The sequence below is a fragment of the Collinsella sp. AM38-1BH genome (assembly GCF_003467545.1).
Lineage (GTDB): Bacteria > Actinomycetota > Coriobacteriia > Coriobacteriales > Coriobacteriaceae > Collinsella.
This window is the reverse complement of the sequence record NZ_QSHC01000011.1, coordinates 1-48,239: the sequence shown is the minus strand read 5'-3', so window position 1 is coordinate 48,239 and position 48,239 is coordinate 1. Positions and strand designations below refer to the sequence as shown.

At 59.6% G+C, this 48,239-nt stretch carries 39 protein-coding genes and 2 rRNA genes; 11 read left to right on the top strand and 30 right to left on the bottom strand.

The features are described 5' to 3' along the window. Window positions 1-139: 139 nt before the first annotated feature. Entirely contained in the window at window positions 140-1,192 is a 1,053-nt protein-coding gene (locus DW870_RS06035; RefSeq protein ID WP_035138743.1) for a branched-chain amino acid aminotransferase, read from the bottom strand. 289 nt (window positions 1,193-1,481) lie between these two features. Beyond that, window positions 1,482-2,129: a DedA family protein gene (locus tag DW870_RS06030; RefSeq protein ID WP_117848562.1), complete on the bottom strand. Its 648-nt coding sequence runs from the start codon at window positions 2,127-2,129 to the stop codon at window positions 1,482-1,484. A 223-nt stretch (window positions 2,130-2,352) separates the two neighbouring features. On the opposite strand from DW870_RS06030, the gene cysE reads away from it, so the two are divergent. After that, window positions 2,353-3,057, top strand: a complete 705-nt coding sequence (gene cysE / locus DW870_RS06025; RefSeq protein ID WP_035138740.1) for a serine O-acetyltransferase — start codon at window positions 2,353-2,355, stop codon at window positions 3,055-3,057. A gap of 110 nt (window positions 3,058-3,167) precedes the next feature. Here cysE and DW870_RS06020 read toward each other — a convergent pair whose 3' ends face one another. From DW870_RS06020 to DW870_RS06005, 4 genes are all read right to left on the bottom strand, one after another. Then, window positions 3,168-5,183, bottom strand: coding sequence for an ABC transporter ATP-binding protein (locus tag DW870_RS06020; RefSeq protein WP_117848563.1), 2,016 nt, complete (start codon window positions 5,181-5,183; stop codon window positions 3,168-3,170). A 1-nt stretch (window position 5,184) separates the two neighbouring features. After that, on the bottom strand, window positions 5,185-6,909 hold the full coding sequence (locus tag DW870_RS06015; protein WP_117848564.1) for an ABC transporter ATP-binding protein: 1,725 nt from the start codon (window positions 6,907-6,909) through the stop codon (window positions 5,185-5,187). After that, window positions 6,909-7,409: a MarR family winged helix-turn-helix transcriptional regulator gene (locus tag DW870_RS06010; protein WP_117848565.1), complete on the bottom strand. Its 501-nt coding sequence runs from the start codon at window positions 7,407-7,409 to the stop codon at window positions 6,909-6,911. Before DW870_RS06010 ends, DW870_RS06015 begins: the two co-directional genes overlap by 1 nt. Window positions 7,410-7,589: 180 nt before the next feature. Further along, on the bottom strand, window positions 7,590-7,880 hold the full coding sequence (locus DW870_RS06005) for a hypothetical protein (protein ID WP_006235631.1): 291 nt from the start codon (window positions 7,878-7,880) through the stop codon (window positions 7,590-7,592). Between the two features lie 294 nt (window positions 7,881-8,174). Here DW870_RS06005 and DW870_RS06000 point away from each other — a divergent pair, with 294 nt between their 5' ends. Then, window positions 8,175-8,696: a nitroreductase family protein gene (locus DW870_RS06000; protein WP_117848566.1), complete on the top strand. Its 522-nt coding sequence runs from the start codon at window positions 8,175-8,177 to the stop codon at window positions 8,694-8,696. A 64-nt stretch (window positions 8,697-8,760) separates the two neighbouring features. On the opposite strand, the gene DW870_RS05995 is transcribed toward DW870_RS06000, so the two are convergent. The 3 genes from DW870_RS05995 to DW870_RS05985 form a co-directional block, all read right to left on the bottom strand. Next, entirely contained in the window at window positions 8,761-9,336 is a 576-nt protein-coding gene (locus tag DW870_RS05995; RefSeq protein WP_147332641.1) for a hypothetical protein, read from the bottom strand. Window positions 9,337-9,420: 84 nt separating this feature from the next. Next, entirely contained in the window at window positions 9,421-10,638 is a 1,218-nt protein-coding gene (locus tag DW870_RS05990) for a helix-turn-helix domain-containing protein (RefSeq protein ID WP_117848568.1), read from the bottom strand. Window positions 10,639-10,904: 266 nt separating this feature from the next. Next, window positions 10,905-11,939: a YeiH family protein gene (locus tag DW870_RS05985; RefSeq protein ID WP_117877190.1), complete on the bottom strand. Its 1,035-nt coding sequence runs from the start codon at window positions 11,937-11,939 to the stop codon at window positions 10,905-10,907. 193 nt (window positions 11,940-12,132) lie between these two features. Here DW870_RS05985 and DW870_RS05980 point away from each other — a divergent pair, with 193 nt between their 5' ends. Further along, window positions 12,133-12,834 carry a GntR family transcriptional regulator gene (locus DW870_RS05980; protein ID WP_117877188.1) on the top strand — a complete coding sequence of 234 codons (702 nt, stop codon included), beginning with the start codon at window positions 12,133-12,135 and terminating at the stop codon, window positions 12,832-12,834. 115 nt (window positions 12,835-12,949) lie between these two features. On the opposite strand, the gene glmS is transcribed toward DW870_RS05980, so the two are convergent. Next, window positions 12,950-14,797 carry a glutamine--fructose-6-phosphate transaminase (isomerizing) gene (gene glmS, locus DW870_RS05975; RefSeq protein WP_117877186.1) on the bottom strand — a complete coding sequence of 616 codons (1,848 nt, stop codon included), beginning with the start codon at window positions 14,795-14,797 and terminating at the stop codon, window positions 12,950-12,952. A gap of 312 nt (window positions 14,798-15,109) precedes the next feature. Here glmS and DW870_RS05970 point away from each other — a divergent pair, with 312 nt between their 5' ends. After that, a complete protein-coding gene (locus DW870_RS05970; protein ID WP_233539753.1) occupies window positions 15,110-16,243 on the top strand; it encodes a LacI family DNA-binding transcriptional regulator in 1,134 nt (377 codons plus the stop codon). A 214-nt stretch (window positions 16,244-16,457) separates the two neighbouring features. Continuing rightward, on the top strand, window positions 16,458-17,663 hold the full coding sequence (locus tag DW870_RS05965) for an ATP-binding protein (RefSeq protein WP_117759248.1): 1,206 nt from the start codon (window positions 16,458-16,460) through the stop codon (window positions 17,661-17,663). Between the two features lie 201 nt (window positions 17,664-17,864). Here the strand turns inward: DW870_RS05965 and DW870_RS05960 are convergent, their stop codons facing one another. Next, window positions 17,865-18,515 carry an HAD family phosphatase gene (locus tag DW870_RS05960; RefSeq protein ID WP_117877183.1) on the bottom strand — a complete coding sequence of 217 codons (651 nt, stop codon included), beginning with the start codon at window positions 18,513-18,515 and terminating at the stop codon, window positions 17,865-17,867. 173 nt (window positions 18,516-18,688) lie between these two features. Here DW870_RS05960 and DW870_RS05955 point away from each other — a divergent pair, with 173 nt between their 5' ends. Then, complete coding sequence (locus DW870_RS05955) at window positions 18,689-19,567, top strand: ATP-dependent sacrificial sulfur transferase LarE (RefSeq protein ID WP_117877181.1); 879 nt, start codon at window positions 18,689-18,691, stop codon at window positions 19,565-19,567. A 582-nt stretch (window positions 19,568-20,149) separates the two neighbouring features. Here the strand turns inward: DW870_RS05955 and DW870_RS05950 are convergent. The 7 genes from DW870_RS05950 to DW870_RS05920 form a co-directional block, all read right to left on the bottom strand. Continuing rightward, entirely contained in the window at window positions 20,150-20,800 is a 651-nt protein-coding gene (locus DW870_RS05950) for an HAD family phosphatase (protein ID WP_117877179.1), read from the bottom strand. Window positions 20,801-21,043: 243 nt separating this feature from the next. Further along, the gene (locus DW870_RS05945; protein ID WP_117790460.1) at window positions 21,044-21,496 is read right to left on the bottom strand and encodes a PTS sugar transporter subunit IIA; all 453 of its coding nucleotides are present in this window, start codon (window positions 21,494-21,496) and stop codon (window positions 21,044-21,046) included. Between the two features lie 12 nt (window positions 21,497-21,508). Beyond that, entirely contained in the window at window positions 21,509-22,447 is a 939-nt protein-coding gene (locus DW870_RS05940) for a transketolase family protein (RefSeq protein WP_117790459.1), read from the bottom strand. Next, window positions 22,447-23,277, bottom strand: a complete 831-nt coding sequence (locus tag DW870_RS05935; RefSeq protein ID WP_117790458.1) for a transketolase — start codon at window positions 23,275-23,277, stop codon at window positions 22,447-22,449. Before DW870_RS05935 ends, DW870_RS05940 begins: the two co-directional genes overlap by 1 nt. Before the next feature lie 63 nt (window positions 23,278-23,340). Continuing rightward, complete coding sequence (gene fsa / locus DW870_RS05930; RefSeq protein ID WP_117877177.1) at window positions 23,341-24,024, bottom strand: fructose-6-phosphate aldolase; 684 nt, start codon at window positions 24,022-24,024, stop codon at window positions 23,341-23,343. 125 nt (window positions 24,025-24,149) lie between these two features. After that, complete coding sequence (locus DW870_RS05925; RefSeq protein ID WP_055251764.1) at window positions 24,150-25,418, bottom strand: class II D-tagatose-bisphosphate aldolase non-catalytic subunit; 1,269 nt, start codon at window positions 25,416-25,418, stop codon at window positions 24,150-24,152. Window positions 25,419-25,562: 144 nt separating this feature from the next. Further along, window positions 25,563-27,035 carry a PTS fructose transporter subunit IIC gene (locus tag DW870_RS05920; RefSeq protein ID WP_117877175.1) on the bottom strand — a complete coding sequence of 491 codons (1,473 nt, stop codon included), beginning with the start codon at window positions 27,033-27,035 and terminating at the stop codon, window positions 25,563-25,565. A gap of 415 nt (window positions 27,036-27,450) precedes the next feature. Here DW870_RS05920 and DW870_RS05915 point away from each other — a divergent pair, with 415 nt between their 5' ends. Together DW870_RS05915 and DW870_RS05910 are read left to right on the top strand one after the other, a co-directional pair. After that, window positions 27,451-28,461: a LacI family DNA-binding transcriptional regulator gene (locus DW870_RS05915; protein ID WP_233547397.1), complete on the top strand. Its 1,011-nt coding sequence runs from the start codon at window positions 27,451-27,453 to the stop codon at window positions 28,459-28,461. Between the two features lie 119 nt (window positions 28,462-28,580). Then, entirely contained in the window at window positions 28,581-29,558 is a 978-nt protein-coding gene (locus tag DW870_RS05910; RefSeq protein WP_117877171.1) for a DNA/RNA non-specific endonuclease, read from the top strand. Between the two features lie 129 nt (window positions 29,559-29,687). Here the strand turns inward: DW870_RS05910 and DW870_RS05905 are convergent, their stop codons facing one another. From DW870_RS05905 to DW870_RS05890, 4 genes are all read right to left on the bottom strand, one after another. Continuing rightward, window positions 29,688-31,763: a translation factor GTPase family protein gene (locus tag DW870_RS05905; protein WP_040359539.1), complete on the bottom strand. Its 2,076-nt coding sequence runs from the start codon at window positions 31,761-31,763 to the stop codon at window positions 29,688-29,690. 310 nt (window positions 31,764-32,073) lie between these two features. After that, complete coding sequence (locus tag DW870_RS05900; protein ID WP_117877169.1) at window positions 32,074-32,838, bottom strand: amino acid ABC transporter ATP-binding protein; 765 nt, start codon at window positions 32,836-32,838, stop codon at window positions 32,074-32,076. Beyond that, window positions 32,831-33,484: an amino acid ABC transporter permease gene (locus DW870_RS05895; RefSeq protein ID WP_117877167.1), complete on the bottom strand. Its 654-nt coding sequence runs from the start codon at window positions 33,482-33,484 to the stop codon at window positions 32,831-32,833. Before DW870_RS05895 ends, DW870_RS05900 begins: the two co-directional genes overlap by 8 nt. Next, window positions 33,484-34,344 carry a transporter substrate-binding domain-containing protein gene (locus DW870_RS05890; RefSeq protein ID WP_117877165.1) on the bottom strand — a complete coding sequence of 287 codons (861 nt, stop codon included), beginning with the start codon at window positions 34,342-34,344 and terminating at the stop codon, window positions 33,484-33,486. Before DW870_RS05890 ends, DW870_RS05895 begins: the two co-directional genes overlap by 1 nt. A gap of 573 nt (window positions 34,345-34,917) precedes the next feature. On the opposite strand from DW870_RS05890, the gene rlmD reads away from it, so the two are divergent. After that, window positions 34,918-36,132 carry a 23S rRNA (uracil(1939)-C(5))-methyltransferase RlmD gene (rlmD, locus tag DW870_RS05885; protein ID WP_369831644.1) on the top strand — a complete coding sequence of 405 codons (1,215 nt, stop codon included), beginning with the start codon at window positions 34,918-34,920 and terminating at the stop codon, window positions 36,130-36,132. A gap of 78 nt (window positions 36,133-36,210) precedes the next feature. Here rlmD and DW870_RS05880 read toward each other — a convergent pair whose 3' ends face one another. The 5 genes from DW870_RS05880 to tilS all read right to left on the bottom strand — a co-directional run bounded on the left by DW870_RS05880 (window position 36,211) and on the right by tilS (window position 42,938). Beyond that, the gene (locus DW870_RS05880) at window positions 36,211-37,032 is read right to left on the bottom strand and encodes a phosphatase (RefSeq protein ID WP_117629855.1); all 822 of its coding nucleotides are present in this window, start codon (window positions 37,030-37,032) and stop codon (window positions 36,211-36,213) included. Between the two features lie 159 nt (window positions 37,033-37,191). Then, window positions 37,192-38,382, bottom strand: coding sequence for a pyridoxal phosphate-dependent aminotransferase (locus DW870_RS05875; protein WP_117877161.1), 1,191 nt, complete (start codon window positions 38,380-38,382; stop codon window positions 37,192-37,194). Between the two features lie 178 nt (window positions 38,383-38,560). After that, a complete protein-coding gene (ftsH, locus tag DW870_RS05870; RefSeq protein ID WP_304485489.1) occupies window positions 38,561-40,639 on the bottom strand; it encodes an ATP-dependent zinc metalloprotease FtsH in 2,079 nt (692 codons plus the stop codon). Between the two features lie 61 nt (window positions 40,640-40,700). Continuing rightward, window positions 40,701-41,249: a hypoxanthine phosphoribosyltransferase gene (gene hpt, locus DW870_RS05865; RefSeq protein ID WP_055251779.1), complete on the bottom strand. Its 549-nt coding sequence runs from the start codon at window positions 41,247-41,249 to the stop codon at window positions 40,701-40,703. Window positions 41,250-41,396: 147 nt separating this feature from the next. Continuing rightward, window positions 41,397-42,938, bottom strand: coding sequence for a tRNA lysidine(34) synthetase TilS (gene tilS / locus DW870_RS05860; protein ID WP_199573615.1), 1,542 nt, complete (start codon window positions 42,936-42,938; stop codon window positions 41,397-41,399). Between the two features lie 48 nt (window positions 42,939-42,986). On the opposite strand from tilS, the gene DW870_RS05855 reads away from it, so the two are divergent. Then, on the top strand, window positions 42,987-43,796 hold the full coding sequence (locus DW870_RS05855) for an MBL fold metallo-hydrolase (protein ID WP_117877157.1): 810 nt from the start codon (window positions 42,987-42,989) through the stop codon (window positions 43,794-43,796). A gap of 82 nt (window positions 43,797-43,878) precedes the next feature. Here the strand turns inward: DW870_RS05855 and DW870_RS05850 are convergent, their stop codons facing one another. Continuing rightward, window positions 43,879-44,310, bottom strand: a complete 432-nt coding sequence (locus DW870_RS05850) for an Hsp20/alpha crystallin family protein (protein ID WP_055251783.1) — start codon at window positions 44,308-44,310, stop codon at window positions 43,879-43,881. 275 nt (window positions 44,311-44,585) lie between these two features. Between DW870_RS05850 and DW870_RS09270 the strand changes: the two genes are divergently transcribed. Further along, window positions 44,586-45,053 (top strand): hypothetical protein, encoded by a 468-nt coding sequence (locus DW870_RS09270; protein WP_117801082.1) that lies wholly within the window; start codon window positions 44,586-44,588, stop codon window positions 45,051-45,053. A gap of 131 nt (window positions 45,054-45,184) precedes the next feature. Here DW870_RS09270 and rrf read toward each other — a convergent pair. Then, window positions 45,185-45,300, bottom strand: a 5S ribosomal RNA gene (rrf, locus tag DW870_RS05845). Window positions 45,301-45,446: 146 nt separating this feature from the next. Next, window positions 45,447-48,239: ribosomal RNA gene (locus DW870_RS05840) — 23S ribosomal RNA — on the bottom strand; the annotation flags it as partial.

Below are 48,239 nucleotides of genomic sequence, written 5' to 3'. Positions count from 1 at the left end.
CCCCCCCCCCCCCCCCCCCCCGGCGCACTCCGCAGGACGCAAGAAGCCCTCGCCGCACGAAGTGCGCAGCGAGGGCTTCTTGCATGTCCGAGGACGCGCCGGGGGGGAACTTGCTCTCTGCCCGGATAGGTAAGACAGCTTACGCGACGGTGTAAACCCAGTTGTGCTTATCCTCGACAGCACCAGACTGGATACCAGTCAGGGTCTCGCGGAGCTTCTTCATCACAGGGCCAATCTCGGTGTAGCCAGCCGGGAAGGTCACAGTCTCGTCGGCGCCGTAAACCTTGTTGTCGATCTCGCCAACCGGGGAGATGACGGCAGCGGTGCCGCACAGGCCGCACTCCACAAAGGTGCCGGCCTTGACCTCGGCCCACTCGACGGGACGCTGGTCAACGGTCATGCCCAGGTCCTGAGCAACCTGAACGAGCGAACGACGGGTGATAGAGGGCAGGATGGAGTCAGTGTGCGACTGCGGAACGACGAGCGTGCCGTCCTCCTTCACGAACAGGACGTTGGCACCGCCGGTCTCCTCGACATAGGTGCGGGACTCGGAGTCGAGATACAGGTTCTCGGCATAGCCCTCGCGGTGAGCCTCCATCGTGGGCTTGAGGGACATGGCGTAGTTCAGGCCGGCCTTGATGTTGCCGGTGCCGTGCGGCGCGGCGCGGTCGTACTCGGAAACGCGCAGTTTAACGGGCTTGAGGCCACCCTTAAAGTACGGACCGACCGGGGTCACGAGAATGCGGAACGTGTACTCAGGAGCGGGAGCCACGCCGATCACGTCACCGGAGCCGATCATAAACGGACGCACGTACAGGGTCGCGCCGGAACCGAAGGGCGGAACCCAGGCGGCGTTGGCAGAAACGACCTGCTTGACGGCCTCAACGAACTTGTCCTTGGGGAACGGGGGCATCTCGAGGCGCTGCGCAGAGTTGTACATACGCTCGGCGTTCATATCGGGGCGGAAGCAGACGATGCTGCCGTCCTCGGCGGTGTAGGCCTTCAGGCCCTCAAAGACCTCCTGGCAGTAATGGAAGATGCCGCCGCACTCGGAGACATGCAGGGTGTGGTCGGTGGTCAGGCCGCCTTCGTCCCACTCGCCGTCCTTCCAATGGGCCTCGTAGCTGTAATCGGTCTTCATGTAGCCAAAGCCGAGGCTACCCCAATCGATATCCTTCTTCTCGACAGTCATATGTCGCTCCTTACATACACAGTTGCAAACTCGCGAACCCGCACGCAAGGACCGAGGCCGGCCGCGTCGCAACGTCGCACGCCCGGAGCGTAGAGCCGGACGGGACACGCGAACAGCGCCAAAGCCGATGGCACGTCGATTCGCATGCACGAGATTGTACTCCCCGTACGCGTCTGATAAAACGCTTTTCTTTAACTAAGTAAAGTATTTTCATTTGACCGAAGCTGAAGAGGCCCGCCACCGTAAACGGGGACGGGCCTCAACTGCACGGTTTGCGCGTTGGCTCGAGCTATGCGTTCTTTTTGCCCAGCTTAGCCTTGACCAGACCGACCACGGTCGGGATGATCGACACGGCAACGATGCCAACGATTAGCAGCTCAAAGTGCTCCTGTACAAAGGGAATGCCACCAAAGAAGTAGCCCAGCAGTGTAAAGAGCGTTGACCAGGTAATGCCACCCAGCACGTTAAAGATGACAAAGTTGCGCCAGTGCATGCCGCCCATACCGGCAATAAAGGGCACAAAGGTGCGGATAAACGGGAAGAAGCGACCCAGGAAGATGGCCAGGTGGCCCCACTTGTCCAAGAAATCCTCGGACTTTTTGATGCGCTCGGGCGTCATAGCCTTGACCTTGCCCGAAGCGATGATCTTTTTGCCAAAGAAGTGACCGATCATAAAGTTGCACTGATCGCCCAAAATGGCAGCGGCCCATGCGGTGGCCAGAAGCGCCACAATGTTAAAGCCGCCATTGTGGGCAAAGAAACCCGAGGCGAACAGCAGCGAATCACCGGGAAGGAACGGGAAGAACACCACGCCCGTCTCGATAAAGATGATCAGGAACACGCAGCCGTAGGCCATAAGCGGGCCGGCGGCGATCCAGCTGGCGATCGCGGTGCGCGGGTCCTTAAGCAGCTCGGCAATAAAATTGATGAAACCCATGAAGTAAAACCTCTCAGTTGTGGGCGCGGATACGTCCAAGTTGACCAGTATACGGTTGCGGTGCCCCCTCGTGCGCAACCCCACAAAAGCATGACTCCATTACCAGCAAGTTTGCATAACTGACACCTGTCGCGCAATGCCGCCAAGATTGTCCTTCCTAATCCCTAGCGAATCGCTATACTTTATTGAATCGCATTGCCATGGCGCTAAGGGAGGGCGGCCGGTGAGCTTTATCAATACCATTCGCGAGGACATCAAGACCGTCCAAGCGCAGGACCCCGCCGCGCAAAACGGTCTGGTCATCTTCCTTTCCTATCCTGGCCTGCACGCCAAGTGGAACCACGTGCCCGAGCACTGGCTGTGGGAGCATGGACATCGCTCGCTCGCCCGCGTGCTCTCGCAAATCACCCGCCACATCACCGGCGTCGAGATTCACCCCGCGGCACAGATCGGCAAGCATTTCTTTATCGACCACGCCATGGGCGTCGTCATCGGCGAGACCACCATTGTGGGCGACAACTGTGTGCTCTACCAGGGCGTCACGCTCGGCGGCACCGGCAACGAGACCGGCAAGCGTCACCCCACCCTGGGCAACAATGTCACGGTGGGCACGGGCGCCAAGGTGCTCGGCAACATCCGCATCGGCAACAACGTCAAGATCGGCGGCAACTCGGTCGTCGTTAAGGACGTCCCCGACAACTGCACCGTCGTGGGCGTGCCGGGACGCATCATCAAGCGCAACGGCTGCCGTGTGTTCGAGGAGAGTTTCGACGCCAAGCAGCATCGCGAGTACATGCCCGATGACGCCGCCGAGCAGTCCGCCCTCAACCGCCAGGGCATCACCGAGAATGCCCGCCGCGTCAAGGAACTCGAGCGAGAGGTGGCCGAGCTCAAGGCCCTCGTCGCCAAGCTCGTGGACGAACGCTAGGAACGCAAGCGGCACAAAACGACATCGGCATCAACGCAAAGGCGCGCCAGGGAATTCACCCCCGGCGCGCCTTATTTGTGATGTGGCAAAGAGACTGTCCCTTTGTCACATTATGCGAACTGGCTCAGATAGAGGTCGGCGTAGGCACCCTCGGCTGCGAGCAGCTCCTTATGCGTGCCCTGCTCGATGATGTTGCCGTGGTCCATGACCAAGATCAGGTCGGCGTCCACGATCGTCGACAGGCGATGCGCGATCACAAAGCTGGTGCGCCCGCGCATGAGCGCGTCCATGGCGCGGCCGATGGCAAGCTCGGTGCGCGTGTCCACGCTTGAGGTCGCCTCGTCCAGGATGAGAATCGCCGGGTTATTGAGCAGCACGCGTGCGATGGTCAGCAGCTGACGCTGGCCCTGGCTGATGCTCTCGGCATCGTTGGCCACGCGCGTGTCGTAGCCCTGCGGCATGGTGCGCACAAAGAAGTCGACCTGCGCGGCACGAGCGGCCGCGACAATCTCCTCGCGCGTCGCCTCGGGGCAGCCGTAGGCGATGTTTTCGGCAATCGTGCCATCGAACAGCCAGGCGTCCTGCAGCACCATGCCAAACTGCTGCCGTAGCTCGCCGCGGTCCATGCGGCTCGTATCCACGCCGTCGAGCGTAATACGCCCGCCGTCAATCTCGTAGAAGCGCATGAGCAGGTTGATGAGCGTCGTCTTGCCTGCGCCCGTGGTTCCCACCACGGCAATCTTCTGGCCCGGCTCGGCGGTAAACGACACGTCGCGCATGAGCGGCTTGTCGGGCGCGTAGCCAAAGCGCACATGCTCAAAGGCGACGTGGCCCTCCACCTTGCCCGGCAGCTTGGCGGCGACCGCCGGCAACGGATCGGCTTCCATCTCGGACTCGTCGAGCAGGTCGAACACGCGCTCCGCGCTTGCCAGCGCGCTCTGCAGCGAGTTAAAGGTAAACGACAGCTGCGTCATGGGCTCGGATGCCTCGTAGATAAACTGGAAGAACGCCTGGAACACGCCGACGGTCATATGTCCGGCAACCAACATGCTGCAGCCCACAAGCGCAATCACGATTTGCGCCAAACGGCCGATAAAGCGCACCGCAGGGCCGACGGCATTGATCATAAAGTCGGCCTTGGTGCTCACGCGCGCCAGCTCCTTCGAAGCCTCGTGCACCTCGGCAGAGCTCTGGCGCTCGCGGTTGAACGCACGGATTACCAGACGGCCCGAGTAGCCTTCCTCGACCGCGCTCGTAATCTTGGACACCCACTCCTGGCGCTCGCCCGTCACATCGTGCGTGCGGCGCGAAACGACCTTCGTCACCAGCAGCGAAAGCGCCGTAAAGAACAAAAAGACGAGCGTGAGCGGCACGCTAAACACGAACATCACGCTCACGGCACCCACCACGGTACCGATCGACACCAGAAGCTGCAGCAAGCCGCGCTGCATGCTCTCGGACATCTTGTCCAAGTCGTTGGTCGCACGGCTGACGACCTCACCGGGACGATGTGCGTCAAAAAAGGCAAGCGGCAGACGGTTGAGCTTTTGTGCGATGCGGTTGCGTAGGCGCAGGTTGAGGCGCTCGGCAACGCTCGACATCAAAAAGCTCTGGAGTGCGTAGAACGAGGCGGCGGCCGTCCAAATCATAAAGTAGATGAAGATGGTCCTGCCGCAGTTCTCCCAGGTGATGCTGAAGGTGGTATCGTTGGCAAACGCCACCTGAATGTGGCCCCACAGCTCATCGATCACACGGGCGCTATATGCCGGCGCAGCGGTGTTAAAGATGGCATAGAACACAATGCTCGCGAACACGATATAGAAGCGCCAATGGTCGCCGGCAGCCTCGCTCCACAGGCGGCGCACCGTCGCCCAGGTGTCGCGGGGTTTCTCGTCCTCGTCCTCGTCGTCCACATCGCGCATGCGCTCTGCCTCAGCGCGGGCGCGCTCGTCCTCGGCGCGCTCGTTTTCCTCGTAGAGCGCTTGGCGGCGAGCCTCGCGCTCGGCTGCAGCCTTGGCGGCGTCATCCAGCTCGGTCGACATGGCAGCCCGCTCGACCGCTTCCTCGGCAGCGTCCGCAGCGGCGGCATCGACAAGGCCGCCCTGCTTCTTGAGCTCCTCGGTCATGCTACTCACCTCCCTTCATCTGCGATTCCGCGATGGCGCGGTACACCTCGCAGGTTTCCATAAGCTCGCCATGCGTGCCCAAGCCCACAACCTCGCCATCCTTGAGCACGACAATCTGGTCGGCATGCAGAATCGTCGAGATGCGCTGCGCGATGATGAGCACCGCGGCATCGCGCGTCTCGTCTTGCAATGCATGGCGCAGGGCCGCATCGGTCTTAAAGTCCAGGGCCGAAAAACTGTCATCGAAGATGTACAAATCGGCCTGCTTCATGAGCGCGCGAGCAATGGCCAGGCGCTGGCGCTGGCCGCCCGAAAAGTTCGTACCGCCCTGGGCAACCGGGGTATCGAGCCCCTGCGGTTGGTCGAGTACAAAGGTGCTCTGGGCAACCTCAAGCGCGTGAAGCATGTCGCCCTCGGTCGCGCCTTCGTTACCAAAGCGAAGGTTGCTCGCTACCGTGCCCGAGAACAGCCACGCCTTCTGCGGCACATAGGCAATGCGCCCGCGGATTTCGTCTTGCGTAAGCTCGCGCAGGTCCACACCATTCAGGCGAATGGAGCCCTTGGTGGCATCGTGGAAGCGCAGCAGAAGCTTTGCCACCGTCGATTTGCCCGAGCCTGTCGAGCCAACGATCGCAGTCGTCTGACCGCGACGGCAGGCAAAGCTCAGGTCGCACAGGGTGTCCTCGTCGGCATCGTCAAAGCGAAACGACATGTGGTCGAACACGGCCACCGCATCGGCTTCGTCTTGGGGCTCGCGCGCCCCGTCATCCAGCGTGCGCTCGCCATCGACGATGCTCGGCTCAATCTCCAACACCTGCTGCGCACGGTTCAGGCACGCGGCAGCACGCGGAAGCGTCAGCACCACCATCTGGGCCATCATCACAAAGAACAGGATCAGAATTGCATACTCCAGCACCGCCGAGATACTCGCAATCTGCATGGCGTGGGCGCCTACGCGGTTGCCGCCCACCCACAGCACCGCCACCTCGGCGATGTTCATCAAAAAGAAGCTTGAGCTGTCGAGGCCCACAAACAGGTGGTTGACTTTGATGGCGTTGGCGGCGTATTCGCTAAACACCTCGTCCAGACGCCGTTCCTCGTGGCGCTCCTTGTTAAACGCACGGATGACGCGCACGCCCACAATATTCTCGCGCAGCACCACGTTCATGCGGTCGATAAAGCCCTGTAGGCGCATAAAAATCGGCGCCGCGTTGGCAACCGTAAAGACCGCCGCCACCAGCACAATCGCAACGACTACGCCCAGAAGCGTGCCCATGGCGGGATCGATAAACCAGGCGAAGATGATGCCCGCCACAGCCAAAAACGGCACGGGCAGCACCAGCTGAATCGTCTGCAGAATCGCCTGCTGAATCACGTTGATGTCGTTGAGCGAGCGCGTGATCATCGATCCGGTGCCAAAGCGCTCAAAATCGCTGGCCGCGAGCTCGAGCGATTTGTCGTACACGGCATTGCGAATATCGCAAGCCACGTTGGCGGCCAGGCGCGCCGAAAGATAGCAGCCCAGCACCGTGCCGCCGCTAGCCATGCTGGTTGCGATAAACATGTATAGGCCGTTGCGTAAAATGTAGTCGACATCGCCCGTGGTAATACCGGTGTTGACCATGTTCGCCAGCATCGTGGGAACCAACAGCGTACCGACGTTATCCACCAGCAGCACCAGCAGCGTCACTGCGACAAGCCCTCGATATGGCTTTAGAAACCTCATTAACAGTCGCACGACTCCCCCTCACCTTGATTCTCGGCTTGGCTCTCGGCAGCGATATGCTGCTTAAAGGCATCGCACTCATCGCCGAGCACCTGAGAGAATTTGCCGATCAAGCGCATAATCTCGCGCTGCTCACATGGCTCAAGCGCGCCAAAGGCTCGCTGTTCGGCCTTGAGTGCCGGCAACGCATAACGCTCGGCAAATCGCCTGCCCTCTTCGGTCAGGCTCACAACCTTGCTCTTACGACTGCCTTCGGCAAACTCCAACGTTGCGAAGCCCCGCGCCGTCAAGGTTTTAATTGCCGAGTTGATGGTCTGCTTGCTGTAGAACCATTCGCTTGTCAGACGGCTTACGGCAATACTGCCGCCCGCCGTGCTGGTGTCGACGAGCATCCAATAGGCGCAGTCCGAAAGGCCGCAGGCGCGCGAGAACTCCGAATAGATATGGTCGAGTCCATTGAGCAACCGATCGAAGTCGACCAGCGTAACCGCACTATTCATCTATCCCACCATTCGATTGTCCGATTTTTGACCAATTTTGTGTCTCTAGATTAGTCCGAGTTTTGACTATCGTCAACAGGCTCTCCGCAAATGCGCGCATTTTATGGCCTATCGGCAGAAAAAGACCGCCGGCGCGGGAGCGGCGCCAGCGGTCACGTGAAAATCGGGTTTTATTGCCTGTTAAGCGGCGACGGCCTCATAGACCGTAGCGCCCGAGAAGCTGTCATGCAGGCTCTTGCCGGCAATCCACGGCAGCTCGACGACCTCGCAGACCGTGTTGACCAACTCAGAGCAGTCAGTAAAGTGGCCCTTGTCGTTGAGGGCCTCGCAATCCTGAACACGCCAATAGCCATCGGTGTGCGTGATGTAGTACTCGTGATCGTTGATCGACACGAAAGCGCGCGTCTTGGAACGCAGCAGCTTCAGAAATCCTTCGAAATCGGTCTCGACGACATCTCCAGCCTGGAACATGATGTTACCTCCTGGCCCGGCGCCACCACGGCGCATTGATAAACGTTGGTACTCCTTTAGTAAAACCTTTATCAGAGGTTATGCGTTCGTCATTTAGGCAAGTGGTAAAAAACCGCAGGGTAGACGGGATAAAACGTTTAACCATCCCATTTGTTTGTCACATTCTGAAGGTACTTTTATGCAAACCTACTTTCCCAATTGGAATCTATCCTTTTGGCCGGGCAATTGACCGTCTATCGTTTAAGCCCGACGGGTATGAACGGGGCATCTGCAACGCCACCGCAAGGAGACACCATGGAGACTATCGAAGCACTCATTCACCGCCGCAGCTGCCGCAACTACAGCGATCGTCCCGTCGAGGCCGAAAAGCTTGCACGTATTATTGAAGCCGGCCAATATGCACCGAGCGGCATGGGCCGCCAGCCGGTGACGTTTGTCGCCGTCACCGACCCCGCGACCGTCAAGCGTCTCTCACAGCTCAACGCCCAGGTCATGGACAGCAACAGCGACCCCTTCTATGGCGCCAAGACCGTTGTGGTGGTGCTGGTTGACCGCAGCGTGCCCACACATCTGGAAGACGGCTCGCTCGCCATGGGCAACTTGCTCAACGCCGCCTATGCACTGGGTGTCGATTCGTGCTGGATTCACCGCGCGCATGAGGTCTTTGACTCGCCCGAGGGCTTGGAGCTGCTGGCCAGCTGGGGCCTGCCCGCCGACGGCAGCCTGCGCGGTGTCGGTAACTGCATTCTTGGCTACGCCGAGGACGCGCTACCCGAGGCAAAGCCGCGCCGCGACAACGTGGTGTACGTAAGGTAACCCAGGAGCGTCAGCGGGGGTAGCTAATTTTGGACGGGGCTATTTTAGCTACCCCACTCGCAACTTATATTGACGTCGCCGTTGTCGTCGTTTCGTTCGTGTGAGTCGTTTCGGCTTCGCTGCCTTGTTCGCCCTCGTCCTTTTGAGCATCGGCGATGGTGGAGGCCGCCGCAACGATGCCGCGCTGGGGTGCGACGCCCGTCTGGGTCTGAGCGCCCTCGACAACTTCTGTGCCTGCATGCGCGAGCTCGGGCGATTTAAACACTGCGTCCAAGTTGGCGCCACCGCCGGCGTAGCCAAGCGCAGCGAGTGCGATGACGATCACCGCAACGACGACCGCGATCGGAACATAACGATGCCAACCAGCCGGATTGAGTCCGCTGCGGCGAGCCGCCCCTCGGCTGATGTAACCGAGCGTTCCGTCGTGCTTGAGCTTTGAGCCCACCACGCGTTTGCGGCCCCACAGCGAGGACTCTGCCTGCATGGCCAAGCGGGCGCTTGCCGAAGGATAGCCATATTTAGTGCGCTTGAACGAGCCATCAAACCCCGAGGCGTGTTTGCCCCACGTCACCGATGTCGTGCGTCGGTTGACCGGCGCGGCGCTCCGCCTTCTGCGGCTCGGTTTTGAAGTCTCAGCCATATGCCCTCGCACGCCGTAACCAAATCGAAACAATAACGCTTTGGACTGTAGCACACGCGTCGCGCGCGGTCACGGACGCCTCGCTCAACGGTCATCGTCCTTCAGCAAGCGCCACAGCGTTGTACGGCTTATGCCCAGCACCTCCGCCGCACGGGTTCGATTGCCGTGGAGATGATCTACAACCAGATGCGCGATATCTCGCTCGGTATCGGCCAGCGGTCGCAGGATATACAGGTCGCTTTCGAGTGTCGGGGCGCCAAAGGTTGCGGTCTTAATCACGTCCTCTTGGGCGAGCACTTCCTCCGCCACAGCGCGGTCCACCGTGCCCGCCCCCACCAATATATACAGTCGTTCCGAGACCTCGCGGAGCTGCAGATAATTGCGCGGCCAGCGGTAAGCATCGAGCGTCTTCGTCGCCGCGGCAGACAGCGTGGGCGCTGCCGTCCCAAATGCGTCAGCGAGATATTCCAAATAGCGCGCAACCTTCGTCGACGCGGCTCCCTGCTCGGCGATTGCCGGCGCCACGCTCACCGCACAGGCGAAGCGCTCGGTCACAAAGGCGGCTTGATCACTTTCGCTGCCGCCCGGCATGTCATTCGCCGTCAGCACCACATGGCAGCGCGTCGCCAACGCGGTGTCGGCCATCGTGGAGACCAGCTCGCGGAGGCGCTGGGGGCCAACCGCGTTCCAGCCCTCAATGCAAAGGGTCAGCTCCGTTTGGAACAACGGCGATTCGGCGCTTTTGAGCACATGGCGCCAACCGCGCTCGGTGAGCTCATCGAGCGCGACGGAAACAAAGGGCTGATCGGCAAAAGGACCGTCCAGATAGAGGCGCTTGGCAATCTCGACCTGACCTGCGCCAAGCTCGCCCTCGAGCATAAGGGGCACGCCGCGCGCATAGCTCTCGGCAACCGGTGCAGCTACCGCAGCAGCGCCTTCAACGATGCCGTACGCGCTCGATTCGTAGCGGGCCTCAACTTCGTCGGCGTTGAGCCATTCGATGCCCGCATGCGCCGCGGCGCCGCGCACCTCGCGGACCACGACGACCCAAAGGCCCCCGCCCTCTTTGTCGGTGGGGCGAACGGCCAGGCTCAGGCGCGTACCCGCACGCCCCATAACCAGACGCGCGCCGTCTCCTATACGGTCGAGGCGCTCAGCAACAAAAGCCGCCACATCCCGCTCAAGCGCCGCGTCATTCATGGTCGAGATCGCGACGTCCCCACGCGCATCGATTGCCAATGCCGAGGCCCCGGCAGCAGCCAGGGCCTCGGTCAAGATGTTCAGCTTGGCATCGCTATCCATGATTTGCCCCTGTCCGCGGCGACATGCAGCCGCCGACGGTCGCACGACCGAGTGTTTCAAAATTGAACGATATTGCTCACCAAACACTATAGGGCAGAAAGCGCCGTCCTGCGAGTATAGGTGTTGCCCCGCATCGCCATCCTGGCGGGGCGATAAGAGCTCTTCGGGACTTATAAACCTGCGGACAAGCCATACCCGCAAGAGCTCCTATCGCTCCACCGTGAGAATGCGCTCACCAGCACGCAGCACGCAAATAAGCTACTTCTCTACCAGATTCCCAGCACGTGCTGCATTCCCAAACTCATGCACGCAATGCCAATCCAGCAGCAAAAGCCCAGCGCGATGGGCTTGCCGCCCTTTTTGACCAGCTCGACGATATCGGTATTAAAACCAATAGCCGCCATGGCCATCACAATAAAGAACTTCGACAGCTCCTTGATGGGCGCCGTAATGGATGCAGGAAGCTGAAGCACCGTAGTGATCACGCTCGCCAGCACAAAAAACAGCACAAACATGGGAAACGCGCGTTTAAGCGAGAACGTGCTTTTGGCGTCGCCGCCGGCCTTGCGCGCCAGATGCATCTGCCAGCATGCGAGGACCAACGTGATGGGGATAATGACCAGCGTCCTGGTGAGCTTGACCACCGTGGCGCTCTCGAGCACATTGGCGCCGGGATGCATGCTGTCCCAAGCGCTCGCCGCAGCCGTTACGGACGAGGTGTCGTTGATGGCGGTACCGGCAAACAGGCCAAAGCCCTCGTTGGTCAGCCCGAGCATGCCGCCGAGCGTCGGAAACACGAGCGCCGCGATAACGTTAAACAGGAAGATGACCGAAATAGCCTGGGCAATCTCGCGATCGTCGGCATCGATGACGGGTGCGGTCGCGGCGATGGCAGAACCGCCACAAATCGACGAACCCACACCCACAAGCGTCGCGATCTTGCTCGGCACGTTCATAACGCGGCAGAGCACAAAGGCGATGACAAGCGAGGTCGAGATCGTCGCCACGATAATCGGCAACGACTGGGCGCCCTTGGACAGAATCTGGGAGAGGTTCATGCCAAAGCCAAGCAGGATAACCGCGTACTGCAAGACTTTTTTAGACGTATAGGTGACACCGGCGGCGAGCTGTTCGCGATGATTCTTGGGAAAGACGATTGCCAGAACCATGCCGAAGAGGATGGCGAATACCGGCCCACCGACCACCTCAATCTGTTTGCCGAGCAGCGTTGCGGGGATAGCGATGATCAGGCAGAACAAGACGCCCTTCCAGCGCTCGCGTACGATATTTGCCAGTTGCATATGGGATTCCTTCTTTCTCTTTCACGTTTGCGACGGCTTATGATACGGCAACATTGAGCGCAGCCTTGCGTAAACAAAGACTAAGATGCCGCAATAGTTCTTGGGCAACAGCCGAATTACCCACCGCGGAAAGCTGATTCGCGGCATAATTAACAACTGACATATGAGTTTGATAGAACAGTTGCGAGGCGCTATGGAAGAATCGATGCACGTCGGCGAGCAGGAAACGAGCCTACAGGACCAGTCCTACCACACCATTCGACGCAAAATCGTCTACCTGGACTACAAGCCGGGCGAAAAGCTGGGCGTCAAGCAACTTTGCGACGACCTGGATATGGGTCGCACGCCCGTGCGCGAGGCTTTGGTTCGCTTGGCGCAGGAAGGCCTGGTGCGCACCGTGCCCCAGAGCGGTACCTACGTCTCGCCCATCAACCTCACCCTTGCCGAGAGTGCCTGTTACATCCGCGAGCATCTGGAAAAGCAGGTGATCGTGGAGTGCTGCGCGCGCGCCACGTCGGCTGGCATCGAGCAGCTCGACCGCGCCATCGCGCTGCAGGAAAAGGCCATGGCCGAAGAGGATCGCATCGGCTTCTTTTTGAGCGACAACCTCATGCATCACATGATTTTTAGCATCGCATGCCGCAGCACTGTGTGGTCGTGGCTCGAGGAGACCAATGCCGACCTGGAGCGCTTCCGCTGGCTGCGCGCCGCCACGCAGGTTCTCGACAATCAGGACATCGTGAACGAGCACAAGCAGATTCGCCGCGCTATCGCCGGTCGCGACCCCATCGAAGCGAGCTTTTTGGTCAGCAAGCACCTGCACATGATGTTCCGCAACCAAACCGAGGTTCTGGACCAGTTCCCCGACTACTTCGAGACCAGCAAGCTCCGCTAACCTGCCAAAAAGGGACAGGTTTATTTTGGCAGGTTTTATCTGGGCAAATGCAACAAGGCCCGGCTCCGTCTTTGATGCGGAGCCGGGCCTTAGTTGTTAGAACGACGGAACTCGATTATTCGACCGTGACGCTTTTCGCCAGGTTGCGGGGCTGGTCAACGTCGCAACCGCGCAGGATGGCCACCTCGCGGGCGAGCAGCTGCAGCGGGACGCTCGCCGTGATGGGGCTGAACACGTCGCGGACTGCTGGCACGCGGATGATGCAGTCGGCGATCTTGTTGATCTCCTCGTCGCCCTCAGTGGCAACGACGATGACCTTGGCGCCGCGCGCCTTGCACTCCATAAGGTTCGACACGGTCTTGTCGTAGGTGGCACTCTTGGTGGCCACGGCGATGACAGGGAAGCCCGGATCGACCAGTGCGATGGGACCGTGCTTCATCTCGCCGGCGGCGTAGGCCTCGGCGTGCAGGTAGCTGACCTCTTTGAGCTTGAGCGCGCCCTCGTAGGAAATAGCGGCACCCATGCCGCGACCCACGAACAGTGCGGACTGCGCGTCCTTGCACAGCAGGGCGGCCTCATGAACGGCCTCGGTCTGGGTATCCAAAATCCACTGGATCTGCTCGGCCGTATCGGAAAGCTCGCGGAACAGCATGCGCGCCTGCTTGGTGGTCAAGCGGTACTTGACCTGCGCCAGCAGCAGGGCCAAAAGCGTAAGGCTCACGACCTGGCCGATGAAGCTCTTGGTCGAGGCGACCGCGATCTCCTTGTTGGCCTTGGTGTAGATGACGCCGTCGCTCTCACGCGCCACGGGGCTGCCCACCACGTTGGTGATGCCGAAGACCTTGGCACCCTTGATGCGCGCGTCGCGAATGGCGGCAAGGGTATCGGCCGTCTCGCCCGACTGGGACACGGCAACGACAAGCGTCGTCGGCGTAATGATGGGATTGCGATAGCGGAACTCGCTGGCCGCCTCCACCTCGGTGGGGATGCGAGCCCAGCCCTCAATGAGATTCTTGGCAATGAGGCCAGCGTGATAGCTGGTTCCGCAAGCGATCACGTAGACGCGGTCGATGTCGTTGAGTTCCTCGAGCGAAAGGCCAAGCTCGTCGATGTCGAGCTCGCCGACCGGCGTCATACGACCGACCAGCGTGTCGCGCACGACGCGCGGCTGCTCGTGGATTTCCTTGAGCATAAAGTCGGGATAACCGCCCTTTTCGGCCATGTCCAGGTCCCAGTCGATGTGGGTGACCTTGGGCTCGATGACGTTGCCGGCCTCGTCGGTGTACTCGACGCCCGCGGGCGTGAGCTTGGCAAACTGACCGTCCTCGAGCACCACGACATCGCGGGTGGCGTCGATGAGCGCGATGACATCGGAAGCAACATAGGAGCCGGTTTCGCCCACGCCGACTACGATCGGGGAATCCTTGCGGGCCACGGCGATCACGCCGGGCTCGTCAGCGCACACGGCGGCCAGACCATAGGCACCGACCACGTGGGTGCAAGCCTCGCGCACGGAGGCCATCAGGTCGTGCGTCTCGGCATAAGCCTCTTCGATCAGATGCGCGAAGACCTCGGTATCGGTCTCGCTCTTAAAGTGGTGACCACGGCCCTCCAGCTCTTCGCGCAGCTCGGCGAAGTTCTCGATGATGCCGTTGTGGACGATGGCGATACGACCGTCGCAGCTGGTGTGGGGATGGGCGTTAACGACGGAGGGCTTGCCGTGGGTGGCCCAACGGGTGTGGCCGATACCGCAGGTAGCGTCGCTGTCGATGTTGGAAAGCTCGCTCTCCAAGCCCGCGACCTTGCCCACGCGGCGGATGACGTCGAGGTGCGCCGCGGCGCCCTCACCCACCTCGAGCGCGACGCCCGAGGAGTCATAACCGCGATACTCCATACGCTTAAGACCCGTGACCAGGATGTTCTTTGCAATATCAGAGCCGGTGTAGCCGACAATTCCGCACATAGGATAAATCCCTTCGTTCGCGTGACTGCAAGACGTCCACGCACAGGGGGCGCTGAGACGTATAACGTTCGAGTATTGTACTCACGCAAGCGCAAGCTGATATACCAGAAGTGGTATCTCAACTTAGATACCACCCGATGCACACATGCCCAGCCGGTCCAAACCGCCACAATGGGGACAGGAACCTTTGTGGTGGCCGCGCTGGCAACGGCGTTTCCCCAGATAAAACCTGCCAAAATAAACCTGTCCCTTTTTGGTAGGTTTGGGATGCTACAATCTGGCTTGTACTTGAAACGCATCAAAGGGGCCGCTATGGCAAAGGTAAAAATCAGCGACGTCGCGCGCGAGGCCGGGGTTTCGCTGGGCACGGTTTCCAACGCGCTCAACCACCCCGAAAAGCTGCGCCCCGAGACCCTCAAACTCATCAACGAGACCATCAATCGCTTGGGCTACCTGCCCAACCAAAGCGCTCGCCAGCTGGCCGGCGGCACCACCAAGTCCTTTGGCCTGGTCCTCCCCCGTCTTGATCACGGCTTTTCGCTCCAGATTGCCAGCGGTGCCCACAACGAGGCACGCAAGCACGGCTATGACTTGCTCATCGCCAACGCCGACAACGACGACATTCTCGAAGACCATTACCTGCGCTACTTTATGGGCACTCAGATGTCCGGCGTCATGGTTCAGCCCATGGCATCCCCCGACTGGCACCCGGCCATGACTAAAATGCCCGTGCCGATCGTCCATCTGGACATCCACTGTTCCGAGCCCGGCCACTACGTGGCTGCCGATAACGAAGCCCAAGGTCGCATCATCGCCGAACTCGCCGTTGCCCGTGGCGCGCGCCATATCACCGTCGTGGGCAGAGCAGCATTTATGCAGCTCACCCTACGCGTGCTTGGCATTCACAAGGCCCTTGCCCTGCACCCCGATATCAAGATCGAAGTCATCGACGCCGGCGAATGGAATACCGCTGCCGACGGCTACGGCATCGGTGCCCAAATCGCCGAGCGCCCCGCGGACGAGCGCCCCGATTTTGTCATCGGCCTGACCGACGTATTAGCCTCGGGCGTTATCTCGGCGCTGACCGACAAGGGCATTTCCGTCCCCGGCCAGATTCTTGTTGCCGGCTGCGATGGCAACCCACTTGCCTGGAGCGGATCGGTCCCCCTCACCACGGTAGCACCACCGGGCTACGAGATCGGCCGCAAGGGCGTGCAGCTGCTCATGGAACAAATCGAGGATAAACCTGCCGCCAAGACCAAACGAGTCCGCATCGGCTCCGCCGCGCGTACCGTCACCACAATCACGGCCACCGAGGACATTAACCGTCAGGAGCTCGTACGCCCCTTCTTGCTCGAGCGTGTGAGCACCCAAAAGGCCGAGCAGCACCCGACGGGCCCATCCGCGGCCCCAATAACCGACATCAACCTGGGCGCCTACCTGTAACAAAAAAACGCCGCAACGGGAACAGTCCCGCTGCGGCGTTTTGCTGGCCCCATGTTCCCTCCCCGTTTAGCCGGATCTGCGGCTACGGATATTTATGGAATGTAATCCATTTTTCATTACCTTTTTTGTTAAAATAGAATCAATTCCATATTTTTAGATATTTCCTATAAGTATTGATTTTGCTCCAGTTTTTTCTCGCCAAGAAAGGGGTTTCATGAATCTGATTGATCGCAAACAGTACCTCGACTGGCTCATTTCGTGGAAAGACTCACACGTCATCAAGGTCGTTTCGGGCGTGCGAAGGTCCGGCAAATCAAAGCTATTCGAAATCTACCGCAGCTACCTGCGCGATCATGGAATCACAGGCGACCAGGTTATATCCCTCAACTTTGAAGACCTGGAGTTCGAGTCGCTTACGTCGTATAGAGCGCTCTACGACTACATTTCCGCCAGACTCGTCCCCGATAAGATGAACTACGTTTTTCTGGACGAGATACAGCACGTCGAGCATTTCGAAAAAGCCGTCGACAGTCTTTTTATCAAGGACAATGTCGACCTCTACATAACCGGTTCCAACGCTTATCTGCTCTCGAGCGAGCTGGCAACTTTGCTCTCCGGCCGCTACGTAGAGCTCAAGATGCTGCCCCTATCCTTTAAAGAGTTTTGCTCGGCAAAAACCAATGACGGAAAGGCTCCCGCGCAGTTGTTTGACGAGTACATAACCAGGGGCTCTTTTCCCTTTATCGCCGAGACGGGTATTCAGGGACCCCAGGCGCGCGATTATCTTATGAGCCTCTACGATACCATCGTCATACGCGACGTTATCGAACGCCTGAAGGTCTCGGACGTCCCGACCCTGCGCGATATCACCAAGTTCCTACTCCATAGCATTGGAAACCGGATCTCGATTAAAAAAATCTCCGACACGCTCTCGTCCAACGGCAACAAAACCGACCAGAAAACCGTAGCCAAATACCTCAAAGGCTTAACAGACAGCCTTGTGCTGTACTTTGCTCCGCGCTATAACGTGCGCGGTCGGCAGCTTCTTTCAACAAACGGCAAATACTACGCCGTTGACCTTGGACTTAGAGGCGCTCTCGTCAAAACCCAAAGCAGCGATATCGGTCATATCCTCGAAAATGTTGTTTATCTCGAGCTCCTACGCCGTGGATACGACGTCTACGTGGGCGATATCGACGGCGGGGAAATCGATTTTGTTGCCCTAAAGTCAGACGAGACAGCCTATTTTCAGGTTTCAGCCACAACGCTCGACGAAACTACCCTCAATCGAGAGTTGGCCCCCTTTAAGAAAGTCCGAGACAACTACCCCAAGACGCTTCTTACGCTCGACACGCTGTTTGCGGACGCGAACTACGAAGGAGTCCGCAAGCGCAACGTGATCGACTGGCTCCTGGAGTAACTTGTAGCGTCATAACCCTCCGCCAGCTCCTTACCAAGGCCGCAGCCCCAGTCGCTTAAAGCACAATGCCCCTCTTATCGGCCAAAACAGCAATCTTGGCGTGATAAGAGGGGCTGACTGCGTCAGCGCCTCCACGCAGGCGCCGTTACCGTCACCGTCCTGCGGGATCGGGCGCGGGGCATGGCGACTCGCGTGCAAACGCTAGCGCACGGCCTTGACCGCCGCCGTCAGATCGAACAGCGTATCGAGCACGGCCTCGCAGCCATCCACCACGTCCTGCGGCAGCGGCACGATATCGGGGACGGCAAAGACGTGGCATCCGGCCGTGATGCCCGAGACGCAGCCGTTGCGCGAATCCTCGACCACGGCACATTCCTCGGGAGCAAAGCCCGCGCGCTCGCAGGCGAGCAGATACATCTCGGGGTCGGGCTTGCCGTGCACGACGTCCTCGCCACACGTTACCGTTTCAAACTTGTCAAAAAGACCGACCATCTTAAGGTTGCGCTCGGCCGTAACGAGGCGCGACGACGTCGCTAGACCCACGTGATAGCCCGCAGCCAGCAGCTCGTCTAGGCACTCGGCGGCGCCGGCCTTAAGCTCCAGGTCGGTCTTGACCATCTCGTCGCGAATCTCCTTGTGACGACGATAGATCGCCTCAGCGGTTTCGCTGCTGTTGTAATGCTCCTCAAGGATGCCCATGACATCGGGCAGCGTGCGACCGATAAACTGATGGATCAGCGCATCATCAATCGCGAATCCCAGCTCGGCCGCTCCCGCCTTCCACGCCTTGATACCCAAACGCTCGGTGTCGACCAGCGTTCCGTCCATATCAAAAATAACAGCCTTGATCATATCGGTCCCCCATCGCTTCGCGCTGCTGTACTCCCGCAACTTTACCGCACTTGTAAACTTGTATATAACGTATATAGCATATTGCACTTTCGTTACATAGATAGAAGTCTTATGACAAGTGGCTCGGTAGGATTATAGTTTTCGACCGAGTACTCAACGATAAGGATCGTTTCATGATTTTAGACACCACGGCACCCGCAGAGGAGCTTCAAGACAAGCTATCGGCGCTCGAACAGCTGCTTTTGGCATACGGGCGCGTGGCTATCGGGTTTTCCGGTGGCGTCGACAGCAGCTTTTTGGCCGCGGTCTGCGCCCGCATCATGCCCGCCAGCACGCTTCTCGTTCACCTCACCACGCCGCTCATCGGCACGCCCGAGCAGGCTTCGTTTGAGCGGTCCGTTGACGGGCAGGCCAATGAAGGGCCGCATTTTAAGCTCCCCGTGCTCAATCTTTCGGTCGATCAGCTGCGGCTCCCCCAAGTAGCCTGCAACGATGCCGACCGCTGCTACCACTGCAAGCGCGCCGGCTTTACCGCCATCGTCAACCACGCCAAGTCGCTCGGCTTTCCCACCGTCATCGACGGCAGCAACGCAAGCGACCGCGGCGACTACCGCCCCGGCATGCGCGCCGCCCAGGAGCTCGGCGTGCGCTCGCCCCTCATGGAGGTCGGCTTTACCAAGGACGAAGAGCGCGAGCTGCTGCGCGCCTGGGGCTATCCCGTTTGGAACCTGCCGGCGGGAGCATGTCTTGCCACGCGCGTCCCCACGGGCGAGGAGCTTACGCGCGAGAAGGTCGATGTAATCCGCGCCTGCGAGGATTACCTGCACGATCTTGATCTGGCACAGGTACGCGCGCGCTTGATCGGCGGCTGCATGCATATCGAGGCCGCGCCGGCAGACGTCGCCAAGATCGCCGCCCTCGGCAGGACCGCGGTCAACGACGAGGGCAAGGCCCCGCTTCCCGCCGCCATCGAATCTGCCCTGCGCAACCTAGGCTGCGGCCACATCTCCCCCGAGGTCACCCCCTACATCCACGGCAACATGAATCAATAGCGCATCCCAAATAAGTTGCGGTGGAATAGTTCCTGTTTTGCGGCCTATCGGGCCCAAACAGGAACTATTCCACCGCAACTTCGTTTGATGGGCATTGACCCGCAGACCTGCCAAAAAGGGACAGGTTTATTTTGGCAGGTTTTATCTGGGAAAATGTCACGAGACAACTGCCTCTCTAGCACCCCTCTAACTTCGAGAGGCACTTGAGAGGCGTCTCGGCCGCACCTACTTTTTCCGATAGCGGCGGTTACAGCTCGTCGATGAACCCATTACTTCAATGAGTCCTTTATCCGGCAGCATTGGCATTCCGTCTCTCTAAACCAATAGATTTATCTCTCTAACTTTAGAGAGATAAGCACTTTGTTTTAGAGAGACCTTTAGAGAGATATAACGAATTCGCTGCTAGATTACCTAAGGCTGTCTCTCTAACCGACTTTATCTTTAGAGAGACGAGCGCGACCCCTCTAATGAATGGAACACCGCAGCCGACAGCTACGGCATCGGCGCCCAGATCGCCGAGCGCGCCAGCACCCAGGCAAGCAGCTGCGTCGAAGCCACCGCCATCGACCTCGGCGCATACCTTTAGCGCACGGCCTTGACCGCCGCCGTCAGATCGAACAGCGTGTCGAGCACGGCCTCGCAGCCATCCGCCACGTCCTGCGGCAGCGGCACAATATCGGGCACAGCAAAGACATGGCAGCCGGCCGTGATACCCGAGACGCAGCCGTTGCGCGAATCCTCGACCACGGCGCATTCCTCGGGAGCAAAGCCCGCGCGCTCGCAAGCGAGCAGGTAAATCGCGGGGTCGGGCTTGCCATATGCGACATCCTCGCCGAAGGTCACCGTTTCAAACTTGTCAAAGAGGCCGACCGATTTAAGGTTGCGCTCGGCCGCAACGCGGCGCGACGACGTCGCAAGGCCCACGTGATAGCCCGCAGCCAGCAGCTCGTCGAGGCACTCGGCGGCGCCGGCCTTAAGTTCCAGGTCGGTCTTGGCCATCTCGCTGTGTAGCTCAATGTTGCGGGCAAAAATCGCGTCGGCGGTTTCGCCCTTGCCGTAATGCGCCTCAAGGATGTCCTTAACATCGGCATTCGAACGGCCGATAAACTGATGGATCAACGCATCATCAATCGCAATCCCCAGCTCGGCAGCGCCCACCTTCCATGCCCTCATGTCCAAACGCTCGGTATCGACCAGCGTTCCGTCCATGTCAAAAATGACAGCCTTGATCATATCGACCCCTTCATCGGCTTGGGTTGCCGCAAATCTACTGCACGTCACAAACTTGTATATAACGTATATATCATATTGTACTTTCGTTACATAGACAGAAACTTTATGACGTAACCTGCCAAAAAGGGACAGGTTTATTTTGGCAGGTTTTATCTGGGGAAACGCAAACAGGGCCGCGACGCCTATAGCGTCGCGGCCCTGCTCCTTGGAGAAGGATCAATAGATTGAGCGGGCTGGTTGCACCTAGCCCTCGAGCCCGGCGTTAATAAGCTCCGCGATCTCGGCGGGATCGGCGCTCGTGCGCACCTTGTCACGGAAGCCGGCATCCATCAGCATCACGGCAGCCTTGGAGAGCAGACGCAGGTGCGTGGTTCCCGCTTCGCCGGCGGGCACGTACAGCGCGAGTGCCACATCGACGGGCACGCCATCAAAGCTCGGCCACTCAACAGGCTCGGACAGCTTGAGCACGGCCACGCCCGGCGTATGAATCGCGTCGCTTTTGGCATGCGGAACGGCAAAACCGGCGACGAGGCCAGTCTCGGCCTCGTTTTCGCGAGCAATAAAAGCCGCCTCTACAGCAGATGCGTCATCGGCAAAACCAAGCTCAACAGCCTGCTCGGACAGATAATGCAGCGCGTCCTCGCGCGAGGCGGCGGCGTAGCCAATCGTCACTTGGTTGGCAGATACAAACCCCATGGAAAACCTTCCTTACAACACGGACCTGACCGCGGCTTCGATGCCGTCGGCGTCCAAACCGTACTTGTGCAGCAAATCGACCGCAGGGCCGGACTCGCCATATACATCGCGCACGCCGACGCGTCGCATCGGCACCGGATGCTGTTCCGCGAGCACCGAGGCCACGGCCTCGCCAAGACCGCCGATAATCGAATGCTCCTCGGCGGTGACCACGCGACCAGTCTTCTTGGCGCTGGCAACCACCAGGCGCTCATCGAGCGGTTTGATCGTATGCATGTTGATGACCTCGGCGTCGATACCATCGGCAGCGAGCGCCTCGGCAGCCTCAAGCGCCTCGGCGACCATGAGGCCACAAGCGACGATGGTCACATCGGACCCCTCGCGCACGACCACGCCGCGACCAATCTTGAACTCATAGTCCTCGCGGTCGTTGATAACCGGTGTTGCCAGGCGGCCGAAGCGCATGTAGACCGGTCCCTCAAACTCATAGGCGGCGCGCACGCAAGCGCGAGCCTCGATGTCATCGGCGGGGACGATCACCGTCATACCCGGAATCGTGCGCATGAGCGCGATATCCTCGCAGCACTGATGCGTAGCGCCGTCTTCACCGACCGAGATGCCCGCATGCGTAGCGCCAATTTTGACGTTGAGGTGCGGATAGCCGATGGAGTTACGCACTTGCTCATACGCACGACCGGCGGCGAACATGGCAAAGGTGCTCGCAAAGGCGACGCGACCCGTGGTCGCAATGCCGGCGGCAAGCCCCATCAAGTTGCTCTCGGCAATGCCGGCATCGTAGAAGCGCTCAGGGTGCGCAGCCTTAAACTTACCGGTCTGCGTGGCGGCGGCCAGGTCGGCATCGAGAACCACAAAGTCATCGTGCTCATTGCCCAGCTCGACAAGTGCCTCGCCATAGCTAACGCGCGTGGCGACTTTCTTGACGTCTGCCATTAGAGCTCCTCCCCTGCTGCTGCGAGCTCGGCCATGGCCTGCTCAAACTGTTCATCGTTGGGTGCCTTGCCGTGCCAGCCCACCTGGTTTTCCATAAAGGAGACGCCCTTGCCCTTCACCGTCTCGGCGATGATAGCGACGGGCGCGCCGGTCACCTCGCGAGCCTCGGCGAAAGCCGCCTCAATCTGCGCCATGTCATTGCCATCGGCTAGCTCGATCACATGCCACTTAAAGGCGCGGAACTTGTCGGCAAGCGGCATAGCCGAGTTAACTTCGTCGATACTGCCGTCAATTTGCAGGCCATTGTGATCGACGATAGCGACAAGGTTATCCAGGTCGTGGTTGCCGGCGAACATTGCCGCCTCCCACACCTGGCCTTCCTCGCACTCACCGTCGCCCAACAGCGTGTAGACGCGGTAGCTGTCACCCCAGTGCTTTGCGGCGAGTGCCATTCCAACCGCGGCGGAGATACCCTGACCGAGCGATCCGGTGGACATATCAACACCCGGGGTGTCGTTCATGTTGGGATGGCCCTGCAGTCGGCTGCCAATATGGCGGAGCGTCTCGAGCTCTTCGACGGGAAAATAGCCGCGATTTGCCAACACCGAATACAGGCCCGGCGCCGCGTGACCCTTGGAGAGCACAAAGCGGTCTCGATCGGCCTTGTGAGGGTCGGCAGGATCGATATTCATTTCCTCAAAGTACAGATACGTCATGATGTCGGCAGCACCGAGCGATCCACCCGGATGTCCCGACTTGGCCGCGTGCACCGCAGTCACGACACCCTTCCTGACCTCATTGGCGACCTTCGCCAGCTCCTGGTTGGTCATACGAATTCCTCTCTTGAGAACAACCCCGGCACCGGATGACGCGATGCCGGGGCAATCCACTCGTTAAGCCTGAGCGACGACCTTCTGCCAGTCAGCCTCAAAAGAGGCGAGGCCCTGGTCGGTCAGCGGGTGATGCAGGCACTTCTTGAGAGCGACCATGGGGACGGTCGCGATATCGGCACCGAGCAGCGCCGCCTGGGTCACGTGATTGGGCGTGCGGACAGATGCGGTGATGATCTCGACGGTGTCGTCGACGTTCTTGCCAGTCCAGTCATAGTTCTTGATGCAGGTCACAACGTTGTCGAGCTGCGAGATACCGTCCTCGGCGATGTCGTCGAAGCGTCCCACAAACGGGCTGATGTAGCGGGCACCGGCGTTGGCGGCCATGAGGGCCTGCGTCGGCGAGAAGACAAGCGTCATGTTGACGCGCACGCCTGCATCGGCCAACGCGCGGCAGGCGGCGAGGCCGGCCTCGCACACGGGAAGCTTAACCACGATGTTGGGAGCCAGAGCGGCAAGGCGCTTGCCCTCCTCGATCATGCCCTCGGCCGTGGTGGCGGTAGACTCGGCAGACACGGGCAGACCCTCGCAGAGCTCGGCAATCTTGAGCATATGGGGCTCAAAGTCGGCGAGCTTACCGCCGGTCTTGGCATACAGGGACGGATTGGTGGTAACACCGGCCAGGCAGCCCCAGCTCTTGGCCTCGGCGATCTCGTCAAGGTTGGCGGTATCGATAAAGAACTTCATGGTGCAAACTCCTTCTAAGGAATCCAAAACTCAAAAAATAGGACAAAGGGGATGTCCCTTTGTCCTATGTGCCGGGCCCGCAGCTGGGACATGCCCCGGACCCGGCGTCGTGTAGGAAAAGCTACTTAGAGAGCCTTCTCGATGCGGCTCGTGACGCCCTTGAGGTTAAGACCGACGACGTACTGCTTGATCGGGCGCTTGATGTGCTCGATCACAAAGCGCTTGCCGTCGATGTCCTGGGCAGCGAGGTTGCGATAGAGTTTCTCGACCTGCTCCTTGACCTCGGGATCGTTAAAGGCGTAGTGGCCGGAGACATCCAGAATCTTCAGGCTGAGTTCGTCGTCAGCCAGGATGTCGTCAACCTGCAGGTTGACGTCGTCGCCAGTCATCCACTTGCGCCAACGCTCGGTCTTGATAGCCTTGACCAGCAGCGTGTGATACAGGTCGGAGGGATCGTCGCACAGGCCGTTGTCGACCAGAATCTGCTCGGTAGCGCAGAGTTTGAGGTAAGCGCGGGTCTCCTCGGTGCCATACTGCGGAGCAACGTTGGAGGCGGTCACGTGTGCCGGGATATGCTCGAGCAGCGTCGCGTCATCCAGGTAGTCGGCGTTGTGCTCCTTCAGACCCACGCCGTAGCGCTTGGCCATATCGGCAAGCTCGCGAGCGTTCTTGAAGTTGTAGTGACCGACCTGCTCCGTCCAGCGGGTAAGGGTGCCGGTCTGGCCGACGATAAAGGTGGGCATGGGGCAGCCGCGCTTCTCGAGCTCGGGCTGCAGCTGAGAAATGAACTCCTCGTACTTATCGGTAGAGGTCAAGCCGCCATTGGTCTCCTCGGTACCGACCTCATAGGCAACCTCGGGCAGGTTATGCTCGCGACGGTATTGCTCAAGGTAGTCGATAAGATCGATCGTACGGCGAAGCACCACGTCGAGCGGAATAACCTTGCCGATCTGATAGGGGTCCTTGGTGGGATCGACCATCAGCAGGTCAAAGCCCGCCTCCATGTCGGCGACAAAGGACTTGCGGGCGAGCTCCATGGCCTCGTCCTCAGGCAGGTGGGCGTTACGCTCCTCGTCGCGCTGCCACGGACCGCCGTGATCGCGGCACAGGTAGTACGGACCGGTGTAACCCACCTCGTCGGCAACCTTCTTGATGTCGGCGGCAAAGCGCGTCTGGTCCCAACCGTTGACGTAGCCGGCGCCCATCTCGTCCATATCGACCTGGTTGCGGCTAGCGATAAACATGGGCGGGAAATCCTCGTCCTTGGCAAGCTCGAACACGGCCTGAATCAGGTTGGGGCTCATGGGGCCAATGCCGACCATGGTTGCGTGATCGCCGCTATCCTGCAGCTTGAGCATGCCCTGAACGGCCTGGCGGATGGTAAGGTTGGACATTTTGTTCTCCTTCTCCAGAGGATTTTTGACAAAAGTTCCCTGGGACCCAGATGCGGGCCCTATCAGTACGGATGGATTTTGTTGTGTAGGGGCGGTTGTGCGGAGTCAAATCCATCCCTCCGCACAACCGGAGTCCTTAAAGGTTTACTTGGCCTGCTTATCGAGCGTGGGCTTCATGGCAATCAGGATTGCAGCGGCGACCACGGAGCCAATCACGATGTCCAGGCAGAACAGCGCGACGTTGTTGGTGGCAAGGGCGACGATAAAGCCACCGTGCGGGACGTAGCAGTCGATACCCTGGAAGGCGGCGAGCGCCGCACCCACGGCAGAGCCGATGCAGATGCCGGGAAGGGTGTGACCGAGGTCCTTGACCGCGAAGGGGATAGCGCCCTCGGTAATACCGATGCAGCCCATGAACAGTGCGGAGATGCCCATCTGACGGTCGGCGTCATCGAACTTGTTCTTGGCGATGAGCGCAGCAAGGCCGCAAGCAATCGGGGGAATGGCGACGGCGACGCGGAACATACCGTTGGGGCCGTAGATGCCGGAGGCCATGATGGCCATGGTAAAGGTCGAAGCGGTCTTGTTGATGGGGCCACCCATATCGAAGGCGGTCATAACACCAATGACCAGGCCCAGGACGACGGCGGAGCCGCCCTGCAGGCTACCGAGCACGCTGGTGAGCCAATCCATCACAAAGCCAAGCGGCGTGGCCAGGATGTAAATGTATGCCATGCCAAGGACGAGCGAGGTCAGAATCGGGATGATCAGGATCGGCATGATGGTCTGGATGGTGTTGTTGACCTTCCAGGTCTTCATCCAGCGGACAAAGTAACCGCAGATGACAGCCATGATCATGGCACCCAAGAAGCCAGTCGAAACACTGTTGCCGCTCGGGGTGACGACGGCGTTGTTGACCAAGTAGCCCAGGACGAAGCCAGGGGCAAGTGCGGGCTTGCCGGCCATCGAGTAAGCGATGTATGCCGCAAGCACCGGAATCATCATAGAGATGCCGGCCATGCCGATGGTGTTAAGGCTCACCATCAACGGGTTGGTGACCTCCATGCCGCTAGCACCGGCAGTACCGGATGCCAACGAGAAGGCGAGGAACACGCCACCGATAACGACGATGGGGATAAAATAGGAAACGCCGGTATTGAATGCATTGAGCAGCGTCTTGCCAGGATCGGCAAAGATGGACTGCTTGGACGCCGGTGTCGGGGCCTGCGGGGCAGCGGAGACGGCCTTCTTCTCTGCCTTGGCCTCGGCCTTGGGCGCGTCAACGGCGCCACCCGTCGCCTTGATGATCTCAACGGCCTGGTCAATGATCTTCACCGGATCGGCGATTACATCCGAGGTACCGACCTTGAGGAACTTGCCCTCGGCCATCTTCTGCTCAAAACGGTCCTCATTCTCGACACCCACGTCGACGGACTCGAGCACCAGGTCGGCGGAATCCACGTCTTCCTGCGTCAGCTCGTTCTCGATGCCCAGACCACCCTGAGCCTCGACTTTGCACTCGATGCCACGGGCGGCGCATTCATCTTGAATCGCCTTCTGGGCCATATACGTGTGGGCAATACCCACGGTACAGGCGGCAACGCCTACGATCTTCATTGCTTCCCTCTTTTCATAGAGTTGCGTGCGCAAGACACCGTTTGCGGAGGCCTCCGGAGCATCCCCTGCCGTTTGGACTTGCTGTCTTTTCGACAAGACCAATATAGGTGCTCGTTTTTCTTAATGCCAGCTTATTTCGGTAAACGCGCAGGTCAGAGCGTTGGTTATGCGATTTAGTTATGCGTTTAACCAAAAATGAATCCTGCGATTTTACCCTCGATTTCAAAAGTCAAGAAGTATTTGATTTTCTCGGTAGACGGCAGATGCGCATGCCGGTCACAAATTTCGACCCCACCCGTATACCGCATTTGTTGCATACTCATATGAAAGGAAAAAGTCGCTCACCGAAGCGTATCCCTCACCAAGACTCAAAGTCATCATGTTGGAAAATGCTCATCTGTCGGAAGGAGTCGCTGTGGCAAAACAGCGCGTTACGATCGCAGACGTCGCTCGAGAGGCGGGAACCTCGACGGCAAGCGTCTCGTATTACCTCAACGACAAACGAGAAAAGCTTAGCGAGAAGACGCAGGCAAAGATTGCGCGCGTCATCAAGGAACTCGGATACGTTCCCAACGCCCAAGCGCAAACGCTCACCGGCAAACAGACCCACGTCATTGCCATCATCATTTTGGATAACACCAACAAGTGGGCGGGCCTCGTCCTCAACGGCATGGAGCAGGTCATGCTCCCCGCGGGCTACCAGACGGTCGTTTGCACGAGCAACTTTAACCCCGAGACCGAGCTCATGTACGTCGACAAGATGCTCTCGCTGGGCGTCGATGGCTTTATCATCCAGCCCACGGCAAACTTCAAAGCCGTGCACGACCGCATTAGACGCGCCGGCAAGCCCGTCGTCTTTTTTGACGCGGCCATCTACAGCCCAGGCACCAGCTGGATCAAAACCAACCTCTACGACGGCGTGTACAACGCCACGCAGGCGCTTCTCGATGCCGGCTACGAGGACTTTTTCTCCATTGCCGCCAATATGACCGAAATGCGCACCCGCATGGAACGTTTTCAGGGATATGCCGAGGCATTAGCCGCGAATGGGCAGCTCTACAAAGCCATTCCCATCGATCACAACAAGCCGTCAATCAACGAGCTCACCGAATACTTTAAATACAAGTTCAACCCCGCCAAGCGTACGCTCATCTTTGTCCAAAACCAATGGGCGCTCCCCCGCGTCTACAAGGCACTTCAGCCCATGGCCCATCTGCTTCCGCAGCAAATCGGCCTTTTGGGACTCAACTGCGAAGACTGGACTAATCTCACCACACCGACCGTCTCCACCATCATCGAGCCCGTCGACCAGGAAGGTCGCGAAGCAGCCGAGATGCTGCTCGCCCTACTTGACGGCAGCAGCGAACCCGGCGAGCAGCGCATTCTCGAGTGCAAGCTCAACTGGCTCGACTCCACCTCGATCTAGACCGCGGGACAAATAAATCAGGAGTGTTTGTCCCAAATCTTGAGTATTTGTTCGGCGGAGCGGCCTCAGCCGGCTCCTGCTAGACTGGTAGATTCCGAACCGTCCATCCAGGAGCCTCAATGTCGCGCAAGTCCGCCTACAAGCAAGTACTTTCCATCGGCACCGCCGTGGTGCTGGGGTTTGCGCTGTTTACGGGATCGCTCGACGGAGCTCCCAAGCTGCTCTCGCCGCAAAGCGATGAACAGGCGGCGGCTCTGGCCGAGAAGCAAAACGAGAGTCCCAACCGCACCGACGACGAAGCGGACTTGGTCGCCCGGCTCGAATCGGGAACAGCGAGCTCCACGGACTCCGAAGATGATCAGGACTCCGGCGATGGCTCTGAATCCGCCACGACCGACACCGCTGACGATGCCTCTTCAAACGTCACCCCCATCGACGAGGTCGAAAACCCCGATCTCGACCGCGCCCGCGGCGTATATCTCAGCAGCATTCCCGACTACGCCGGCAACCCCTACGTTGCCCTTCGCGCCGACAGCACGCACCCGTTGGGCACGCCATCATTCACGCTCGACGAATACGAGCGAGCTACCGAAGAGGGCTGCTTTAAGAAGTTCTCCAAGCTCGATAGCCTGGGCCGCACCCGCAAGGCACTCGCCTGCGTGGGTTCCGAATCGCTCGGTCAGGGCAAGCGCGGCGATATCTCGCGTATCCATCCCGCCGGGTGGCACCAGCAGCGCTACGACTTTATTCCGGGTCAGAGCCTCTACAACCGCTGCCACCTTATCGCCTGGTCGCTCTGCGGCGAAAACGCCAACCGCAAGAATCTGCTCACCGGCACGCGCTATCTCAACGAAACGGGCATGCTGCCGTTTGAAGAGCAGATCCTCGACTACATCCACGACACAGGCAACCATGTGCTCTACCGCGTCACACCCATGTATAACGAAGAGGAGCTCGTCTGCCGCGGCGTGCGCCTCGAGGCGCAATCGGTCGAGGACCACGGCAAGACCCTCTGCTTCCACGTATATTGCTACGATCTGCAGCCGCACGTGCAGATCGACTACGCCACCGGCCGCAATCAGGCCTCGGGGGACTAGGGCCGACCAAGCTGCCCCAAAACCTAAAATGATCCGTTTTCCTCCGTCCCCCAGGGATCAAAAAGGGCCGCCCCGGATTGCCCAGAGCGGCCCTTGCACCGGCATGCATGTTGCAGGCAACGCCACGCGCTACTTGGCGCGGCCCTCCTCATAGCGCTCGACCAGCTTGGCCTGAACGTCATAGGGCACCTGCTCATAGCCCGCGGGCTTCATGGTAAAGTCGCCCGTGCCGCGCGTGATGGAGCGCAGGCGCGTCGAGTAATCCGTCAGCTCGGCCAGCGGCGCCTGGGCAATGACCACGGTGTCTCCGCGCTCATCGGTCTCCATGCCCGTCACGCGACCGCGCGAGGCCGAGATGTCGCCCATCACGGCGCCGGCGTAGCTCTCGGGGATCGTCACCGTGATTTCCTCGATAGGCTCCAGCACCACTGGATCGGCATCGGCGCATGCCTTGCGCAGGCCGATGCGAGCCGCCGCGCGGAACGCCATCTCGTTGGAGTCGACGCTGTGATACGAACCGTCGTACACCGCGACGCGAATGCCCGTGAGCGGGTAGCCGGCAATAATACCGTCCTTCATGGTCTCCTGGACGCCCTTGTCCACGGCGGGAATCAGCGAGCGCGGAATGCGACCGCCCACGACCTCGTCCACGAACTCATAGCCGTCGCTCGTGCCGTCGGGCCCAATGAGCGGCTCAACGCGCAGCCAGCAGTCGCCATACTGACCGGCACCACCGGTCTGCTTCTTGTGTCGACCCTGTGCGCTCGCCGTGCGGCGGATGGTCTCGCGATACGGAATGCGGATCGGCACGCTCTTTGCCACAACCTTGGTGCGGTCCTCCAAACGGTTGAGCAGCACCGAAACCTGCGCCTCGCCCACCGCCGAGATGATGGTCTGCCCGGTCTCCTCGTCGCGGTCGATGCTCATGGTCGGGTCTGCCTTGCAGGCCTTCTCGATAAACGTGTAGAGCTTCTCCTCGTCGCCACGGTTCTCGGCCTCGATGGCGATGCGGTACTGCGAGTTGGGGAACTTAAACGCCGCAGCCTCAACCTTGCCGGTAATCGAGAGCGTATCGCCCGTCTCGGCCGCCAGCTTGGGTGCCACGATGATATCGCCGGCATAGGCGTGCCCGACCTCGGTCATGTCGCGGCCGCACATCACATAAAGGTGAGCCAGACGGTCGCTCTTGCGCGTGCGGGCGTTGATCAGCTCAAGACCCGGCTCAAGCGTACCCGTCAGCACCTTGATAAAGCTGATGCGACCCTGCTGCGGATCGGCCAGGGTCTTAAACACAAAGGCCACCGGACGGTCATCGTCACTCGAGATCTTAAGCGAATCGCCGTCGATGAGCGGCATCTCGCCGTAGTCGGTCGGCGCCGGGAAGTACGTGGCGATGTCGTCCATCAGCGAGTTGACGCCCTGCTCCTTAATGCAATCGCCCGCAAAGACCGGCACAAAGATGCGTTCGGCGATCGCCTTGGACAACAAGCCCTCAAGCTCCTCCTGCGTCAGCGTCTCCTCGCCTTCCAAGTATTTCATCATCAGCTCGTCGTCAGCCTCGGCCACCAGCTCGCACAGATGGTCATGGGCCTCCTCGGCCTGGGCACGATACTCCTCGGGAATCTCCGACTCAACGGCCTCGGCGCCGTTGCAGTGGCGCGCCTTCATGCGCACCAGGTCGATGATGCCGTCAAAGTCCTCGCCCTCGCCCCAGGGAAGAGTCACGGCGCCCAGGCGCGTACCAAAGCGCTCCTGCAGCAGGTCCATTGTGGTCGCAAAGCTGGCCTCGGAGCGCGACAGGCGGTTTACGAATACCGCACGCGCCAGACGCAGGTCCTCGGCGGCATACCAGAGCTTAACCGTCGTAGGCTGCGGGCCGGCCTCGGCGTCGACCACAAACAGGGCCGTCTCGCAGACGCTCATCGCGGCAAAGGCGTCGCCGATAAAATCAGGATAGCACGGGGCATCGAGCACATTGATGCGAGCACCCTTCCAGTCGATCGGCGCAATGGTCGTCGAGATGGAAAACGCACGCTTGACCTCTTCGGGGTCATAGTCGAGCGTGGGCTTGGTGCCGTCGTGGCCGCCCAGGCGGGCGGTCTTGCCGGAAAGGTGGAGCATGGCCTCGGCGAGTGAAGTCTTGCCCACCCCGCCTTGGCCTACGAGCACCACGTTCCTTACGTTACCGGTCTTGGGAGCACCCATGATGACCTCCTTGCAGGGCCGCGCGCAATGCGCGACGCCAACGGGGAGAGTTCGCGGTCGGTGCCGTCCCGGGAGCAGCATGGTCGGCAGCCGAGCCGACTCACCCTCCAAATGTCCTATGCCACCACCCTACCCTCACGGGCGGCTGTCCATGCAGACCTTTCGGCACGCGCATGAATACAGGCGGCGAGAGGAAGAGACAAGCTTGTGGGGCAATTATTGAACCCCGCCGATGTAAACAAAAAGCCGCCACAGACCGTAAGACCTGTGGCGGCTTCGCCTCAATTAATAGTTGAGTAAATACCTGAGTCTATCCCTCGATACGGCTCAAGAACTCACGCGTGCGCTGCTCGCGCGGATGGTCGATAACCTGCTCGGCAGATCCCTCCTCGACAATGCGACCGCCGTCCATAAAGACCACGCGGTCGGCAACATCGCGCGCAAACTGCATTGCGTGGGTCACGATTACCATCGTCATATTCTGCGCCGCCAGGTCCTTAATGACACGCAGCACCTCGGCCGTCAGCTCGGGATCGAGCGCCGAAGTCGGCTCGTCAAAGAATAAGATTTCCGGATCGAGTGCCAGGGCGCGGGCAATACTCACGCGCTGCTGCTGACCGCCGGAAAGCTCACACGGCACCTTGTTCTCGTTGCCCGTAAGCCCCATCTGCACAATCAACTCACGCGCACGCGCCTCCGCCTGCTCGCGCGGGCGCTTGAGCACGCGGATCGGGGCATCGGTGATGTTTTTCATCACCGTATAGTGCGGGAACAGATTGTAATTTTGGAACACCAGGCCGAATCGCGAGCGCGCCTGCTTGGGCACATCGCCCTTCGCATAGACCGCGCCCGATCCCGCATCCGTCGCAACGGCAAGGTCGCCAAACGAGAGCGAGCCTCCGTCGAGTGTCTCGAGCAGCGTGGCACAGCGCAGCAGCGTGGACTTACCGCCGCCCGAAGGCCCGATAATCGCCACGACCTCGCCACGCTTTACCTCGAGTGAGATATCCTTGAGCACCTCATTGCCGCCAAACGCCTTGCGCGCGCTTTCGATTTTCATCACTGAGTTAGTCATGATAATAGTCCAGCTTCTTTTCGGCGGCACCCAGCAGCATCTCGACCACAAAGTTAAAGACCCAGTAAATCAGCGCCGCAATCGCAAACGGCACCATGCTCACTTGCGAGGCAACCAGCGCCTTGGCCGTCGAGAACATCTCGCCCACGCCAATGGCAAACGCCAGCGACGTGTCCTTGACCAGCGTGATGATCTCGTTGCCCATCGCCGGCAGAATACGCTTGGCGACCTGCGGCATCACGATATACAGAAACGTCTGCACGCGCGAATAGCCCAGCACCTCGGCAGCCTCGTATTGACCGCGCGGAATGGACTGCAAGCCCGATCGATAGATCTCGGCAAAATAGCCGGCGTAGTTGATGATGAACGCCACGACGCACGCCGTCCACTTGGAATCGGGCGTGAGCGAAATGCCAAACACGTAGTACGGGGCAAAGTAGATGGCAAACATCTGCAGCATGAGCGGCGTGCCGCGCATGACCGAGATATAGATGCGCGCGATCCAGCGAAGCGGCGCGATTTTGCTCATGCGCATAAACGCCACGGGGATTCCCAGCGGAATCGACCCCAACAGCGTCAGCACAAACAACTGCAAACTGACCAAGAAACCCTGGCCAAGCATCTGTATCATGACCTGAATAGACATTACTTGAGCACCCAATTATCGAAAGATAGACCATAGCTTGAATACTTGTCGCACAGGTCCTTAACCGTGCCGTCCTCATAGAGCGCCTTGAGCGACTCGGTCACGGCATCGGCGGACTTGGTGTCGCCCTTCTTAAAGCCGACGGCGTAGTGCTCGCTGGACAGCGGCTTGTCGAGCTGCGTATAAGCATCGGGCTTGGCGGCAAGCTGATACTGGGCAATCGAAAGGTCGCAAGCCACGGCATCGACCGCGCCGCTCTCGAGCTGCATAAAGGCCGTGTTGTACTCGCCGATCGTGTCGAGCGTGGCAAAAGTCGCCGCCAGATCCTTCTGGTCACCCTCGAGCACATCCTGCGCAGCGGAATCGGTCTGGGTAATCACGGTCTTGCCGGCAAGATCGTCCCAGCTCTTGATGCCCGCATCCTTCTTTACCACCAGCACCTGCTCGTTGAGCATGTACGGCTCGGAGAACGTGTAGTCGTCCTCGCGACCCTCCATGGTAAAGCCGTTCCAGATGCAGTTGATGGCGCCGGAGTTGAGCAGCGTGTCCTTGGCATCCCAATCGATGGCCTCGTATTTGACCTCCCAGCCCTGCTTATCGGCAACAGCCTTGGCAAGATCGAGATCAAAGCCGGTGTACTCGCCATCGTCGCCCACAAAGCCGTACGGAGGATAGGACTTATCAAAGCCCACCACGAGCTTCTTGGACTCCGCGGCGCCCTTCACATCCTTGGCCGCGGCAGAGCCAGCAGCGGAGCCCTTGCCGGCACCACCGCCGCAGCCGACGAGACCAAGGCCAAGCACCGTGGCAAGCGAGCCGGCTAGACCAACAAACTGACGACGAGACATATCGGTATTCATGGTATTCCCCCTTGATGGCACTTTAGTTAGGTAAAGTGAATCATGTAACGTTCAGCATCATACACTTTACCTTGATAGAGTACAAGGGAGGATTTGCCCGCCGGGTGCCGGGGCAGGGGTTAAGTTTGCTGCTCTACAGTCCTGCTCACGACGGAGAGCACATTAAGTGCTCTCCTGTTCGTGCGGAACTCGCGACAAACTTAGCCCCAGCCCCGGCACCCGGCGGGCAAACGTCGTTGGGCTTATCACTAACATGAAATGGGTGCTTGCATATCGTCCGCTAGCTTGGCACGGTACAATGCTTTCAGATTTCAATTTGTAAATTAGTGGGGTTAATTCATGGCAGAATCTCGTGCGGAGCGTAGGGCTCGTCGTGCTTTGGTGGAAGCGGCTGAGGGGTCAAAGGAGGAGAAATCTTCTACGAAATCCAAGTCTTCTAAAGCTGCAAAAAGCAAATCGACCAAGAACAGGGCTAAAGCCAAGCGTTCTGGCTCTCGCCGGGACGAGAATAAGGCACCTCAGGCTCGCTCTAAGCGCCCGCATAAAGATCGGGTTTCGTCTGCGCGTAAGGCTGTGGACCCCAAGTCTCCCTGTTCGATCATGAAAGCTTGCGGTGGGTGCACGGCGCTCAATCGTCCTTATAAGAAGCAGCTCGCCGCCAAGCAGGCTGCCATGGAGGAGCTTTTTGCTTCGCTTTGTGAGCGTGAGGGCATTGCTGTAGATCCTATTCGTGGCATGGGTGTCACCCTGGGCGACCCGGGTAAATATCCTGCGCCGCGTGGCTTTCGTCATAAGGCTGCCACTCCCTTTGCTCCCGGTAAGGAGGGCGCCATCCGTTGCGGTTTCTTTGAGCGCGGCACGCACAAGATCGTTGCCGTACCCGAATGCCCCGTCGAGGCACCGGGCGCCCGTCAGATTCTCAACGGCATCGCGCGTGAAGCTGAGCGCCTGCACATTCCCGCCTTTAACGAGGACAAGCATCTGGGCTTGCTCCGCTATGCCGTCGTCCGCTGCGGTTGGCGTACCGACCAGGTCATGGTCACGCTCGTAACCGCTCAGCGCGACTTGCCGCATGCGCAGGAGTTCTTTGAGGCTGTCGCCGCACTCAATCCGCACATCGTCACCGTCGCCCAAAACATCAACGGACGCCCCGGCAACGCCATCCTCGGCGAGGAAACTCGCATCGTGTATGGCGCCGAATGCATGCGCGACCAGCTGCTCGGCTGCGAGTTCGATATCTCCCCCACCGCGTTTTATCAGACCAACCCGCAACAGACCGAGCTGCTCTATCAGCTCGCTATCGACGGCATGGATTTGCACCAGGGCGATGTGCTCATGGATGCCTACTGTGGCAGCGGTACCATCGGTCTTTGCGCCGCGAAGGATGCCCAGAACAAGGGTATCGGCATTATGCTGCTCGGCGTGGAGCGCAACCCGGCGGGCATTGCCGACGCACGTCGCAATGCCGAGCTCAACGGCCTCACCCGCAGCACTTGGTTTATGGCCGACGACGCCACCGACTACATCCTAGATGCCGCCGACAACAACGAGCGGATCGATGTCCTTTCCATCGACCCGCCGCGCGCCGGCTCCACCCCCGAGTTCCTCGAAGCCGCCTGCGCACTCAAGCCGCGCCGCATCACCTATATCAGCTGCAACCCCGTGACCCAAGAGCGCGACCTGCACCAGCTCCTCGACGGAGGCTATCGCCTGCTCAAGATCACGCCCGTCGACATGTTCCCCCATACCGACCACACCGAAACCGTAGCGGTCCTCGAGCGCCGCTAATCCACCCCGGTAGATTTTCGGGACAAGAAAGGGGGCGGCCCGTCTGGACCGCCCCCTTCGCTTGGTTTATGAACTCCGCTACATCCCCTTGCGCAGGTCACACACGCCGGCTGCCGCCATCTCGCGCAGCAGTGTCTCGCGGTCGCGCGTCACGATCAAATCCAGCGGGAAGTGAATCTCGTCGAGCATCTTGCGCGCGTGATCGAGCTTGCCAATGGCCATGCCAATGTGGGCATCGGTCGACACGCCAATACCCACGCCCAGCTCGGCGCAGCGCTCGGCGATCTTGCGGCATACGGCCCAATGCTCAGTGTCGACACCGTGTTCAAGACTATGGTTGTTGATCTCGATGATCTTGTGCTTGGCCTTGGCCGCCAACAGCACCTCATCGATATCGAACGGCACGCCCGAGCGCCCCGCATGCCCAAGCATGAACACCTTGGGGTGCTCCAGGGCATTGATGTACATCTGGGTCGTTTGGGCGAGCGTCGCGCCTTCGGCAAACTGCGGGTTATGCACGCTTGCCACCAAATAATCCAAATTACGCGTCACCAAATCGAACAGCGAATGCTCACGACTATACGAATCGCCGGCGATATCGAGCGAAACGGGAATGTCTTCGCCAAACAAGCTGCCGTCCAGCGAAACGATATCAGCCTCGGCACCACGCAGCACCAGCACGCCGCTCCAAATGCGCGGCCAGATATCCTGGTTAATAAAGAATTGGAAACTGCGCAGGTCATTGGGACAAGGCGTAACCATCGAGCTTAAATGATCGGCGGAACCGAGCACCTGAAGGCCGCGTTCCGCCGCCCAATAGATGTTCTCCTCGATGGTTGAGTACGCATGCGCAGAGAACATCGTATGAGTATGAATATCACAAGAAAGAAGGTAGGGCATCGGGTCTCCTTGTCCAGTATGGCCGTCGCGTATATTCATTGTACGCATAGCTTTCGGCAGTCGTAAAACTGCTTCATCCCAATCACACAACGGCATAGACAACGGGGTCTGGCTTAAAACCAAACCCCGTTTCACGTAAAACATTGTAAGCAGAGCGCTTTACTTTCGACGATATTCGTCGGCCAGCTGCTTCCAGGCAGGCAGCGAGTTGACGATTGTCTCATAGCTCACGCAGTAGCCCAGGCGGAACCAGCCCGGCATGCCAAAGCTATCCGAAGGCACCGCGAGCAGCTCATACTTCTTCGCGCGCTCACAGAACGCATTCGCATCGGACTCCAGCGCTTTCACCCATAGGTAGAACGCGCCATCCGGCTCAACATAGGTGTAGCCGTACTCCGCTAGTGCATCGGTAAGCGCGGTGCGGTTGCGCGCATAGGCCTCGACATCGCTCGGTTCATCAATGCAGTCGATGATTACACGCTGGAAGAGGGCCGGTGCACACACGAAGCCCAGCGTACGGGCGGCACCGGCAACGGCGGGCATTAGACGAGCTGCCTGAGGATTCGTATTGGGAACCAGGATCCACCCGACGCGCTCGCCCGGTAGCGAAAGCGACTTGGAATACGAGTAGCACACGATGGTGTGCTCGTAGATCGAAGGCACCCAAGGCACCTCGGCGCCATAGACAATCTCGCGATACGGCTCATCAGAGATGAGCATAATCGGATTCTCGGAATCGCGCTGAGCGTTGGCCTCGCGCAGAACATTGGCCAGTCGCGTCAGCGTGTCGCGTGTATATACGGCACCGGTCGGGTTGTTGGGTGAGTCGATAATGACGGCAGCGGTCTTATCGGTAATCGCCTTGAGCACGTTATCCACGCTCAGCTGGAACGTATCTTCATCGGCGAGCGCCTCGACGCACGTGCAACCAGCTTTCTCGATCCACACGCGATACTCCGGGAAGTACGGAGCGATAACGATGACCTCGTCGCCCGGATTGGTAATCGCGTTGAGCGTGCAGGTGAGCGAAGCCGCCGCACCCACCGTCATAAAGACGTCCTTGCCCTCATAGCTCGTGCCAAAACGGCGGTTGAGCGACTCGGCCACGGCGGTACGGCACTGCGGCAGACCCGGTGCAGGCGTGTATCCATGCAGCTGGTCGCTCGGCAGCTCCAATGCCTTCTTAATGGACTCAGCCACAGCAGCGGGCGCCGGAACACTCGGGTTGCCCAACGAAAAATCGAATACGTTCTCCGCACCGATCTGCGCCTTGCGTTCAAGGCCATAGCTAAAGATCTCACGGATGATGGAGCTTTCCGCACCGCGAGCATACATAGTTTCGTTGATCATCTGTTCCCCTTTCACATAGGCGCTATTGTACGCTTTAGCTGAGCAAAGTGCCGCAGCAATGTTGATTGGGGACAGACTTAAATGCGTGAAAACGCTCATTTAAGTCTGTCCCCAATCAACATATCGCTTAAAAGAAAAGCCTCCACAGGTTTCCCCGCGGAGGCTTTCGCTACAAGAACTATTTGTCGGCGTCGGTGTTGCCGCCAGCGTTGACGACATGGTCATCGCCGGCATCGTTGGATGTGGCTTCGGCATCCTCCTGCATGGCCGCCTGCGCAAAGGCCGCGGCATCAGCCGCCAGCTCCTCCTCGCTCATACGAGGCGCGCGCTTCTTGGTCGGCATGCCGGCCGCCTTGGCATTGCGCTCCTCCTTGGCCGCCAGGATATCGCCCTCGCGCTCAAGATAGGCGTCCCACTCGTTATCGAGCAGGGCATTCACGGCATCGCCCTCGACAGTCTCGCGCTCAAGCAGCACCTTCGCCATCAGATCGAGCTGATCGCGACGGGCATCCAAGATCTCAACAGCACGACGATGGGCCTCGCGCATGATGCGCTGAACCTCGATATCAATGCGGCGCGCCGTCTCCTCGGAGTAATCCTGATGATCGGCATAGTCGCGGCCCAGGAATACCTGATGCTGCGCCTCGCCAAAGACCTGAGTGCCCAGCTCCTCGCTCATGCCCAGGCGCGTGACCATCTCGCGCGCCATCTTGGTCGCGCGCTCCAGGTCGTTGCTCGCGCCCGACGTGATGTCATCGCACATGAGCTCCTCGGCAACGCGACCGCCCAAGAACACGGCGAGCTCGTCGAGCATCTCGTTCTTGGTCTTGAGGAAGTGATCCTCCTGCGGAAGCTGCAGTGTGTAGCCCAGGGCCTGACCGCGGCTGACGATCGAGATCTTATGAACCGGATCGGAGTGCTCCAGGATGTGGCCCACCAAAGCGTGGCCGCTCTCGTGGTAGGCAATCGTGGTGCGCTCGGCTTCGGTCATCACGCGACCCTTGCGTTGCGGTCCGGCAATCACGCGCTCCATCGACTCCTCGACCTCGTCCATCGAGATCACGGAACGATGACGGCGAGCGGCCAGCAGCGCAGACTCGTTGAGCAGGTTCGCCAAATCGGCACCAGTAAAGCCAACGGTCATCTGGGCGAGCTTCTCAAACTTCACGTCCTCGTCCATCGGCTTGTTCTCGGCATGCACGCGCAAGATCTGCTCGCGGCCCTTCACATCCGGACGGTCGACCGTAACCTGACGGTCAAAACGACCGGGACGCAGCAATGCCGGATCCAGGATGTCAGGACGGTTGGTCGCGGCGATCAGGATGACCGACTCGCTTTCCTCAAAACCGTCCATCTCGACCAGCAGCTGGTTGAGCGTTTGCTCGCGCTCGTCGTGACCGCCACCCAAGCCAGCTCCGCGCTGACGTCCCACGGCATCGATCTCGTCAATAAAGATGATTGACGGAGCCTGAGACTTGGCCTCCTTAAAAAGGTCGCGCACGCGGCTGGCGCCGACACCCACGAACATCTCGACAAAGTCGGAACCCGAGATGCTAAAGAACGGCACGCCCGCCTCGCCGGCGACGGCCTTGGCCAGCAGGGTTTTACCGGTACCCGGAGGGCCAACCAGCAACACGCCGCGCGGAATCTTGGCGCCCAGCTTGCGATAGCGGTCCGGATCGCTCAAAAAGTCGCGAATCTCCTCGAGCTCCTCGACTGCCTCGTCCACACCGGCAACATCCTCAAACTTGACCTTGGGGCGCGTTGCCTCGTTGGTCTTGGCGTTGGTCTTGCCAAACTGCATGTTCCTGCTGTTGGCGCCCATCATCTGGCGCATAAAGTAGAACATGATGGCGATCAGGGCGATCGTCGGAAGCACGCTCATCGCCAAGTCGCCCCAAAAATCGGGGTCATTGGTGTTGACGATGTACTTGGTATCGGGGTGCTCCGCCATAAGCTCGGCAAGCGAATCGGAGCCGACATAGGTCGAGGAGAAGCTCTTGAGCTCGCTCGTGTCACCCTTGTCCTTTTTCGTCTTCCAGTAATGACCCGCCACGCTTCCGTCTTGAACCGTATAGGTCAAATCTTCGACGCGATCCTGCTTAATGGCGTTAACCATCTCGCTCGTCGCGAGCTTTACGGTATTGCTGGAATTGGCAAAGCCGGAGCCCATGTTAAAGAAGGCGTAGCCCAGAAGCGCGCAAGCCAAAATAAAATACAGCCAGCCCGTACGCGTGGGCTTCTTGCCTCCGGGCATCCCCGGGATCTTAGGCTCCCGGGGAGTCTGGGAATTGTTATCGTTACGGTCGTCGGGCATCTTACGAATAAACCTCCGGTTTCAAAATGCCCAGATACGGAAGGTTACGATAGCGCTCGGCATAGTCGAGGCCGTAGCCCACCACAAAGGCATCGGGGCAATGGGTTCCAACATACTTGGGCGTGACGGCCGAGGTACGGTCCTCAACGTCCTTCCACAGGAAGGCGGCAACCTCCAGCGAAGCGGGCTTGCGGCTCTCGAGGTTCTTCATCAGATACTTGAGCGTCAGGCCCGAGTCCAGAATGTCCTCGACGATCAGCACGTCGCGACCGCGGATGTCGATATCCAGGTCCTTAATGATACGCACGATGCCCGAGGACTTCACACCGTCGCCATAGCTCGAAACGGCCATGAAATCGATGTTGGTCGGCAGCTCGATCTTGCGCATCAGGTCGCCCATAAAGACCACGGCGCCGCGCAGGACCGCAATCAGCACCAGATCCTTACCCGCGTAGTCGCGAGTAATCTGCTCGCCTAGGCGAGAGACGATACCGTCGATATCCTCCTGCGTAAACAGAACCTTCTCGATATCCGGATGTTGAGAAGCCATGACAACCCTTTCTTGTGCTTATCGCCCACACACCGCCGTATGGACGCGAACTTCACATTCTAGCAGCGCACGGGGTATATTTTCCAGCCCGTACGCCATCAGCGCGGGAATACCGTCAACGTCGCACAGAATAGCTGGCGTGGGACGCTATTCCGCATCGACCACGCGGAGCAGATATGCCACGCGCGTTGCGGCCGTGCACTTAAAACGCTCGTCCGCGCGAACTCCGGCGACCCATACCACGGCACCTCCCGGAGCCGTTCTCACCACAGGAACGCCTGCGCGCTCAGAAACGGGAATACGAGCCTCGTTCAGCAGGTCTGACACTTTCTTGCTTCGGCCGTTCATCCCCAACGGGCACATCACATCTCCCGGTGCGGGACCGTCCACCCACAGGCGCGCCAATCGCGCCTCGGCAGGGATCTCGCCACGCGAGCCCGCCAGGATCCGCTCACTATCGCTGTCGGCAAAACCCAGGGCAGCCGCGTCTACCAAAGCTGTCACTTCCCCGGCAGCCGCAAGCTCACGGGCGCGGCGCACGATATCGCATCCCGGTTCAACGGCCATCGGCTCTGCGACCAGCACACGTCCCCCGCCCAACGGCAAACGACCGGGTACGGTAACCCAGTCCGCGACCAGGCCCTCGCGAGCCACCGGCGCCTTAAACGCCAGCATGCCAAACTCAATGCGTGCGTCAATCCCCGCCGGAAGCGTGACCGAGCCGGCGCCCTCGGCAACGCAGGAAAGGACTCGCTCCACATGTCGCATCTCTGGACGAGCGTCCGGATCGATGCGTTTAATCGCCAGTCTCACGATGCGCCGCGCGATTACCACCTCAGCCGCGGCCAGTCGACGAGCGTCAAGGACCAGTGCACCCGCCGCCTCCTTACGCAGGCAGCTTCGGAACGCCTGTGCGGAAAGCTGGGAAAGAAAGGCATCCTCATCGCCTAAGATCTCGCAGGCGGCGCCAATCGTCTTACAGACGCTCGCGTTGCGCTGCGCCACCACCGGCATCACCCGATGGCGCACATAGTTGCGCAAGTACGAAACGTCCTCGTTGCTTTCATCTTCCCGCCATGGCTGACCGTGCACCTGCAGATAGCTCACGAGCTCATCGTGCGTGAGGTCGAGCAAGGGGCGAACCACAATGTTCCGACGGCGCGGAATGCTCGATAGACCCGCGGGACCCGACCCTTTAATGGCATTCATCAAAAATGTTTCCGCGCGGTCCGACGAAGTATGCGCGGTGCAGATACGAGCCGCCGTCCGCGGTGCGCCCGATTCGGCACAAAGTTCGCGAACATATCTCCGTGCCGCGGCATAGCGCACCTCGCGAGCCGCAGCCTCGATATTGCCCGATTCGTCATCAAAATAGGCATGCTCAACACACAGCGGCAAGCCGTATTGCGCGCACAGGCCACGTACAAAGGCCTCGTCGCCATCGGATGCCTCCCCGCGCAGATGATGGTTTACATGCAGCACGTGCAATCGCTCGCGCGCAATGGGAGCGACGCCGCGCCCGTCCTGGATATCCAGCTTTGATGTGCAAGCCATAAGGAGCAGCGCCGTCGAGTCCGCACCGCCTGATACCATGAGCACTACGGGGGCAGCGGCCTGCCGCGTTGCCAGGACGCTCTTATCCGTCCTCGGCGCGGCATGATGTCCATAGTGCTGAGATACCGTTGGCATTCGCTTCCTCCTCTATTCGTCCGCACTCATTGTATCCTTTGGAATCTTATGTCTCGCCTGCACCTTCATATCCTCGGCAGCGGCTCAAAAGGCAACTGCGCACTCGTCGAGGGGCCTCATGGGCTCATCATGATCGACAACGGCCTGTCCCGCCGCGAGACACTTAAACGCATGGCGGAGCTTGGCCTCTCGGCAGACGACGTCGCCGCTCTTGTAATCACCCATGAGCATGGTGACCATATCAAGGGGCTCGATGTATGGTGCAAGCACTGGCATGGTCCCCTCTTTGCCAGCAGGGATACCCTTTCATGCAAAGAAAACCTCGCGCACCTGCCCGTAGAGGAATTTGACCCCGGCGACACGCTCCCCATTGCCGGCATCCACGTGCAAACCTACTCAACATCGCACGATGTCATCAATCCTGTCGGCTATCGATTTAATGCTCTCGATGATTCCATTGGGTTTGCCACCGACACCGGAGAGTTATCGAGCAAGGCCATAGGCATCCTCAAAGACTGTCGAGTTCTCGCGCTCGAAAGTAACCACGATGTAACTATGTTGCGCGAAGGAGCGTACCCCCGCTTTCTTCAGGAGCGCATCCTGTCCACAAAGGGGCACCTCTCCAACAACCAGGCCGCCGAAGCCGCGCGCGAACTTGTTACCGATCGCACCGAACAACTCATCGCCATGCACATCAGCCAGGACAATAATCGTCCAAGCCTTACCGTCAAAAGCTATGCCAACGCGCTTGATGCAAGTCTCGATGATGAACTCGGCAGTTCTGCCACCCGTCTTCAAGGGCCGCGGAAGCTCTCGATACGCCCTGCAAGCCAATATCAACCGACAACCATTCAATAGCCCCTCAAGACAACAAGGGGGGGCTGGGAATCACTTCCCAGCCCCCCCTTAACTCATACTCTCGATTGAAGCAGAGCCATCGTTAGTCGATGGAGATCTTCGTAACGTTCTTCTTCTCGACAATCTTGGGAACCGTAACGGTCAGGATGCCGTCAGCATACTTAGCCGAAAGGCCCTCGCTCGAAGCGTCCTTCAGATACACGCCGCGCGTCGCGCTGTACGAGCTAAACTCCTTCTGCAGGAAGTTCTTGCCCTCGTTCTCCTCGTCCTCCACAACGTTCACGCTAATCGACAGGCGACCCTCGTTAAGCTCAACGTCGATATCATCCTTAGCGACGCCGGTCAGATAGGCCTTGACCTCATAACCATCGCCCTTGTCCTCGACATCAACGGGGAACGCCTTGGAAGCAATCGAGTTGTTTGCAAGATCGGTCATATCATCAAACAAATCGAACAGCGAGCTAGCAGAAGGACGAACGCCAAAAACCGAACGATAAGGAACCATGCTTGCCATGTTTACCACTCCTTTTAAGGACTGCCGAGTCATCTTCTAGGTGACTGGGACTTCTTTTGACGCTGTTATATATGCCCAGCCGCTTCTTATATATACATCGACTATAAAGTTTTTTGAGTCTATTGATATAAGCATATCTAAGTCTGGTTGACTAAGGTTTTGTCTAATAAACGGAATTTGAACGAAGGCTTAAATAATGTATGCAATCCCATCAAAACTAGACGGCTGGCTTACAATGGGCGCATACACGATATTGATGACGAGCTAAGGGCATCATGGACGATCAAAAACAGGACAACACGTTTATGCCGGAGCAGGACGAAGCATCCAGCCCGCAACCGATTCGATTCCATCGCCCCCACATCTCGCAAGAGCCCATCAATGGCCCAGAGCCCAAATATGTGACAAGAAACCGATATCAAACGCTCGAAGAAGCCCAAACGGGACGTAAACATATGGGCGTTGCCTCGGGAGACCCTGTATATCTGAAAGACGCACCATTATCTAAAAACAGTGCAGTTAGTGATGAGCCGATGAAAGCATCCGCCGCTCATCAACAAAGAGGGCCTCGACCCAAGCAAACCTTGACGCATTCGGCTCGCTATCTCGAGACTCCAAAACAGGGAAAATCAATCTTCGTTTCGTCAAGTAAACGACGCAAGCAGCATCAGCTGACAATCCTGCTTATGATCATTGCGGCCATAGCAGTTGCCCTTGTTATACGATTTATTTTCTTTAAATAAAGGCTCAATACCGAAAACAACAAGATCGTCTGGTGTAATTGAGTCATTCACGCCCCGTAAACGCAAAAAAGGGGGGAGGCCGCGAGGCCTCCCCCTTCTTCAAGTCTTGCGACGGCTCGGTGCCGTCCACCGGTCAGCGGCGCCCTGGCCTCCCACGGGCTGGCCCCGCAGTACTCTCGGCGCGATGGGGCTTAGCTTCCGGGTTCGGAACGGGACCGGGCGTGCCCCCCATGCTCTGGCCGCTGACCGGTGGGCGGCGCCCACCGTTACGGTGTCCTGGGTCTCATCTACGTGCCCTGGGGGCCGCATGGCGCATAGGAAAGGTGACTCGGGGGCATCCTCGTGCCCGGACCGCGCTTCAGAGCGCTGGGTCCCGCGGGCCGCGAGGTGCGGTTCCGGAAGAGCTCGGGCGATTAGTGCGGCTCGGCTGAGGCTGTCGCCAGCCTTGCACCTGCCGTCTATCGACCAGGTAGTCTACCTGGGCCCTTACCGGAAGGAGAACTAATCCCTGGAACGGCTTCCCGCTTAGATGCCTTCAGCGGTTATCCGCGCCGCACGCGGCTACCCGGCCGTGCCGTTGGTCGACAACCGGTTCACCGGAGGTGCGTCCACCCCGGTCCTCTCGTACTGGGGGCAGCCTCCATCGATTCTCCTGCGCCCACGGAGGATAGGGACCGAACTGTCTCACGACGTTCTGAACCCAGCTCGCGTACCGCTTTAAACGGCGAACAGCCGTACCCTTGGGACCTGCTCCAGCCCCAGGATGCGATGAGCCGACATCGAGGTGCCAAACCTTGCCGTCGATGTGGACTCTTGGGCAAGATCAGCCTGTTATCCCCGGAGTACCTTTTATCCGTTGAGCGACGGCCCACCCACTCGGGGCCGCCGGATCACTAGAGCCTGCTTTCGCACCTGCTCGGCTTGTGGGCCTCGCAGTCAAGCCCGCTTGTACTCTTGCATTCAAAAGGACGGTTGCCGACCGTCCCGAGCGGACCTTCGCGCGCCTCCGTTACCCTTTAGGAGGCGACCGCCCCAGTCAAACTGCCCGCCTGGCACGGTCCCCGAGCCGGTTGACGGCCTCGGGTTAGGACGCCGGTCGCGCGAGGGCAGTATTCCAAGGGCGGCTCCCCGGGGGCTGGCGCCTCCGGATCTGTGCCTCCTGCCTATCCTCTACACGCGGGACCAGCGGCCAATGCCAAGCTGCAGTGAAGGTTCACGGGGTCTTTCCGTCCTTCCGCGGGTAAGTCGCATCTTCACGACCAGTGCAATTTCACCGGGTCCATGGTCGAGACAGCGCCCAAGTCGTTGCGCCTTTCGTGCAGGTCGGAACTTACCCGACAAGGAATTTCGCTACCTTAGGACCGTTATAGTTACGGCCGCCGTTTACCGGGGCTTGGCTTCGGGGCTTCGCCTTGCGGCTAACTCCTCCGCGTGACCTTCCGGCACCGGGCAGGCGTCAGACCCTATACGTCGCCTTGCGGCTTCTGCAGAGTCCTGTGTTTTTGGTAAACAGTCGCTTGGGCCTCTCCACTGCGGCCCGCCTCCGCTCCCCGGGCAAGCCGGTTCACGTACGCGCGGGCACCCCTTCTCCCGAAGTTACGGGGCCATTGTGCCGAGTTCCTTGACCATGGTTGACCCGATCGCCTCGGTATGTTCTACCCACCCACCTGTGTCGGTTTGCGGTACGGGCGCGCACGCGCCTGCCTAGGGGTTTTTCTAGGGACCTCGGGCTCACTCGCTTCGCTTAAGTGCTTCGTCCGGAGCCTCGCCCTCGATGCGGACCGGATTTCCCTGGTCCGCGGGCCGCGCTCCATCACGGGGACGTCCAGAACCCCGCCGAGCCACCCCCATCCGTCGCCCCGTCGGTCGTAGCGCCGCGTGCGCGGTGCAGGAATGTCTGCCTGCTGCGCGTCGGCTACGCCTACCGGCCTCGCCTTAGCCCCCGACTGACCCTGGGAGGATTAGCCTTGCCCAGGAAACCTCGGGTTCACGGCGGACGAGTTACTCTCTCGTCTCTCGCTACTCATGCCAGCATTCTCACTCCCATGCGCTCCACCGTCGGTCGCCCTCCGGCTTCTCCGCCCATGGGAAGCTCCCCTACCGATTCTAATGAATTAAAATCCCGCCGCTTCGGTGTCCAGCTTAGCCCCGTGTATTGTCGGCGCATGTCCACTCGACCAGTGAGCTGTTACGCACTCTTTGAATGGATGGCTGCTTCTAAGCCAACATCCTGGTTGTCTGGGCGGACGCACATCCTTTGCCACTCGGCTGGAACTTGGGGACCTTAGCGGGCGGTCCGGGCTGTTTCCCTCTCGAGCACACAGCTTAGCCCACATGCTCTGACTGCCGCGCTCTGGGCCGCCGGCATTCGGAGTTCGGTTGGATTCGGTAGGCGGCGAAGCCCCCTCGTCCATCCGGTGCTCTACCTCCGGCGGTGAACGCGCGACGCTAGCCCTAAAGCTATTTCGGGGAGAACGAGATATCTCCGGGTTTGATTGGCCTTTCACCCCTATCCGCAGGTCATCGCCGCCGTTTTCAACCGACGTGCGTTCGGCCCTCCACGGGGTCTTACCCCCGCTTCAGCCTGCCCACGGATAGCTCACCCGGCTTCGCGTCCGCGGCGCGGGACTCAAGTCGCCCTGTTAAGGCTCGCTTTCGCTCCGGCTCCCTTTCGGTTAACCTCGCCCCGCGCCAGCGACTCGCTGGCTCATTCTACAAAAGGCACGCCGTCACACCGTAAAGGTGCTCCGACTGCTCGTGGGCGCACGGTTTCAGGTACTGTTTCACTCCCCTCCCGGGGTGCTTTTCACCTTTCCCTCACGGTACTGGTGCGCTATCGGTCACAGGGTAGTACTCAGGCTTGGATGGTGGTCCACCCAGGTTCGGACCGGGTTTCACGTGCCCGGCCCTACTCAGGGACCGCGTCGCGCCGTCCGGTCTGGGTTCGCGTACGGGGCTGTCACCCGCTGCGGCCGGCCCTCCCATGCCGTTCCGCTCCCCAGCCGGACCTGCGCCCGGGGGCGGCAGCCCCCGGATGCGCGGCCCTGCAACCCCGTCGGCGGAACCCCTGCCGGGTATGCCCGCTCGACGGTTTGGCCATCGGTCCCCTTTCGCTCGCCGCTACTCGGGGAGTCTCGAGATTGATTTCCTCTCCTCCGGGTACTTAGATGTTTCAGTTCCCCGGGT

Bases quoted from the DNA above. Each gene is read 5' to 3' on its own strand.
- DW870_RS05875 (WP_117877161.1), bottom strand. From the start codon at position 38,382: ATGATCAACGAAACTATGTATGCTCGCGGTGCGGAAAGCTCCATCATC.
- DW870_RS05890 (WP_117877165.1), bottom strand. From the start codon at position 34,344: ATGAATACCGATATGTCTCGTCGTCAGTTTGTTGGTCTAGCCGGCTCG.
- hpt (WP_055251779.1), bottom strand. From the start codon at position 41,249: ATGGCTTCTCAACATCCGGATATCGAGAAGGTTCTGTTTACGCAGGAG.
- glmS (WP_117877186.1), bottom strand. From the start codon at position 14,797: ATGTGCGGAATTGTCGGCTACACCGGCTCTGATATTGCAAAGAACATC.
- DW870_RS05895 (WP_117877167.1), bottom strand. From the start codon at position 33,484: ATGTCTATTCAGGTCATGATACAGATGCTTGGCCAGGGTTTCTTGGTC.
- DW870_RS05965 (WP_117759248.1), top strand. From the start codon at position 16,458: ATGAATCTGATTGATCGCAAACAGTACCTCGACTGGCTCATTTCGTGG.
- DW870_RS05925 (WP_055251764.1), bottom strand. From the start codon at position 25,418: ATGTCCAACCTTACCATCCGCCAGGCCGTTCAGGGCATGCTCAAGCTG.
- DW870_RS05920 (WP_117877175.1), bottom strand. From the start codon at position 27,035: ATGAAGATCGTAGGCGTTGCCGCCTGTACCGTGGGTATTGCCCACACG.
- DW870_RS06005 (WP_006235631.1), bottom strand. From the start codon at position 7,880: ATGTTCCAGGCTGGAGATGTCGTCGAGACCGATTTCGAAGGATTTCTG.
- DW870_RS06015 (WP_117848564.1), bottom strand. From the start codon at position 6,909: ATGAGGTTTCTAAAGCCATATCGAGGGCTTGTCGCAGTGACGCTGCTG.
- DW870_RS05880 (WP_117629855.1), bottom strand. From the start codon at position 37,032: ATGCCCTACCTTCTTTCTTGTGATATTCATACTCATACGATGTTCTCT.
- DW870_RS06030 (WP_117848562.1), bottom strand. From the start codon at position 2,129: ATGGGTTTCATCAATTTTATTGCCGAGCTGCTTAAGGACCCGCGCACC.
- DW870_RS06020 (WP_117848563.1), bottom strand. From the start codon at position 5,183: ATGACCGAGGAGCTCAAGAAGCAGGGCGGCCTTGTCGATGCCGCCGCT.
- DW870_RS06010 (WP_117848565.1), bottom strand. From the start codon at position 7,409: ATGAATAGTGCGGTTACGCTGGTCGACTTCGATCGGTTGCTCAATGGA.
- tilS (WP_199573615.1), bottom strand. From the start codon at position 42,938: ATGCCAACGGTATCTCAGCACTATGGACATCATGCCGCGCCGAGGACG.
- DW870_RS05960 (WP_117877183.1), bottom strand. From the start codon at position 18,515: ATGATCAAGGCTGTTATTTTTGATATGGACGGAACGCTGGTCGACACC.
- DW870_RS05850 (WP_055251783.1), bottom strand. From the start codon at position 44,310: ATGGCAAGCATGGTTCCTTATCGTTCGGTTTTTGGCGTTCGTCCTTCT.
- DW870_RS06035 (WP_035138743.1), bottom strand. From the start codon at position 1,192: ATGACTGTCGAGAAGAAGGATATCGATTGGGGTAGCCTCGGCTTTGGC.
- DW870_RS05950 (WP_117877179.1), bottom strand. From the start codon at position 20,800: ATGATCAAGGCTGTCATTTTTGACATGGACGGAACGCTGGTCGATACC.
- DW870_RS05905 (WP_040359539.1), bottom strand. From the start codon at position 31,763: ATGGGTGCTCCCAAGACCGGTAACGTAAGGAACGTGGTGCTCGTAGGC.
- DW870_RS05900 (WP_117877169.1), bottom strand. From the start codon at position 32,838: ATGACTAACTCAGTGATGAAAATCGAAAGCGCGCGCAAGGCGTTTGGC.
- DW870_RS05940 (WP_117790459.1), bottom strand. From the start codon at position 22,447: ATGGCAGACGTCAAGAAAGTCGCCACGCGCGTTAGCTATGGCGAGGCA.
- DW870_RS05945 (WP_117790460.1), bottom strand. From the start codon at position 21,496: ATGGGGTTTGTATCTGCCAACCAAGTGACGATTGGCTACGCCGCCGCC.
- DW870_RS05995 (WP_147332641.1), bottom strand. From the start codon at position 9,336: ATGGCTGAGACTTCAAAACCGAGCCGCAGAAGGCGGAGCGCCGCGCCG.
- DW870_RS05910 (WP_117877171.1), top strand. From the start codon at position 28,581: ATGTCGCGCAAGTCCGCCTACAAGCAAGTACTTTCCATCGGCACCGCC.
- fsa (WP_117877177.1), bottom strand. From the start codon at position 24,024: ATGAAGTTCTTTATCGATACCGCCAACCTTGACGAGATCGCCGAGGCC.
- DW870_RS05855 (WP_117877157.1), top strand. From the start codon at position 42,987: ATGTCTCGCCTGCACCTTCATATCCTCGGCAGCGGCTCAAAAGGCAAC.
- DW870_RS09270 (WP_117801082.1), top strand. From the start codon at position 44,586: ATGGACGATCAAAAACAGGACAACACGTTTATGCCGGAGCAGGACGAA.
- DW870_RS05980 (WP_117877188.1), top strand. From the start codon at position 12,133: ATGGAAGAATCGATGCACGTCGGCGAGCAGGAAACGAGCCTACAGGAC.
- DW870_RS05970 (WP_233539753.1), top strand. From the start codon at position 15,110: ATGGCAAAGGTAAAAATCAGCGACGTCGCGCGCGAGGCCGGGGTTTCG.
- DW870_RS05990 (WP_117848568.1), bottom strand. From the start codon at position 10,638: ATGGATAGCGATGCCAAGCTGAACATCTTGACCGAGGCCCTGGCTGCT.
- DW870_RS05985 (WP_117877190.1), bottom strand. From the start codon at position 11,939: ATGCAACTGGCAAATATCGTACGCGAGCGCTGGAAGGGCGTCTTGTTC.
- DW870_RS05955 (WP_117877181.1), top strand. From the start codon at position 18,689: ATGATTTTAGACACCACGGCACCCGCAGAGGAGCTTCAAGACAAGCTA.
- ftsH (WP_304485489.1), bottom strand. From the start codon at position 40,639: ATGCCCGGAGGCAAGAAGCCCACGCGTACGGGCTGGCTGTATTTTATT.
- DW870_RS05935 (WP_117790458.1), bottom strand. From the start codon at position 23,277: ATGACCAACCAGGAGCTGGCGAAGGTCGCCAATGAGGTCAGGAAGGGT.
- DW870_RS06000 (WP_117848566.1), top strand. From the start codon at position 8,175: ATGGAGACTATCGAAGCACTCATTCACCGCCGCAGCTGCCGCAACTAC.